Below are 57,671 nucleotides of genomic sequence, written 5' to 3' on the forward strand. Positions count from 1 at the left end.
CTGAGTTTTCATTCGGCGCGCAAAATGCGCAAGGCAATGCGGGCGAGGCAAGCCCCGCCCGCATGTCAGAACTTACTTGGTGGGGACTTCGCGTGGCAGCTCGGTATAGGTGCCCAGCCACTTCTCCTGAATGGCCTTCACGCGGCCGTCATCGGTCATCTTGAGGATAGCGTCGGCAATGGCCTTGGAGAAGCTCTCGCTGTCATCGCCCTTGCGCAGCACCCAGGCGAAATAGGTCGGCTCGCCGAAGGAGGCCGGCTCGAACAGGGCGAAGGTCTCGCCGCGGTTCTTGACCAGATAGGTGAGGTTCGGCAGCGAGCCGGCGACGGCGTCGAGGCGGCCGGCCGCGAGATCCGCATAGGCTTCGTCGGTGGTGCCATATTCCTTGACGGTCACGCCGCCGAGCTTCTCACCGAAGGCCTGCAGCTGGCGGAACTGAGCCGTGCCCTGCTGGACGCCAACGGTCTTGCCCTTGATGTCTTCGGGTTTCTTCAGCTCGGTGTTGTTTGCGGCGCGCACCAGCGAGACGGTAGCGTCGGCGATCGGCAGGGTGAAGGTGTAGCGCTCGATACGCTCGGGCGTGATGGTCACGGGAGCGATCACGATGTCGAACTTCTTGACTTCGAGGCCCGGCAGTTCGGCGGTCCACGGAATGTCCTGATAGACCGGCTCGACGCCGAGTTCCTTGGACACTTCATCGAACAGGTCCTTGGTCATGCCCTGATAGACGCCGTCGATCAGCATGTCGAAGGGAGCGTAGTGCATGTCGGTCGCGGTGACGATCTTGCCGGCGGCCTTGATGTCGGCGAGCTGGTCAGCGCTGGCGGGAGCCGCCAGAGCCATCAGCGCGATGCCGGCGAGCGCCGACTTCAGAATTCTGGAAAGTGTCATTTCGTTCTCCTTGCTGGACGGTTATGTCGGGAGTTCATGAGAATGAGCGCAGCGGCTGCTTCCGGTGGATGCAGTGTCCGGTATCTGCATTTTCATGCGGGTGCCGGGTGTTTGCCTCTGCTCTCATGCGCGTGAGTCCGTGACCTCGTTATTGTTCATTTTTCAACGTGTTACCAGTCACCCGGACACGAAGCCTGCCAAAGTCTAACTGGCCTGTCAGGCCAGCATATTGCCCGAGATGATGATACGCTGAATCTCGCTCGATCCCTCGTAAATTCGCATGATGCGAAGATCCCGGTTGATACGCTCGACGGGGAAGTCGCGCGTATAGCCGTAGCCGCCATGCAGTTGCAGTGCGATGTCGGCAATTTTCCCCGCCGCTTCCGACGCGCCGAGCTTGGCCATCGAGGAGGCGAGCGAAAAACGTCCGCCATGCTCGTGGGCCAGACCGCGCTGGCGTGCGGCCTCCTGCGACAGAAGCAGGGCCGAGGAGTAGGCGAGGCCCATGTCGGCGATCATCCAGCGTATGCCCTGGCGATCGGACAGCGCCATGCCGCCGATGACGCGGTCCTTCGCGTAGACGATGGCGGCGTCCATGGCGGCCTTTGCCATGCCGAGGCACTGGGCGGCGACTTCGATGCGGCCATTGTCCAGCACCTGCATGGCGGTGCGGAAGCCTTTGCCCTCTTCGCCGAGCAGGGCATCGTGCGGGAGCTGGCAATCGAGATTGAGGGTGAAGACATGGCCACCCCTGAGGCCCATGGTCTTCTCCGGCAGGCCGGCTTCGAGCCCCGGCGTGCCCTTCGGCACGATGAATGCCGAAATGCCGCGATGCGCCTTCTCCGGATCGGTCACGGCGTAGACGATGATGAAATCCGCCACGCCGCCATTGGAGATGAAGCACTTGGTGCCCTTGAGGTGCCAGCCGCTTTCGGTGCGCCGCGCCCGCGTCTTCATGTCGGCGGGATCGGAACCGGCGGTCGGCTCGGTCAGCGCGAAGGCGGCCAGCGCCTCGCCCGAGGCGGCCCTGGGCAGCCATTCCTGCTTCTGCTCCCCGGTGCCGCCGATGAGCACGGAATCGGTCGCCAGATAGTGCGCCGTCAGGGCCGAGGCGGTCGAGCCGCAGGCGCCGGCCACGATCGATACGGCCCGCAGCAGGGCAGGTGCGGAAATGCCGCCGCCGCCATAGGCTTCCGGCAGATTGGCGCCCATCATGCCCGCTTCGCCGAGCGTGGCGAGCTGTTCATGCACGAAGCGCGACGTCTCGTCGGTCTCGGCCGCAAGCGGTGCGATCTTGTCGGCGCACATCCGTTCCAGAACCTCGCAGAACATGCGCTCCTCTTCGGACAGCATGTACCAGGGGTCGTCAATCTGCGTCATGCGCGTACTCCAGTCCAAATTCCTTGAGAACCGCCTCGATATCGCCGCCGAGACGCGGCGCGGAGGTCGGGCTGACGGGCTTGTCGCCGTCGAAACGTACGGGCTGGCCGACAACCGGCGCGCGCCCGAGAACGGGATGCGGCAGCTCGCTGACCAGACCGCGCGTCGCGGCATGCTCGTTGTTGGCGGCCTGCGCGATATCCCAGATCGGCGCGGTGGGCAGGCCCTGTGCGGAGAGCGCGGCGACGGCTTCCTCCGTCGTCAGCGCGCCGGACCATTCCTCGATCAGCGCGCGCAGGGCGGGCTCGTTTTCCGTGCGGCTGCTGTCGCTGGCAAAGCGGGGATCGGCTGCGATTTCCGGCTTGCCGATCAGCGCCGCCAGACGCTGGAACTGGCCGCCATTGAGCACGGCGATGACGACCTGCCCGTCGCTGGTGCGGAAGCAGCCGAACGGCGTGGAAAGCGGATGGCGGTTGCCGACCCGGCCGGGCATGACGCCATCGTAGAGATACTGGGCGTGGCTGGTCGTCAGCATGGAGAACAGGGCGTCATACATGGCGACGTCGAGCGTGGCGCCCTGTCCGGTCGCATTGCGCTGCACCAGGGCCGCCATGATCGACCAGCTAGCGAACAGACCGGCGATGAGATCGGCCACGCTTTCGCCGGTCTTGAGCGGCGCGCCGCCTTCCTCGCCGGTCGAGGCCATCAGGCCGGACATGGCCTGCACCACCAGATCGTAGGCGGGCAGGTCGGTGAACGGCCCCTGCTGGCCGAAACCGGAAATCGAGCAGTAGATGAGGCGCGGATTGGCGGCGCGCAGCGCTTCTGCGCCAAGACCCAGCCGCGCAGCGACGCCGGGGCGGAAGTTTTCCACAACAACGTCGACCCGGGCGGCCAGCTCCTGCGCGAGCTTCAGATCGGCCGGCTTCTTCAGGTCGAGCGCAAGGCTCTGCTTGCCGCGATTGTTGAGGGTGAAGAGTGCGCTTTCTCCGTCCCTGAAGGGGCCGATGTGACGATAGTCGTCGCCGGCCGGCGGTTCGAGCTTGATGATCTGCGCGCCGAGATCGGCCATCAGCGCAGTGCAGTAGGGGCCTGCCAGAACGCGCGAAAGGTCAAGGACCCTGATTCCGGAAAGCGGCCCGCTCACAGACAGGACCCTGGCATGAAGGCAGCGCTTTGCGCCCATACGGCCATGGCAGTCCGGCTTGTCGCCAAAACGAATTCGGGCATGTCAGCCTCCAGGTACGGGCTGCGCATAGGTTGGCTGATGCGGCAGCGAAACTCTGTCGGGTCTGGATAGCCGGGACGCCTCGCGGGCGTCCTCACCATTCTCCTCACCCTGACCGACCCTAACAACAACTCCGCCTCTATGTCTATACTTATATTCGGTCTATGTATAAACTTATTTCGGGGGAAGGCTTCACACCCAGTGGCGCTGAACAGGCCGCCGGGCGCGTGGGACAAAGTGTTGCGCGTAAAGACATGTGGAGGAAACGCGCCACATCGGGCATGAGATCGAACCGCAACCGATTCTGGTTTTCCGGACCTGTAAAGAAGGCAGCAAGGTGACAGGAGCATAAGGCTGGAATGATCGACAAGCCGCTGGGACCGACGTCGCCAAAAGCGCAGAATATTGCCAACGAGGTGCGCCGTCGTATCGTCGAGCGCGAGTGGAGGCAGGGAGAGCGCATTCCCGATGAGGCTGACCTGGCCATCGAATTCGATGCAGCGCGTGCAACCGTCAACAAGGCATTGCAACTTCTGGCCGACGAGGGGCTGCTTGAGCGCCGCCGCAGAGCCGGCACGCGGGTCACCATAAATCCCGTCCGCAAAGCGACAGTGACGATTCCCATCGTGCGCGAGCAGGTTGAGCAGGCAGGCAGGGTTTATGGACACAGGGTGGTGGCTCTGCGCCACAGCCCCGCGCCGCCTGCCATCGCGGCCAGGCTTGGCCTTTCGGCGGGCAAGGTTCTGGTGCACATGCGCGCGGTGCATTATGGCGACGGGCAGCCGTTTCAGCTCGAAGACCGCTGGATCAACACAGATTCCGTACCGGAACTCAAAACTTTCGATTTCTGGCAGCTCAACGCCAATGAATGGCTGGTGCAGAACGCGCCCTATCTGGGCGCCGAGCTGACCTTCAGCGCGGCCAATGCGGATGCGCGCGAGGCGCGATTGCTGCAGACGAAACCGGGACAGGCGTTGCTGATCATGCACCGTACGACATGGAACGATCTCGGGCCGATCACCACTGTTCGGGTGGCGTGCCAGCCGGGACATCTCATCAGCACCGAAGGAATTTACCATCGCGGCAGCTGGACGCCGGAGGAAGGCAGCGCGCCGGCCGTCTGAATTCCGGCGCGGCTGCAACTTCCCGTGTCTGTTCAGTGTGACAGGAGGACGGGCATCAGGAGGTTGTTGAGGACGCCTTCCGTGGCACCGCCAAGCACGAAGTCGCGCAGACGCGAATGTCCATAGCCACCCATGACAAGCAGCTGGCATCCGCGCTGAAGGGCTTCCTGCTGAAGCGCCTCCGCGATGGGACGGCCCTGGGCTTTCACGGTGGAGGCCGTGGCATTCACGCCTCGCTGGCGCAAAGCCGCCGCAAGGCGCTCTTCATCGCCTGCGTTTTTCAGCGGCTTTTCGTCCACCACGGTGATGACGGAGACGGCGGAAGCCCGTTCCAGGAATGGCCGCGCATCTGCCAGAGCCCGCGCGGCGACACGGCTGCCATCCCAGGCTATGGCGATGTTGTGGAAAACGGAGGGCTCCGTCGTTTCCGGCACAAGGAGGGCGGGTCTTCCCGAGCCGAAAACCACCGCTTCGGCGGTGGCGCGCGCGGTCTGGTTTCCCGCATCGAGCCCGACGAGGCTGAAATCATAATAGCGAGCCTGCTGCGCGGCGGTTTCCGCCAGCAAAGGAAGGGCCACAGCAATCGTCTGAGCGTCGAATTCAGCCGCCGCTCTATGAGCGTTTCCCCGAAGCAGGTCGAGCAGATGCTCTCCCCGCCGCCGGCTTTCCGCTTCGGCCTGCCTGATCAGGTCCGGCGTGTTCAGCAACAGCTTCGACAGCGCCGTCGAGACGTTGGGAATGCTGACATTGATGGCAAGCGCATGGATGCCTGCGTCCATGCCTGCCGCGATCGCGGCAACCTGTCCGGCCAGCCTGTCTGCATTGGCATCGGGATGCGTGACGAGAGGAACGAAGAGCTGCGTTTTCAAGCTGGTTCTCCTTTGTCGTCGCGCCGTTTTTCCCGAACGGAAAACGGCATTATTCCGCTTCTTACGATGCAATGGCAAAAGCCGGGTTGATCCAGCGCAAACGTAGCCGTTTCTAACTCTCAGATGCAGCAGGAATTTCAGGTTTCCCGCGGCCCTTCCTGCGAGAGGAACCAGGCAACGAGTTCAAAGGAGTTGCGCACTGCCGCTATCCTGCAGAGCCGCAACCTGTGCGTTTCTATGGTGCGGCGGGAAAGGCCAAGCTCCCGTGCAATTTCCTCGCTCGTCTTGCCCTGCGCGATCAGTGTGAGGATCTGGCGCTGGCGATCGGTAATGGCGGCCATGGTCTGCGACACCGGCCGATTGATCGGCTCGAAGCAATAAAGCGCGTCGGCGAAAGGATCACTGGCATGGCGGGATTTCCCGTTGACGCTGCACCAGAAGGTGCGGCCGTCCCGGCTCATCATGATGCGCTCGTCGTAATAGGTCTTGCCGCCGGAAAGATGGGTGCCCCACATATAGCCGGTACGGATGAAGTCCGCGATCTTCGGGTAGAGGCGCGAGAAGCTCTGGTCCACCAGTTCGGCGCGTTCATAGCCGAACAGAGATGAAAACTCGCTGTTGCAGTCGCGGATGATGCGATGCGTGGCATGAACCATCGGCAGCGGGATGTCATCCAGCCTGAAGGTGGTGGTGCCGGGAACCAGATTGGGCGGTGGTCTGGGGCTCATTGCGTATAAATACGACATGGTACGGGTCCCGCAAGATGGTGCGGGCAGCAGGCACACATCGCGATGCACCGGCGGCTTAAGGCGTATCGCGATACGCCTTAAGGTTTTGCCCCGCACTTGCCGTCCGAAAATGATTCTCATTTTCGGACGGCTTGGCCGGGTCTAGCCGACGATGGTGGCTTCCGTTGCGGCGCGCAGGTCCGCTTCGCTGACGCCGGCTGCGCATTCGACGATCTTCAGGCCGCCGGGCACGACATCGAGAACGCCCAGATTGGTGATGATGCGGTCGACGACGCCCTTGCCGGTCAGCGGCAGGGTGCAGGCTTTCAGAACCTTGGTTTCACCGGCCTTGTTGGTGTGGTCCATGACGACGACGACGCGGCCGACACCGGCCACCAGATCCATGGCGCCACCCATCCCCTTGACGAGCTTGCCGGGGATCATCCAGTTGGCGAGGTCACCGTTCTCGGCCACTTCCATGGCGCCGAGGATGGCCATGTTGATCTTGCCGCCGCGGATCATGGCGAAGGAGGTGGCGCTGTCGAAGAAGGCGGTCTGCGGCAGTTCGGTGATCGTCTGCTTGCCGGCATTGATCAGGTCGGGATCTTCCTCGCCCTCATAGGGGAAGGGGCCCATGCCCAGCATGCCGTTCTCCGATTGCAGCGTGACCTCGACGCCTTCGGGGATGTAATTGGCCACCAGCGTCGGAATGCCGATGCCGAGGTTCACATACCAGCCGTCCTGAAGCTCACGGGCGGCGCGTTCCGCCATCTCGTTGCGATCCAAGCCAGCCATCAGACCGTCTCCCTCTTGCGGGTGGTGCGCTGTTCGATGCGCTTCTCATGCGGGCCCTGCACGATGCGGTGCACATAGATGCCGGGCAGGTGGATGTGGTCGGGCTCGAGCGAGCCGAGCGGTACGATCTCCTCCACCTCTGCGACGCAGACCTTGCCGCAGGTGGCGGCGGGCAGGTTGAAGTTGCGGGCAGTCTTGCGGAAGATGACGTTGCCGGAGGGGTCGGCCTTCCATGCCTTCACGATCGCCAGATCGGCAACCAGTCCGCGCTCCAGAATGTAGGTTTCACCATCGAAGACGTGGTGTTCCTTGCCTTCGGCGATCACGGTTCCCACGCCAGTCTTTGTGTAGAAGCCGGGAATTCCGGCGCCGCCGGCGCGCATGCGTTCGGCCAGCGTGCCCTGCGGGTTGAATTCGAGTTCAAGCTCTCCCGCCAGATATTGCCGCATGAATTCGGCATTCTCGCCGACATAGGACGAGATCATCTTTTTGACCTGCCGGGTTTCCAGCAGAACGCCGAGGCCAAAGCCATCGACGCCGGCATTGTTGGAGGCAACGGTGAGCCCCGTGACGCCGCTGTCCCGGATCGCCGCGATCAGCAATTCGGGAATGCCGCAGAGGCCAAAGCCACCCGCCGCAATCAGCATGTCGTTTCGCAAAAGCCCGTCGAGCGCCGCACGGGCATCGGGATAGATCTTTGTGTGTTTCATGAAACCTCCCAGTCCTTCAGGCCAGTCTTCCGGGCATAGCGGAGCCTCGCCTGCATTCCAGGCTCACAATCCTTTATCAGGCCGCTCTCGGGAATACGTAAAAATACGTCAGAGCGCTTTGGTCTGGCGCCTGTTTGCTACGGCAAAACTGAAGCGTGCGGCCCGGCTATGCAACCATGTGTTCATGCCGCCCCGAGCAAGCCTCGGGGCAGGCGCTTCCTTTGGTTCAGGAATTTCCATTGACAAGATATCTATAAATTATCGATGATATGCAAAAGAAAGGGCGAGAATGGGTCGGGTACAAAGCAGAGCATTACCGATTGCGGTCATCGACACGCAGGCGAACAAAGAGGCCGGGAACATCGAAATCGGGCCGGTCGTTTCGTCGGCGCATCTGGCGGCCGGACGCTCCCCCGCCCTGTCTGAAGTCGAATATGGGCTGATGATTGCAACCAGCGCCTTCAACCGCTGGATGGTCCGCTGCATGGCGGCCTCCGGCCAGCCGGGCCTTTCCTCCACGGAAGTGGCCATTCTCCATTCGGTTGCCCATCGCGGCCGGGAAAAGCGGATGGCCGACATCGCCCTGGTGCTCGACATCGAAGATATTCATGTCGTCTCCTATGCCGTGAAGAAGCTTGAGGCGGCCGGGCTCATCAAGACGCGCCGTGCCGGCAAGGAAAAGATGGTGGAGATCAGCGACGCCGGCTTCGAGGTCTGCCGTCGCTACGGACAGCTGCGTGAAAAGCTGTTGCTGGACATCGCCAGCCAGACGCGCATTCCCGAATCCGAGCTGTCTCATCTCGGCTCTCTTCTGCGGATGCTTTCGGGAACGTACAATCAGGCTGCGCGGGCCGCCGCCACCTTCTGAGGATTTTGATGTCGCTCCCTGCTGCCAATGATCTGCTTCGGGTCGAGGGTCTTTCGGTGAATTTCGGGGAGACCCGCGTTATCGATGATCTCAGCTTTTCCGTCCGCGCAGGCCGCACCACCGCTATCGTCGGAGAGAGCGGTTCCGGCAAATCGGTCACGTCGATGTCGATCATGCGTCTGGCTGACATGGCCGGGGCCAGCTACCCGCAGGGCAGAATTCTCTTTTGCCGCGAACAGTCGCAGGTCGACTTGCTCGCCGCCGATCAGAAGGCGATGCGCCGCATCAGGGGCAATGAGATCGCAATGATCTTTCAGGAGCCCATGACCTCGCTCAATCCGGTTTTCACGATCGGTGATCAGCTGGCGGAAGTCCTGATGCTGCATGAGGGAATGACCAGGGCGGCTGCGATGACCGAGGCGGAGCGGCTGCTGACGCTTGTGCGTCTTCCCGATGCCGGAAATCTGCTGACCCGTCATCCGCATCAGCTCTCAGGCGGCATGCGCCAGCGCGTGATGATCGCCATGGCGCTCGCCTGCCGCCCCAGGCTCCTGATCGCGGACGAGCCGACGACCGCTCTGGACGTTACCGTTCAGGCCCAGATCCTCACCATAATCCGGGAATTGCAGGCCGAACTCGGCATGGCGGTGATCTTCATCACGCACGACATGGGCGTGGTGGCTGAGATGGCCGATGATGTCGTTGTGATGTGGAAGGGAAAGAAGGTCGAGGAAGGGGCGGTCGGGAAAATCTTCGCCGCGCCACAGCATCCCTATACAAAGGTGCTGCTTTCAGCCGTGCCGCGCCTCGGTTCGATGGCTGGCCGGCCGTTGCCGTTGCGTGAAGCCCTCACGGTCCTGGACGGCGACAAGCCAAGGCTTGTCGGCGAAACCCGTGATCAGGATACGGCGGATTATTCCGGCGCGCCATTGCTTCAGGTGCGCGATCTGCTGGTACGTTTCGACATCAGGAAAAACTTCTTTGGCCGGGCGACGCACAGATGCAGCGCGGTCAACCATGTCAGCTTTGACATATATCCCGGGGAGACACTGGCGCTTGTCGGTGAATCGGGCTCGGGAAAATCCACCATAGGCCGGACTATCCAGCAGCTTCAGAGCCCTGTTTCGGGTGAGGTGAGGTTCAGCGGAAAGCTGATGTCCGCAATGAGCCGCGACGAGCGGCAGCGCCTGCGCCGCGATGTGCAGTATATCTTTCAGGATCCCTTTGCGTCGCTGGATCCGCGCAAGACCGTGGGTTATTCGATAGCCGAGCCGATCCGCACCCATGGCATTCTGGACAACAATCGCGACATCACGCTGCGGGTCGGCGAACTGCTTGAGCGTGTCGGCCTCCAGCCTTCGATGGCGTCGCGCTATCCGCACGAGTTCTCCGGCGGCCAGCGTCAGCGCATCTGCATAGCCCGCGCGCTTTCTCGCACGCGTTGCCAGCGGCGGTTGGATTTCGCTGCAGGTAGGGTTCATTTCGGTTGCCGGCTCTGTCGTGCTGGGCGTCGCCATGGGGCTGGTGGCGGGCTATTATCGCGGCATCTGGGATATGATCCTGATGCGCTTTGCCGATGTGCAGCTGGCGCTGCCCTTCATCCTGCTTGCCATCACCTTCGTCGCGATCGTCGGCGGCTCGATCACCAACACCATCATCCTGCTGATTGTCAGCCAATGGGTGCAATATGCGCGTCTGGTGCGCGCTTCGGTCATGTCGCTGCGCGAGCGTGAGTTCGTGCTGTCGGCCCGCGCCATCGGGGTTGCGGATCGCAACATCATCATGCGCCATCTGCTGCCCAATCTGCTTGGCCCCGTCGTGGTGCTGATGACGCTCAATGTCGCCAACAACATCCTGCTCGAAAGCTCGCTGACGTTCCTTGGGCTTGGGGTCGATCCCTCGATTCCCTCATGGGGAGGAATGCTGGCGGAAGGTCGCACCTATCTGCAGACCGCATGGTGGATTTCCGTGGTGCCGGGGCTCGCCATTCTGCTGACCGTGCTCGGCCTCAACCTGCTTGGCGACTGGCTGCGCGACCTGCTGGACCCCACCGGGAGAACGAGCCGTTGATCCTCTTCGAGAAGACCTTTTCCTCTACGCTTCGAGAGCTTGCCAAAACGCTTTCCGCCGCAACGGTGGAAACGTGGACCTTCGACGATCTGCCAGCCCGTTGCGCCGCCGAAGCCGCTTTTTCAGCGCGCGGCATCAGCGCGAAATGCCGGTCCGCCTACAAGCCTCTGGTGGTCGCCTTTCGCGACGAAATCGATACAGAAGCGCTCGTGCGGGCCGACATCGTGTTTCCCCGGCATCCTCAGGCCGGTCCCCGCCGGTTTCTTCTCGAAACCTATCCGCTTGTCGCCATGTTCCCCGAAGTGCTTTTCAGCTTCATGGAAGGGCCGGAAAGCGATGCTTTGCCGGTATACGGCGTCAGGCTGACCTACGCCGACGGCCGCGTGGAAGATCTGTCAGTCACCGCTCCCAATCGCTTGCATGAGGATTATGCGGGCAACGCGGCGCTGTCGCCCTGCGGCTGGCTGCGCATCGATGGAAGAGAGCAATCGCTCGACACAGACTATGAGCAGATTTTCCATCAGACGATGGAGGCACTTGCCGGGGGCCCGTGGAAGAAAGAGCCGTTCTTTCAGGAACTGTTCATCGGCGTTTCCCTGCCGGCGGGCGACGAGGACCTCGGGGTTGGCGATGAGGTTCTGTCGTTGCGTGAAGCGCTGCATGAGGACTTCTATTTCTCGGCTCTCGAACTGCTGGCGAAATTTTCCGGCCGTCCTGCCGGATACCGGAATTTTCAGCCGGGCCAGATCGTGCCGGATATTCGTCAGGGCGAGAAACTATCCGTCACAGTGGAGCTGCGCCCTTATGATGCGGCTTCCCGTTCCGATCACATGCAGGATCTGGAAAGTGCGGGGCGCGCGCTGTCGCAGGTCCAGATCGCGGCGGAACTGGAGAAGATACCGGGCCGGCGTTATTTCGCACGCTCGGTAGCCGGACGTGAAATCGCGGCGGTATATCATCCCGGCACGGATCGCGGCGTGATCATTTCCGCGGGCCAGCACGCCAACGAGACCTCGTCGCCGGTTGGCACGCTGCGCGCGGCTCACCGACTCATGGGGCGTTCAGGCGTGCATTTCGCGTTCTGTCCTCTGGAAAATCCCGATGGCTATGCGCTTCACCAGCGCCTGATCAGAAACAATCCCCGCCATATGCATCATGCCGCCCGCTACACCGCGCTGGGCGACGATCTTGAATACCGCACAGGCGAGGTGCTGTTCGAGAAAGCGATCCGTCTCGAAGCGGAGAAGCTGCTGCCGGCTCTCCTCCATCTCAATTTCCACGGGTATCCCGCGCATGAATGGACGCGTCCTCTGTCGGGCTATGTGCCGCGCGGGTTCGAAGTCTGGACCATTCCGAAAGGCTTCTTCCTCATCATGCGCCATGGCGAAGGCTGGGAGAAGGCGGCGCGCAAACTCATGACGGATGTCACGGCGCGCCTCAATGACGTGCCGGGCCTGCGGGCTTTCAATGAGGCCCAGATCGCCTTGTTCGAGCGACATGCCGGGGAAACCGGCTTTGAGATCCTCAATGGTTTTCCCGTGATGATGTCGCAGGACGACCGCCACCGGCTTCCCATGACCCTCATCACCGAATATCCGGACGAAACCGTCGAGGGCGATGCGTTCCGGGCAGGGCATGAGGCACAGATGGCGACGGCGCTGGCCGCCTATGACGCCCTGCAGGACCTTTCCCTGGACCTGTTTCCCTCGCCACTGGTGGCCTGAACGGAAGCGGCAACGGAGTGCCTTTGCGATGACGATGATCGATCTCAACAGCGATCTGGGCGAAAGCTTCGGCCCCTGGCCGATGGGCGACGATGATGCAATGCTCGCTCTCGTGACAAGCGCCAACATTGCCTGTGGTTTCCATGCAGGAGATCCCGCCGGCATTCTGCGCAGCCTTCGCTCCGCGGGGGAGCGGGGCGTTATCGTGGGCGCCCATATCGGCTATCGCGATCTCGTCGGCTTCGGGCGCCGCAACATGGAGCCTTCCGATGCTGAGCTGTTTGCCGACAGCATCTATCAGATCGGCGCTTTGCAGGGCGTTGCCAAAGCGGCGGGAACTCGCGTTGCCTATGTGAAGCCGCATGGCGCTCTCTACAATACGATGGCGCATGATGCCCGGCAGGCGGCAGCCGTCATCGCCGCCATCAAGGCACTGGACCCCACCCTGCCGCTGATGGCGCTTTCCAATGCGCCGGTGGTTGCGCAGGCGCGGGCGCAAGGCCTCACCGTGATCTGCGAGACATTCGCCGACCGCGCCTACACGCCGGACGGCTCGCTGGTTTCGCGTTCGCGTGCAGATGCTGTGATCCACGACCCGAAGGAGATTGCGGGTCGTATGTTGCGCCTCTTGACGGAGGGGCTCATCACGGCAGTCGATGGAACCGATATCCGGCTGGAGGCGCAGTCCATCTGCGTCCACGGGGACACGCCCGCGGCTGTGGCGATCGCCCGCAGATTGCGGGCTGACCTCACGGAGGCGGGCATAAAGCTTGCTTCGTTCACACGCTGAGGCCGGAGTGGCAAATGCGCTTTCTTGCTGCCGGGCTGGACGGTATTCTTGTCGAAACCGAAGACCTTGAACAGGCGCTTGCCCTGTTCGACAGCCTGCGCGTTGCAAAGCTCAAAGGCGTGACAGAACTGGTGCCGGCGGCGCGTGCGGTTCTGGTACGGTTCAATCACTTGTTCGCAACCAGAGAGGGATTGCGTGAAGCCATCGCCGCGATGGAACTGACGCGCACGGAAACATCGCCCGGCCAGATGGTCGAGATACCTGTCGTCTATGACGGCAAGGATCTGGCGGAGGTGGCCGCTATCCTCTGCTGTTCCGAGGCGGAAGTGATCCGGCGTCATACCGGGGCCGTGCACACGGTGTCATTCACGGGTTTCGCGCCCGGTTTCGCCTATATGAGCAGCGACGATCCGGGGTTGGATGTTCCGCGCCGCAAATCACCACGCGTGCGCATTCCGCGCGGCTCTGTCGCGCTCGCCGGCAGGTTCAGCGGCGTCTATCCCACCGAAAGCCCCGGCGGATGGCAACTGATCGGGCGCACCACCACCCGCATGTGGGACCTCGCGCGGGAACGTCCTGCCCTGCTGGTGCCCGGCGACCGGGTGCGCTTCCGTCAGGTTGAGGCTAGCGATGCAATGATTGTCCCTGCCTTGTCCCGGGCCGTGCCGGCAACGGTGAAGACGGACGCCTATGTGACGATCCTGCGCACGGAACGCCCTTTAATGCTGGAGGACCAAGGCCGGCCCGGACAGGCGTCGCAGGGCGTGTCCCGCTCGGGCGCGCTGGATCGGGCCAGCTTTCGTGCGGTGAACGAAGTCCTTGGCAATGCGGCCAATGCATCGGCGCTTGAGATTGTCTTCGGAGGCGTTGAACTTCGCGCCGACAGGCCAGTCACGCTGGCCATGACCGGCGCGCCCTGCAAGCTCGTGCTGACCGGCAATAACGGGCGCAGGACGGTTCTGCCGACAGGCCGGGCTTTTGCGCTCGATGCGGGGGATATTCTCGATATCGGCGCTGCCGGTCAGGGCATGGTCAGCTACCTCGGTATCCGCGGTGGCTTTGCCTGCGATCTGGTGATGGGATCGGCTTCCCGCGATGTACTGGCCGGCATTGGCCCCGAACCCGTTGTGGCAGGTGCAACGCTTTGCGCAGCGCCCGGCCCGGCCCGCGCCGTCAGTGCTTATACGGTTCCGGCCGCAGCGCTGCCGAAGAAAAACGAGGCGACCACCGTGGATATCGTCTTGGGGCCACGCGATGACTGGTTCACCGACGCGGCATTGCAAACCCTGACAACGCAGGACTGGCGCGTAACGCCTGAGGCAAGCCGGGTCGGCAAACGGCTTTCCGGTCCGTCGCCTCTGGAGCGTATCGATGCGGCCGAATTGCCGTCGGAGCCGACCGTGCCCGGTGCGATACAGGTGCCGCATAGCGGCCAGCCTGTGGTGTTTCTTGCCGATCATCCTGTGACAGGGGGTTATCCTGTGATTGCTGTGGTCGCTCGCTACCATCTCGACCTTGTGGCGCAAATCCCGCCCGGCGCGTCGATCCGTTTTCATCTCGTCAGCGAGGATCATTGAGCAATGAAGAAGCTGCTCGTCGCCAATCGAGGCGAAATCGCCCTGCGCATCATTCGTGCAGCGCGCGACTACGGGATTGAATCGGTTGCCGTTTATGCGAACGCTGACGCCGCATCGCTTCATGTCGAATATGCGGATGAAGCATGGTCGCTGGGTGCCGGGCGCGCTTCGGATACCTATCTCGCCATCGACAAGATCATCGACATTGCGGCGCGCTCGGGAGCGGATGCCGTCCATCCGGGTTACGGTTTTCTCTCCGAACGGCCTGAATTCGCGCAGGCGGTGCTTGACGCCGGGCTGGTCTGGGTAGGGCCCTCACCGGATGTGATCCGCATGCTGGGTGACAAGATCGAGGCGCGCCGCATTGCAGCCGGTGTCGGTGCTCCGCTGGTCCGCGGCTCCCATGGTCCCCTTTCTTCGGCAAAGGAAGCTGTCGCTTTCGCTGAGCGTGCCGGGTTGCCGATTGCGATCAAGGCTGCATTCGGCGGTGGTGGGCGGGGCATGAAGGTCGCCCGCTCGCTTGCGGACGTCGGCGACATGTTTGAGTCCGCGGTTCGCGAGGCAACCGAAGCCTTTGGGCGTGGTGACTGCTACGCCGAACAATTTCTCGACAAGCCCCGCCATGTCGAGGCGCAGATTCTGGCCGACAGCCATGGCAATATTCTGGTGCTTGGAACGCGTGACTGTTCCCTGCAACGCCGCAATCAGAAACTGGTCGAGGAAGCGCCAGCCCCGTTCCTGAGCGCAGAACAGAGGCAGCGGATCCACGACGCTGCCCGAAAAATCTGTTCCGCTGCCGGATATGTGGGGGCGGGCACGGTGGAATTTCTGCTGTCGCGCGACGGACTGATTTCCTTTCTCGAAGTGAACACGCGCCTTCAGGTCGAACACCCCGTCACGGAAGTGACGACCGGCATTGACATCGTCGTTGAACAGTTGCGTATCGCCGACGGGCTGCCGCTGCGTGTGAAAGAAACGCCGGAGCCGCTGGGGCACGCCTTTCAATTCCGCATCAATGCGGAAGATCCGGGTCGGGGTTTCCTGCCGACGCCCGGACGCATCACCCGGTTTCGCGCGCCCTCCGGACCCGGCGTGCGGCTCGACAGCGGCGTCGAAGCCGGATCAATTGTCCCGCCGCTCTATGATTCACTGTTTGCAAAACTCATCGTCTTCGCTTCCACCCGTGAGGAAGCGCTTCATCGAGCCAGACGCGCCCTGCTGGAATTTCAGGTCGAAGGAATAGCGACAGTCCTGCCGTTCCATCGCGCGGTGCTTGAGGAAGAGGCTTTTACGTCTGCCGAGCATTTTGGCGTCCATACCAACTGGATCGAAACCGAACTCGACCTGCCGCCTCCCGCCCCCCGGGTCGAGGCCCAGGAAGACGATCTGGTGCGCACCTACATTGAAATTGATGGCAAGCGCCATCAGCTTGCTCTGCCGGCTGCGTTCTGGGGGAAGTTTGCTGCTGCCCCGGCTTCGCCGGATGGCGCGGACGAGGCTTCCTCCTCACAGGAAGCCGGGGGGGGAATAGTCGGCGTACCGATGCCGTCCATTCTGCAGCGGTGGCTTATTGACGACGGAGCCCGCGTTCGCAAGGGTGATGCGATTGCCATCATAGAGGCGATGAAAGCGGAAATGCGGATTGCCGCGCCTGCAGATGGTATCCTGCAGCATAAAGCGAAACCCGGTTCTGAGCTCATGGCAGGCGATACGCTCGCCACCATCCTGCCCGGCGGATGATTTCCTCCGACTGGTTTTATTCCCTGCCAATGTCATTTCGATCGTGAAAAAGAGCACGCCAAGCAACTTCCTGCTGGCCGGAAGATTGGCAGCTGACGTGGCTTGCGAGATCTTCCGGAACCACCCTTTGCTGTGTGGGAATGATTTCGGGTCCAGCGTGGAATTATATCCGGCCTGTCTTTAAACAGGCGCGGCGCTCTTACGAAATGCTGAAAGAATGGCTATCATAAGGTTCAGTTTGCCCGACGGCTTCATTGACTGGAGGCGGGACGGCTGCAGGAAATCCGGTACTTCAACAGAATTTGCAATGCGGACTGTGAATGGCGAAATCTCAAACCCGCGCCGCTCATAAGACGGGTAAAAATGCGCGCGAGATCATTCTGAACGCAGCGCGGGCGGAATTCGCCGAGAAAGGTTTCAACGGAGCGCGTGTCGACAGCATCGCCGCCCGCTCCGGTCTGAACAAGCAGCTCGTCTATTATTATTTCGGCAGCAAGGACGACCTTTACCGCGTCACGCTTGAGGAAGCCTATACCGAGATACGCCTGCGCGAAAAAGACCTCGATCTGCGATCGCTGCCCCCGCAGGACGCCATCGTGCGCCTCATCGATTTCTCGCTCAGCTATCTGGCGCGGCATCGGGAATTCATTCGCATGCTGGCCGACGAGAACGCGCTGGGCGGCCCCCACGTCAGGGACTCCGATGCTTTTCAGCGCACGAACTCGCCACTGATCGAGATGATCGGGGCGACCCTGCGCGAAGGCGAGGCGCAAGGCGTGTTTCGCAAGGGCATCGATCCGCTCGACCTCTATATCTCGATCGCGGGCATGACGTTTTTCTACTTCGCCAACGGCGTCACCATGTCGGCGATTTTCGGGCGGGATCTTTCCACGCCGGAAGCCCTTTCCGTCTACCGGGACCATATCGTTGCGCTGACGCTGGCGGGTCTGCGGCCCTGATGCCGTCGTGCATGCGCCCCGGCGCGGGCCGACCAGCGGCGTTGCAGAGCGTGAGTTGGTCGTTACCGATCCTCGATTCAACCAAATAGTTGAAAACGCCCCCGGTGACGGTCTACCCTCTGGATGCAAATGCCGGAGGACGCCCTGATCATGATTCCCGCCATCGTTACCGACGAGTTGTCGGATTCGCCCGAAACCGCCTTCGAGCTCGGTCTGGAATGGGGCGTGCGGCATTTCGAGCTGCGCGGCATGCACGATGCCCGCGTGCCGCGCCTGAGCCCGACGCAACGGCGGCGGCTGTTGCGGGCGATCCGTGACTTCGATGTGCGCATTAGCGCCATCTCTCCGGGGCTCTTCAAGATTCCCCTGCCGCCGGACTCTGCGCAAAGCTCCAATCTGGCGTGGATGGACCGCGAGTTCCACGATGCATGGGCGGATGCAGAGGCGCTGCTGCGCGACCATGTCGAACGGCTTTTGCCGGAATCACTGGAATTCGCCGTGGCCAGCGGTGCGCAGCACCTGATCGCCTTCAGTTTTCACCGCGGCGGCCGGCCTTCGGGACGTGCGCCCGGACGGGTCGCGGATGTGCTCGCCCACGCCGCCGAACTGGCGCAGAGTGCGAATGTATCCCTGATCATCGAGAACGAGGAGAGCCACTGGGCCAATACGGGCGCGCTTTCAGCTGCCCTGATTGCGGCCACCGGCGCACCGATCGGGATCAACTGGGATCCCGCCAACGCGCTGATCGACGGCGACACCCCCTGGCCGGACGGTTATGCCGCCTGCCGTCATCTGGTCCGCAATGTCCACTTCAAGGACGCCCGCGTCCATGCCGACAATTCATGGGAGTTGCTGGCCGACGGGGACGTCGACTGGGCCGGTCAGGTGAGGGCGCTGGAGGAGGATGGCTATGCAGGCTGTGTCGCCATGGAACCACATCTGTGGCCATCCGTGGCGTCGGTGAGGAATGCTCTATCGAGATTTAACTCATTGAAAAACAATTGAAATATTGCGACGTAAAATTTCCGGCAAAAATTCAACCAAATAGTTGAAATCTTCTTTCGCTGCGGATAATGTCATCGGCAAGAAAAGAACATGAGGGAGCCGATCTTGCATCAGACAATCGCCAATGATTCCGGTCTGGCCGCCACCGCGCTGCCCGAAAGCTTCGGTTCCGTTGAGGAACTCGAAGAATACATGACCCGGCCAACGCCCGCTCTGGTGCGCGATCTGGCCTCGGTCGACGGTGACATCATCATCCTCGGTGTTGCGGGCAAGATGGGCCCAACGCTGGCGCGCATGGCCAAGCGTGCGGCACCCGAAAAGCGGGTGATCGGCGTTGCCCGCTTCAGCGAGCCCGAGTTGCAGGCGCAGCTTGAGTCCTGGGGCGTCGAGACCATCAGGGCCGATCTGCTGGACGAGGCGCAGGTGAACGCGCTTCCCAAGGCCCGCAACGTGATCTTCATGGCCGGCATGAAGTTCGGTGCTTCAGGCAATCAGGCGCTGACCTGGGCGATGAACACCCATTCGCCGGCGCTGGTCGCTAATGCCTATCGCGACTCGCGCATCGTCGCCTTCTCCACCGGCAACATCTATCCGCTGATGGATGTGCTGCAGCAGGGCGCGCTGGAAACGACGCCGCCCGAGCCGCGCGGCGAATATGCCATGTCCTGCCTTGGCCGCGAGCGTATGTTCGAGCATTTCTCGCGTGTTCACGGCACGCCCGGCCGGCTGTTCCGGCTGAACTACGCCATCGATCTGCGTTATGGCGTGCTTTACGATCTCGCCAGCCGCGTCAAGGCCGGGACCCAGATCGATCTGTCGCTGATGGGGCACGTCAACGTGATCTGGCAGGGCGACGCCAATGCGCAGGCGCTGCGCTGTCTGGCTCATTCCACCGAAATCACCAGCCCGATCAATGTGTCGGGTCCGGAAACCCTTTCGGTGCGCTGGCTGGTCCATGAACTGGCGAACCGCCTTGACGTCGAGCCGCGCCTGTTCGGTTCCGAGGCGACCACCGCCTGGCTCACCAACACCGCGCAGGCCAACCGGCTGTTCGGTTACCCGTCGGTTCCGCTGACGGCAATGCTCGACTGGACCGCCGACTGGGTTGCCCGCGGCGAAATTGCCTATAACAAGCCCACCAAGTTCGAAGCCCGGAGCGGAGCGTTCTGAACATGACCGGAAAAGCCACTCCTCAGGCCCGGCAGGCTGCGATGGACCTTCTGCGCGAAGGGACTGTCATTCCTGCCCACCCTCTGGCGCTGAATGCCGATCGCCAGCTCGATGAGCGCCGGCAGCGGGCGCTGACGCGCTACTATCTCGATGCGGGCTCCGGCGGTCTGGCGGTGGGTGTGCACACCACCCAGTTCGCCATTCGCGAAGTCGGGCTCTATGAGCGGGTGCTGTCGCTTGCCGCAGATGAGGCTGCAAGCTGGACCGACCGCACGCTGGTCATGGTTGCCGGACTTGCCGGTCCGACCGCGCAGGCAGTCAATGAGGCGAAGGCGGCCGTATCGCTCGGCTACCATGCCGGCCTGCTCAGCCTCGCCGCCCTCAAGGGCCAGGGCGAGGATGCGCTGATTGCGCATTGCGAGCAGGTGGCGGCAGAGATTCCGCTGATCGGCTTCTATCTGCAGCCGGCGGTCGGCGGCCTGCACCTGTCGGCGCATTTCTGGGCGCGCTTTGCCGCCATTCCCAATGTGGTGGCGATCAAGGTTGCTCCCTTCAACCGCTATCGCACCGTCGATGTGGTGCGCGGCATCGTCGATGCTGGGGCCGAGGACAAGGTCACGCTCTACACCGGCAATGACGATCACATCGTGCTCGATCTGGTGACGCCGTTCACCGTGATGCGCGACGGAAAGCCCGTCACGCTGCGCTTCAGGGGCGGCCTGCTCGGCCACTGGTCGGTGTGGACGAAAGGCGCTGTCGAAATCTTCGAACGCTGTCGCGCGGAAGCGGCGAAGGATACGGTTTCGGCCGACATGCTCGCGCTCGATTCCCGGGTGACCGACTGCAACAGCGCCTTCTTCGACGTCGTCAACGACTTCCACGGCTGCATTGCTGGCTGTCACGAGATCCTGCGCCGGCAGGGCCTGCTGGAGGGCATCTGGTGCCTTGATCCGAAAGAGGGGCTTTCGCCGGGGCAGGCGGAAGAGCTGACCCGCGTCAGCCGCCTGCATGCCGACCTCGCGGATGACGACTTCGTCCGCGCCAATCTCTCGCGCTGGCTGGACTGATCCGATGGCGAAGCTGCGCGAGAAACTTCTCGAACTGGTGCCCGCCATCGTTCTCTTCCTGGCGATCATGGCCATCTGGCAGGCGGCCGTGAGCTGGGGCGAGATCAAGCCCTATCTGCTTCCAAGCCCGCGCTCGGTGCTGGACGCCATGCTCGACACCTCGATCGACTGGTGGGGGCATATCTGGGCCACCGGCCTTGCCATCGTGGGCGCGTTCCTGCTGGCGGCCGCCAGCGGCGTTCTGCTCGGCACGATGATCGCCTGGTCGCCGGTGCTTTCGCGGGCGCTGATGCCGTTTCTGGTGTTCCTCAACACGCTTCCCAAAGTGGCAATCGCGCCGCTGTTCCTGATCTGGGTCGGCTACGGCATTCTTCCCAACATATTGATGGGCGCGCTGATCGGCTTCTTCCCCGTCGTCATCAACACGGCGGTTGGTCTTTCACAGATCGATCATGACATGATCGATCTCGGCCGCGTCTTCAGTGCGCCGAAATGGAAGGTGTTCGCCAAGATCCGCATTCCGAACGCCTATCCCTATATCCTGTCGGCGCTGAAGGTCACGGCGACCTCCGCCGTCGTCGGCGCAATCGTCGGCGAATTCGTCGCTTCGCAGACTGGTCTCGGCTATGTCATCGTGACCAGCCAGAGCAGCATGAACACCGCGCTGGCTTTCGCCGCGCTCATCTATATCTCGATCATCGGTCTGCTGCTGTTCGCGGCTGTCGGGCTGATGTCGCGCTATCTGGCGCCATGGGCCGAGGGGACAGACGCCTGAGCCGGAATTATTGTCACCATCCGATAACCGCAAAAATGGGAGCGAACGGGATGAAGACTGCACTGATGATCACAACGGCCATGGTTGCAGCACTTGCTGCGGCACCGGCCATGGCCAACGAGAAATTCACCTTCGCGCTGAACTGGTTCCCGGTTGGCGACCATGCCGCCTACTGGGTGGCCAAGGAGAAGGGCTACTTCGCCGAGAAGGGCCTCGACGTGGTGATCGAGAACTCCAAGGGTTCCGGCGATTCCATCGCCAAGGTCGACACGGGTCGCGCCGATGCCGGTCTTGCCGATGCCGCAGTCGTCATCGGCTCGCGGGCGCGGGGAACCACGGTGAAGGTTGTCGGCATCATCTTCGACCGCACGCCGATGAACTTCTTCTCCAAGGCCTCCGCTCCCATCACCAAGCCCTCCGACCTGCCTGGCAAGACCGTGGGCGCACCTCCCGGCGACAGCCAGCGTCTGGTTTGGCCGGCTTTCGCCAATGCCAACGGCATCGATCCCAACTCCATCAAATGGGTGAACATCGAACCTTCGGCCAAATATGTGGCGCTTGCGGAAGGGCGCGCCGATGCGGTGTCGGACTACACGACCGGCCTGCCGCTGGCGGAAAAGGCCGTCGGCAAGGGCAATGCCGTGACGCTGAACTGGGCCGACTACAATTTCCAGCTATACGCCATGTCGATCATGACCAGCGAGGCCACCATCAAGGACCGGCCCGAAGCGCTTCGCGGTTTTCTGGAAGCGGCCTACAAGGGCTGGCAGGATGTCATGAACGATCCTGAAGGCGCGATGGAGATCTACAAGAAGGCCGTGCCTGAGATCGATGTGGTGGCGCTGCGCGAAAACATGGATCTCGGCTTCGAACTGATGAAGACGCAGACCTTCAAGGAAAACGGCATCGGCGCCATCGACAAGGACAAGATGTGCGGATCGGTCGACCTCGTGAACACCTATATGGGCCTGCCCACCAAGGTGGATTGCGCGGACGCATATGACGACACGTTCCTGACCAAGATTGAGCTTCCGTTCGACGTTCAATAACCTTTGAAGACAGGCTAGACAGAGTGGACAATATTTCCATCCAGCTCGACGGGGTCTCGATGACCTACGGCACCGCATCGGGGCCGGTCGAGGCGTTGCGTGACATCAATCTGGCGGTTCGGCAGGGCGAGTTCATCTCGCTCGTCGGCCCGTCCGGTTGCGGAAAATCCACCCTGCTGCGCGTGGTGGCCGGATTGCGCGAGCGCAGCGCCGGCACCATCATGGTGGATGGCCAGAGGGTGACGAAGCCGATCCCCAATGTGGGCATGGTGTTTCAGGCCGCCGTGCTGCTGAAATGGCGTACCATCCTCGACAACGTCCTGTTGCCGGCGGAACTGGCAGGCCTCAACCCGCGCAACTACCGCGAACGGGCCATGCAGCTTCTCGAACTCACCGGGCTGAAGGAATTCGCCAACAAGCTGCCGCGCGAGCTTTCGGGCGGCATGCAACAGCGCGCCGCGATCTGCCGTGGGCTGCTTCTGAACCCTCAGCTCCTGCTCATGGATGAGCCGTTCGGTGCTCTCGACGCGATGACGCGTGACGAGATGAACCTGGAACTGCTGCGCATCTGGGGCGAGGCTTCCGATACCCGCAAGACCGTTCTGTTCGTCACCCACTCCATTCCGGAAGCCGTGTTCCTTTCGGATCGGGTGGTGATCATGTCGCCGCGTCCGGGACGCATCGACACCGTGCTCGATATCGATCTGTCGCGACCGCGCACCGTCGAAAGCCGCATCACGCCGGAATTCGGCGCGCTGTCGCTGAAGATCTACGACATGCTCACCGGCCGTCAGAGCGGCGACGACCCGCGCTTCGTGCCGGCATGACGGTACGGCTCCGGGTCGTCGACGTCTGCTGCTACGAGCGGCCTTACCGGCTGCGCATCCCGTTTCGCTTCGGCATAAAGACCGCGACGGGTGGACGGCAGGCGGTAGTCTCGGTCCGCATCCGTCTGGAGAACGGGCAGGAAGCCACCGGCTGGGCGGCAGAGGCGCTGAGCGCCAAATGGTTCGACAAGAACCCCTCGCTCACCGATGACCAGAACCATCACCAACTGCGCCGCTCCATCGAGCTGGCCGCCGAGGCACGCCTCGGCTCCGGCCTGCAAACGGCGTACGGGCTTTTCGAGACCAGCTACTTCGACCTCAATGACGCATGTGCCGTGCAGGCGCTCAATCCGCTGATCGCGAGCTTCGGCATGGCGATGCTCGACCGCGCCATTCTCGATGCCCTGTGCCGGGCGAAGGGCACGAGTTTTGCGCAGGCCATGTCTGCCAATCTGGCGGGCATGCATACGGGGCCGCTGGTGCCGGAGCTGGATGGCTTCGATCTCGATGCCTTCCTTGCCTCGCATCATCCCGCATCCGGCATGGACATTCGCCACACCGTGGGGCTGGTCGATCCGCTGGTGCCAGGCGATCAGGAAAGCCGCGTCAATGACGGTTTGCCGGAGACGCTGTCGGAAGTGATCGCGACCTATGGCTGCCGTTATTACAAGATCAAGATCGGCGGTGATGCGGAAGTGGATCTGGACCGGCTCGGCCGGATCGCCGCGCTGCTGGACCAAAGCGGCATCGACTACCGCGTAACCCTCGACGGCAACGAACAGTTCGCCGATGGTGAGGCCATTGCCGCATTCTTTGCGCGGATGGAAGCCGATCCGGCGCTGTGCCGGTTCAGCAAGGCTCTCCTGTGCCTCGAACAGCCGGTGCGGCGTGACCGCGCGCTGGCAGAGCCGGTGGACCGTCTTGCCGACCGCATTCCGGTGATCATCGATGAATCGGACGGTGGGCTGGATGCGTTCCCGACAGCCCGCGCGCTCGGCTATACGGGCGTGTCGTCGAAGACCTGCAAGGGCTTCTACAAGTCGATACTGAACGCCGCCCGGGCTCAGGCCTGGAACGGCGACGGCGCGGCGCGCTACTTCCTCTCCGCTGAAGACCTGACATGCGAGCCCGGCATTTCCCTGCAGCAGGATCTCGCACTGGTCAGCTGGCTGGGGCTCACCCATGTCGAGAAGAATGCCCATCACTTCATAGATGGCTTCGGCAATCGCCCTCACGGTGAAGCGCAGGCCTTTCTGGCCGCGCATGGCGACCTTTATCATCTCCAGAACGGTGTTGTCCGGCTGAAGCTCGAAGGTGGCAGGGTCGGGATCGGCTCGCTCGCAGCTTCCGGATTCGGAACGGCATTGTCGCCTGATATTGCCGGTCTGGAGCCCATGCCTTCCGCCGACTGGAGTTAGTCCGATCCCCGCGCAGAAGCGTCCTGCTGCTGTCGATGCCTGATGTCCTCCCCGGCGTGGGCGTGAACGCCGGGGCTGCAAGCTGTCATCCCTGTGAAGGTAGGAGTGTGCAGGCTGGCCGTGCCTTTGCGGCTGCGATCAGGGCGACCGCTGCGCCAAGAAGGGCTGGTACATCTGCCTCAGGGGCAGTGATCCTTGCCAACGTCAGACTATTTCTGAACAACGGCACCTGTCCGGGCCGTCAGCCACGGCTGAGAGGCGGTAGGGGCCAGCCCCGGCCGGATCCCGCCTGATGAAATGAATGATGAAAGGGAAGATATGAACGGGGCCGACATGCTTTGCGATGTGCTTCTGGTGAACGACATTGACGTTTGCTTCGCCAATCCGGGAACCTCCGAAATGCATTTCGTTGCCGCGCTTGATCGCAAGCCGCAGATGCGCTGCGTGCTGGGTCTGGCCGAGGGCGTTGTGACAGGCGCCGCCGACGGTTACGCGCGCATGGCCGACAAGCCTGCCGCCACCCTGCTGCACACGGGGCCGGGGCTCGCCAACGGTCTTGCCAATCTGCACAATGCCCGCCGCGCCCGCACGCCCATGGTTAATGTGGTGGGCGACCATGCCACCTATCATCTGAGGCACGATGCGCCGCTGACAAGTGATATCGAAGGCCTTGCCCGGCCCATGTCGCACTGGGTTGGCCGTATCGAAAGCGCCGCCGGAGTGCGCACGCGCACGGAAGAGGCTTATCGCGAGGCGCAGATGCGCCGCGGTGTCTCGACGCTCATCCTGCCGGCGGACGCGGCGTGGGGCGAGGTGCAGCCCCAAACGCTCGGCCCCGTAACCCTGCCACAACCGCCCGCCATTTCGGCTGACGTGCTTTCCGCTGCAAGCGCGGCGCTGCGCAGCGGCAGACGCGCGGTCATCATTCTGGCCGGCCGGGCGTTGCGCGCCGGTGCCCTCGAAACCGCGGGGCGCATCGCGGCTGCCACCGGTGCGGCGCTGTTTTCGCAGACCTCCGACCGCACCGCGCGGGGTGCCGGCAGGGTTGCGGCCCGGCCGGTGCCTTACAATGTCGATCAGGCGGTGCAGGCACTGCGCGAATTCGAAGTGGCGATCTGTCTCGGCGGGCATGCGCCGGTCGGGTTCTTTGCCTATCCCGGCAAGCCCGGCGCGATGCTGCCGGCCGACTGCGAGGTCATCCAGCTTGCAGAGCATGAGCACGATCTGGCCGGCGCGCTTGAGGCGCTTGCCGCCGAAATCGGCGTGCGTGGCGATGCTCCATTCGTGGCCGGTCGTTTCAACCAGCGCGAGATCGCTGCTCCGAATGGCGTGCTCGATGCGGACAGCATTTCGGTGGCTGTGGCGCGTGCCCTGCCCGAGGGCGCGATCCTGATCGATGAGGCGATTACCTCGGGCGGACGTCTGACGGCGCTGTCGCCGGGGCTGGTTCCGCATGATCATGTGCCGCTGACCGGTGGCGCGATCGGCGAAGGCATTCCGCTGGCAGTTGGTGCCGCCATTGCCTGTCCTGAGCGCAAGGTGGTGGCCATGCAGGCCGACGGCAGCGGCATGTACACAGTGCAGGGCCTGTGGACGCAGGCGCGCGAAAATCTCGACGTGGTGACCGTCATCCTGTCAAACCGTGCCTATGCCATTTTGCAGGGCGAAATGCGCAATGTCGGCGTCAACACTTTTGGGCGCAACGCACGGCGCATGCTCGATCTGGATTCGCCCGACCTCGACTGGTGCCTGATCGCGCGCGGCATGGGTGTGGAAGCTGCCCGTGCCGACACGATAGAACAATTCATCGATTTGTTCGGGACGGCGCTGACAAGAAAAGGGCCGTTCCTGATCGAGGCGCGGATCTGAAGCCTTGCCTGAAGGCAAATCGTAAATCGCAAAGGGGATGCCGGGGCATCCCCTTTCAGCAGGCGCGCATGTCGCGGTAGACCAGCTGCAAGGCCTTGAAGGCTGCGTAGCGCTCTGCGTGCAGATCGGCGATGGCGCCTGTCGCGGGCTGATGGACGCTGCCGGAAGCCGAAAGCTGCGCCATCGCTTCGCCCATCGTGGCGAAGGCGCCGCCGGCGACCGCACCCAGAATGGCGGAGCCCAGCAATACCGGCTCTTCGGTGCGCGGCGCCACCACCGGCTTGCCGCCGGCTTCCGCCAGCAGGGTGCGCACGAAATCGCTCTGTCCGGCACCGCCGCTGATCACCACCTGTTCGACACAGGCACCCGCTTCGGCCTGAACCTCGATGATCTGCCGCAGCCCGTAAGCGATGCTGCAGATGCCGGCGACATAGAGCGCGACGAGGCTGTCGAGATCGTCTTCCATGCCAAGACCGGCGATCACGGCCCGCGCCTCGGGGTCGGCGAAGGGGGCGCGGTTGCCGAGGAATTCGGGCACGACATGCAGCCCCTTCACCAGCCGCACGGCCTCCGTGGCGGTGCCGGCATGCTCAAGGGCGAGGTCGGCGAGCAGCAAGGGAAGGGCGACACCTTTCGCATCGGCGCGGGCTTTCGCTGCGCCGTGGGCGGGATGCATGGCGATGAGCCGGTCGATGGCCGCGCCGGCCGCGCTCTGGCCGCCTTCGTTCAGCCACATGCCCGGCACCATGGCGGAATAATAGGGGCCCCAGACACCGGGAACGAACACCGGCTCGCTGGTCGAGGTCATGGTGCAGGAGGAGGTGCCGAAGACATAGGCGAGGTTGCGCTGCGGCTCGCCGCCAATGCCGACCGTTCCGATGCCTCCCGCATGCGCGTCGATCATGCCGGCGGCCACGGCCGTGCCTGCGACGAGACCCATGGCCGCTGCAGCCTCTTCAGTCAGGCCGCTGCCGAGCGCGGTGCCCGGCTCGACGATGCGCGTGCCGATGCGCGAAAAACCTTCATCGGCAAGCACATCGAGGCCGATCTTGCGGAAGTAGCTTTCATCCCAGCGCTGTTCATGGGCGAGATAGGTCCATTTGCAGGTGACGGTGCAGATGGAACGGGCGAGATCGCCGCTGGCGCGCCATGTCAGATAGTCGGCGAGGTCGAAGAATTGCCATGCGGCGTCGAAGATCTGCGGCCGGTTCTCCTTCAGCCACAAGAGCTTCGGTGTTTCCATTTCCGGCGAAATGCGCTCACCGACATAGCGCAGCACCGGATGGCCGAGCCGGTTGATGCGTTCTGCCTGTTCTGTGGCGCGGTGGTCCATCCACACGATGATGTCGCGGCTGGCATCTTCGCAGGGACCAACCGCAAGCGGTGTTCCGCCTTTGCCCAGCACCACCAGCGAGCAGGTGGCGTCGAAGCCGATGCCGGCCACGGCGGCCGGATCGATACGGGCTTCCGCGACAGCCTCTTTCACGCTGGCGCAGACGGCATCCCAGATTTCAGCGCTCGACTGCTCGACCATCGATCCCGCTTCGCGATAAAGGGTGATGTCGCGTTTTGCAGTGGCCAGCATCCGGCCTTCGAGATCGAACAGGCCGGCGCGGGCACTGCCGGTGCCGACATCGACACCGATCACATAGCGGTTGGTTTGGGCCGCATCGCGCGGCGCGGGGGCGCCGGTCGTCGTGCTCATGGGGACACTCTCAATACGCAAAAATGGACGAAGGGGTGGGGCTTCACCCCTTACAGATCGACGCTGTTTGGCAGGATGACCAGATCGCGAATGGTAACGTTGCGCGGGCGCGACAGCATGAACAGCACGGCTTCGGCCACTTCCTTCGGTTGCATCAGGCTGCCATTGGCGAGCGCCTCCTCCATCTTGGCTTTCGGCCAGTCGTCGAGCAGGGCCGTCACCACCGGGCCGGGCAGAACCGCGCCGACGCGCACGCCATGCTGCGCCACCTGACGGCGGGTGGAGTGAACGAAGGCCTGCACGGCGAATTTCGAGGCGGTGTAGATCGGCTCCCACACCACCGGCACCACGCCGGCGATGGAGCTGGTGAACAGGATGTCGCCGCTCTTCTGCGCGATCATGTGTGGCAGCACCGCATGGACCGAGCGGAACGCGGCGTTGATGTTGAGGTTGAGCATCCGGTCCCAGGCGTCGGGATCGCCTTCGGCCACCGGCCCGCCGATATAGGCGCCGGCATTGGCATGGAAAATGTCGAGACGCCCGGCAGCCTCGAGAATGCGCGGCAGCATGCCCGACACGTCTGACGGCGAAAGAAGGTCGACCACCAGCGGTCTGGCGCGTTCGCCAAGCTCGGCGCACAGCGTTTCGAGACGGTCCGCGGCCCGGTCGATCAGCACCACCGTGGCGCCTTCGGCCAGCAGGGTGCGGGCGCATTCGAGGCCGATGCCGGATGCGGCTCCGGTGATGGCTGCGACCTTGCCCTTCATGATTTCCGCCATGATGTTTCCTTCCTGTGGATCAGGCTCTGCCGTGGCTGACGCGGGAGCGGCGGGCGAGCGAATCGACGATGACGGCGATGGCCAGAACCGCGCCGGTGATCATGTAGCGCAGTGAAGAGCTGAGATTGAGCAGTGTCAGGCCGTTCGAAATGGCCTGAATGACGATGATGCCGAGCAGGGCGGAATAGGCGCTGCCCCGGCCGCCGAATAGGCTGGTTCCGCCAATGACGGCAGCCGCGATGGCATTGAGATTGACGTCGCCGGTGCCGGCCTGCTGGCTGGAGGAGGCAAGGCGGGAGGCGGCCAGAATGCCGCCAAGCGCTGCCAGCGTCGAGCACAGCATGAAGGCCGACATGTAGATGCGGCGCACATTGATGCCGGAGCGGCGTGCGGCTTCGCGATTGCCGCCGACGGCGAACATGGAGCGGCCCCAGCGGGTGCGGGTCAGCGCATAGTCCAGCACCACCACCAGCGCCACGAACAGGCCGAACATCCACGGCACGCCGCGCCCCAGATTGAGATAGTAGACGGCGAACTGGATCACCACGGTGAACAGACCGGCCTTGAAGGCAAGCGCGCCGAGCGGCTGCGAGGAAAGGCCGACGGCATGGCGGCGGGCGCGGTTGCGCAGGCCCAGCACCACCATCACCACACCGGGAAGCAGCGCCAGCAGATGGGATGTCCAGGCCGGCATCACCATGACCTGTCCGAAACGCACCAGCGGCGAGGCATAGGGCAGGTTGATGGAGCCGGTCGGACCCAGAATGTAAAGCTGCAGGCCAAGCAGGGCCAGAAGGCCAGCCAGCGTGGCGACGAAGCTCGGCATGCCAAGCCTGTTGTAGAGCATGGCGTAGAGCGCGCCCATCGCGGCTCCGGCAGCAAGTGCGACGGCAATGCCGCCGGCAATCGGCCAGCCGGCATTGACCCACAGGACGCCGATGATGGCCGAGGCCAGTCCGCTCATCGAGCCGACCGACAGGTCGATTTCGCCCAGCAGCAGCACGCACACGATGCCGAGCGAAATGACGCCGATGGTGGCGCTGTCGAACAGCAGGTTCACCAGATTGTTGGGTGCAAGAAAAACCGGATTGAGGATGCTGAACACGGTGGAGATGACGATCAGCCCGACGGCGACTGGCAGCATGCCGAGATCGCCGGTGCGGACACGCGCGAAAAAGCTGCGCACCATGCCCCCAATGCTCTCGTCGTGGCGCACGCGCTCGTCGGAACGGTCGAGCGCCGCTTCTGCGGTGGCGTGCTTTTCGGATGAGGGTTTGGTGGAAACTGGCGTGGTCATGCGCTTGCCCCGCTGATGCCGTCGGTTTTATTGCCAGCGTCCAGACGGGCGCGGCGACGCGACACTGCGTTTTCGGTGGCGCCGGTAATGGCGGTGACGAGTTCGTTGTTGGTGGCGTCCGGGCTGAAAACGCCATTGTTGCGCCCAAGGCGCAGCACCACGACGCGATCAGCCACAGCGCGGACGTCTTCCATATTGTGGCTGATGATGATGACGCCGAGGCCGCGATCGCGCACCCGCTCGATAAGGTTCAGCACTTCCGCCGTCTGGGCAACGCCAAGGGCTGCGGTGGGTTCGTCCAGCATGATGATCTTGGGGTCGAGCAGCAGCGAGCGGGCGATGGCGACCGTCTGGCGCTGACCGCCCGACAGGGAAGCGACCGGCTCGCGAACGGAGGGGATGCGCGCGGCAAGCTCGCGCAGGAGCGTCCATGCCTTCACCTCCATGGCCACCTCGTCGAGGTTCCATGGCGACAGTTCATGGCCGAGAAACAGATTGGCGACGACGTCGAGGTTCTCGCATAGCGCAAGATCCTGAAACACCGTGGCGATGCCCAGTTCCAGCGCTCGGCCGGGGCTGTCGAGCGATACGGTTTCGCCGCAGAATTCGATGGTGCCGGAGGACGGCTGATGCACGCCGGCCAGAATCTTGATGAGCGTCGATTTGCCAGCGCCATTGTCGCCGACCAGCGCCACCACCTCGCCGGCATGAACATCGAGATCAATGTCGGTCAGCGCCGAAACGGCTCCGAAATTCTTGGAGATCTGGCGAAGTTTAAGGATGGGGCTGCCCGGTTGCGGGCCTGCGCCGGCTTGCTGGTTCATCTTTGAATGGCCTCTGCTTGGCAGGATAAGCCCGGCCGGCCGGAGCCGGCCGGGCACAGGCATATTACTCGGTAATGCCGAGCTTCTTGCAAGCCTCGGCATATTCGCCGGTGCAGACCTGCTCAGCGGTCTGGATGCCCTTGTCGAAGATTTCAGCCTTGATGTTCTCAGACGTCACCACTGCCGGAACGAACAGTTCCGAAGGCGTGTCGTAGAGCGTGGTCTTCGCTTCGGGCGTCTCGCCCTTCACGAACTGCACAGCCACCTTGGCGGCGGCAGCGGCAACGATCTCCGAAGGCTTGGAGATGGTGTTGTACTGGTCGCCGGCGATGATCAGCTGCAGGGCGGCGATGGTGGCGTCATTGCCGGTCACCGGAGGAACGGGTTGCACGCCGGCGGCCTTGAAGGCTGCAACGACGCCACCGCCGGTGCCGTCATTGGCGGCAACCACGCCCTTGATCTTGTCGCCGAAGCGGGTGATCTGGCCGGCAGCCCATTCCTGCGCCTTCGGCGGCGCCCATTCCGGCGTGTCGAACTCGGCCAGCGTCTCGAAGCCGGATTCCTTCAGGCCGCGATGGATGCCGTCGCGGATCAGGCCGGCGGCAGCGTCGGTCGGCGAGCCGTTGACCTGCAGCACGCCCGCGCCGTCCTCGACGCCATTCGCCTTCATGTGGTCGACCAGCGATTTGGAGATGGCGTAGCCGATGCCTTCATTGTCGAAGGAGACATAGTAGTCGGCCGGTTTGTCCGGGATCGGTCGGTCATAGGCGACGACCTTGACGCCCTGCGAATGGGCGATCTCGACGAGACCGGCAGCGGCGGCGGAGTCGACCGGATCGAGCACGATGACCTTGGCGCCCTGCGCGATCACCGAGTTGAACTGCTGCTGCTGGAGCGAGGCGTCGGCATTGGCGTTCTGATAGATGACCGTGCAGCTCGCGCACAGCTTTTCCATCTCTGCCTTGAAGCCCGGATAATCATGCTCCTCGTAACGCGTCGATGCCTGATCCGGCATCAGGAACGCGACGGTGGCGGCTTCATCTGCCCGCGCCTGCGCCATGCACAGAACGCCGGCGGCAGCCGTCGCCATCAGGAAAGTGCGGAAATTCATGGTGTCCTCCTTGTAAACGACAAACCCGTGCCGGGAAGTTGATGCCCTGAAACCGGCACGGACCGGGTCAAAGGCCGGGAGCCTCATGCGCAACGTGTCGGGACTGCTCCACGACGTGGCACATGCACCGGTTCAAGCTTCAGAATACTCCCGAACGCCTCCCGATCGGTCTTCGATATGCAACCGCCTTCATCGATTGTGCATGATAGCTCAATCGATGAAGCAAAAATTGCCACCTTCAGATATTGATGTCAAGCTGGCGCAAATCAGACGGGGTGGATAAGAGCTTTACGCTGCGTCTTGTGCATGGCGGGCACCGCCTCGCAGGTGAAAAGCGCAGGAGATGGCGGCGGCGCGGGGGAAGCGAAGCGGCCACAGAGGAGAGAATTCTGATGGATGGCGGCAAGCCGACCAGAAAGACGACCATCTACGATCTGGCGACACTGGCCGGCACCTCGGCCAGTGCGGTCAGTGCGGTGCTCAACGGCACATGGAAGAAGCGCCGGATCAGCAGCCAGCTGGCTGAGAAGATCACCCGGCTGGCCCAGGAGCAGGGCTATGCGGTCAACATGCAGGCAAGCCTGCTGCGCCGGGAGAAATCCCGGATTATCGGCATGATCGTGCCGAAATACGACAACCGCTATTTCGGCTCCATCGTCGAAACCTTCGAGGCGATGGCCCGCCAACGCGATCTGTTTCCGATCATCACCTGCACGCGCCGCGATCCCGACCTGGAGATGGAGGCCGCGCGCACCATGCTCTCCTATCAGGTCGAATGGCTGATCTCGACCGGCGCCACCAATCCCGACCGCATCACCGATCTGTGTGGGCCGGCCGGCGTACGCAGTCTCAATCTCGATCTTCCCGGCTCACATGCCCCGTCGGTCATCTCCGACAATTTCGCGGGTGCGCGGGAACTGACCCGCCGTATTCTGGCCAATTGCCGTCAAAGGCTTGGACAGGCACTGCCGCTGCTGTTCATTGGCGGGCGCGGGAACGACCACAACACCAGCGAGCGTATCCGCGGCTTTCGCGCGGCGCATGAGGAGGTTGGGATCGAGGTGGACGAAAACCACATTCTGGCCTGCGGCTATGCGCCGGAAAAGGCCGAAGGCGCGCTTGGCGCGCTGGCGCAGCGGGAAGGGGTTCTGCCACAGGGAATGTTCGTCAACTCCACGATTTCCCTTGAGGGGGTGATGCGCTGGATCCGCCGTTCCGGCCACTACGAGGGCCGTGCGCCGGTGATGGGCTGCTTCGACTGGGATCCCTTCGCGGCACTGCTTGCCGACGACATCGAGATGGTGCGTCAGGACGTGCCGCAGATGCTGGCGGCCGTTTTCGACATCATAGAAAAGGGCGCGCCGCAGAACGCGCGTATCGAGATACCGCCCGTTTTCGTCAGCCGCGGCTAACGCATGTCGCCCGAGAGTGGGAGCCGGTTTCGGGATAACGACATGCGCAAAAACAAGAACTTAAAGCGTGAGGAGCGAATCTGAAAGATCGCGACACGCTTTAGAAAAGTTGGCTGCCGACCGGGCCTGAACGCGAAAGGCCACCGCGACTGTTTCGCGGCGGCCTCTTTCAGGCGTGGTGGCAGGCGAGCCTGCCGTCCGTTCCCGTGACCGGGCTTGACAGGGTCAGGCTTACTTGGCGCCGACCCACTCCTTCACCTTGTCCGGGTTCTCGGAGATGTACTTTTCGACCGCCTTTTCATAGGAGGTCTCCTGCGCATCGAACATGGCGGCTTCCAGTTCCGGGATCTCCACCTTCATGCGCGACAGCAGTTCGGCCACCTTCGGGTTGTCATCCTTGAAACCCTTGCGGGCGAGGATGTCGATGTGCTCCGCCTTGCCGAGCGACTCCTTGGGGTCGTCGATGTAGCGCAGCTTGTACTTGCCGAACATCCAGTGCGGGCTCCATGCGGTGGCCACGAACCATTTCTCGGTGCGCATGGAGCGGTCGACCGTGGTCAGCATGCCCGCTTCACTGGAAATCTGAAGCTTGTAGTCGAGGCCGTAATCGGTGATCGCCTTTTCGGAAAGACGGGTCAGGCCGGCGCCCGGATCGATGCCCTGCACCTCGCCGCCGAGCTTTTCCTTCACCTCGGCCTTGCCCAGATCCTCGATCGAGGAAATCTCGCTCTCGGGGATGTAGTCGGGAACCACCCAGCCAAGCTTGGCGCCGTCATAGATGGTGCCGAGCGTATCGACCTTGTCTTCGATCCGCTTGAAGTAGTCGGCATGGGTTTCCGGCAGCCACGCCATCATCATGGCGTCGATGTCGCCGCGGCTCACGCCCTGATAAAGCGGCGCCACGTCCGTCTGAACCAGCTCGACCTTCTGGCCGAGTTCGTCCTCGATGAGCTTCGCGGCAAGCTTGGTCACGAATTCCGCGTCGGACCATGCGGCCCAGCCGATTTTCACCGGCTTGCCGTCCTGCGCCAGGGCGGCCGTTGCCATGCTGCCCGCCATCAGGGCAGCAAGGCCGATGCGCGTAAGTTTCCTGATCATATCTTCTCCTTCTTGTTTTCGGAGCTCAAGCGGCGGCTGACCGCTGCTTGTCATCGGCAGCCGGAACCTTGGCCGGCGCTGACGCCTGCAAACGGTCCCCCGCCTTTCGGAAGGCAAGGAGGCTCAGGAAGCCCGAACCGCCCTTGCCGAAGCTCTGGGTGATCCTGTCGAGGACCACGGCCAGAATGACGACGGCCAGGCCGCCCTCGAAACCGGCGCCCACGTCAAGGCGCTGGATGCCGGTCAAAACATGATTGCCGAGTCCGCCGGCGCCGATCATCGAGGCGATGACCACCATCGACAGCGACAGCATGATCGTCTGGTTGATGCCGGCCATGATGGAGGGCAGGGCATTGGGCAGCTGCACCTTGAACAGAAGCTGAGAGGGGGTGCAGCCGAAAGCCTGCCCGGCCTCGACCAGCTCTTCCTGAACCTGCCGGATGCCCAGATTGGTCAGGCGCACCACCGGCGGCATGGCGAAGATCACCGTGGCAATAGTGCCGGGCACGGCGCCGAGGCCGAAGAACATGGCGGCCGGGATCAGATAGACGAAGGCCGGCATGGTCTGCATCAGGTCGAGCACGGGCCTGAACAGGCCGGCCACCCGGTCCGAGCGGGCCATGGCGATGCCGGCAGGAATGCCGACGACGACGGCGATCACGGTGGCGGAAAGCACGAGCGACAGCGTCTGCATGGTGCTGTGCCACAGGCCCATATGATTGACCAGCGCCAGCGACACTATCGTGAAGAGTGCAAACTTCCAGCCAACCCGCCACAGCGAAAGCAGGGTCAGGATTGCAATGCCGACCAGCGGTGAGGTGCCGGTGAGCAACGATTGCAGACCGCCGGTGACGAAACCGATCGCCGCCGCGATGCCGTCGAGCGCCGGGGTGAAGTTGTCGAGTATGTAGTTGACGGTGACGTCGGCACCGTGGCCGACGTTGAAATCGAAGTCCATGTAGTTTCCCTTCGGTTCGGCTCAGCCAGCGCGGTCGAGCGTTTCCAGAAGCGACGACTTGCTGAGGGAGCCGACATAGCGCCCCCGCTCATCGACCACGGGTACCGGCCAGCGGCTCGCCGCAACGAGCCCCAGCACATTCGAAAGAGGCTCGCCCGCGGGAATGGGCGTCACATCCTGAAGAAAGGCGTTGCGATACGGGTCCGCATCCTTCGCCCTGATCTTCTGGACCAGCACGTCCTGGCTGATCATGCCATGATATTTCTTGTCGCGGCCGACGACGATGGCGACGTCACGGTCGCTTTGCGACATCTGCTCAAGTGCCGCCGCAGCGGTAGCCCCACGCCGATCCACGAGGGTCAGCTGGGTGCGGCGCGCCACGTCTCCGGCCTTGAACACCTGCGAGACGTCCACATTGCGGAAGAAGGAGCGCACATAGTCGTTGGCCGGCTGCGAGACGATCTCGTCCGGCGTTCCCACCTGCACCACCTTGCCGTGCTGCATGATGCAGATGCGGTCGCCGATGCGCATGGCCTCGTCAAGGTCGTGGCTGACGAAGATGACAGTGCGGCTGTGCTCGGCCTGCAGGCGCATCAGTTCATCCTGCATTTCGGTGCGGATCAGCGGATCAAGCGCCGAAAAGGCTTCGTCCATCAGAAGGATGGTCGGCTCGCTGGCCAGCGCCCGGGCAAGCCCCACGCGCTGTTTCATGCCGCCGGAAAGCTGGTCCGGCCGGCTCATGGCGTAATCCCTGAGGCCGACGGCCTCAAGCGCTGCCATCGCCTTTTGCGTACGCTCAGCTTCGCCGACGCCGGACACTTCGAGCCCGAACGCGGCGTTGTTCAGCACATTGCGGTTTGGCAGCAGGGCGAAGGACTGGAACACCATGCTCATGTCGCGGCGGCGAAGCTCGATGAGGTCGCGTGTCGACAGCCTGGTTATGTCTTCGCCATTGACCTCGATGACGCCCGAGGTGGGCTCGATGAGGCGGTTGAGAAGGCGAAGCAGCGTCGACTTGCCGGAACCTGAAAGGCCCATGATGACGAAGATCTCGCCATCCATGATGTCGAAGCTGACATCGTCGACACCGATCGTACAGCCGGTGGTTGCGTGGATTTCGGTTTTGCTTTTGCCAGCCCTCGTCATTTCGAGAGCGTTTTTGACGTTGCTTCCGAAGATTTTATAAACATTCTTCAGTCGAAGTTTTACTTCGGAATGTCCATTCGATCCGTTTTTTTCGGTCGTTGAAGTCATAATCAATAGAGCACCCGCTTGGCTTGGCGAGTAAAATCTCCTCTGTTATAAGAAAAGCCAAGAATAACATCCGGCCGCGAAAAAATAAGCGATTGCGCTCGGGTATTGCTTTCCCGGCGCGATCGCTTGTTGCAATTTTTATATCGTACTGAAAAACCGATGTCCACCCGCAAAGGCACAAATGCGGGCGGGCATCTTTTCCGGCAGGTTGCGCCGGACGCTTTCCGGGAGCCTTGCCGCAGGAGCCATCGCCAGCGTTCGCCTGCCTTTGCGAGGTCTGCGGCGTGCATTCTGCCGGCATGTGGAAAAGAAACCGCAGCGCAGCTGTTCGCTGTAAATCCCGGGTGAGATTCCGGCTCCTCCCGATCACGGAAAACCGTTCCGGCCGAAGCAGGCGCTCCCCTGCATGGCATCGTGTCCATCCGCGTCCTCCCCGCAGATCATCACCATCCGGCAGCTGCCGGCGACTTGCGCGCCGTACAGGAAACCGGTGCGCCTCAGGGCGCCAACAGGCAGGATCATGCGCCGGGGTCGGGGCGTTCGCCGGTGCAACCGCGACAACGGCGTGTCGAAGACCGACATCGAACCGGCGCGGACAGGGTTCCGCGACGATTGACAGGCCGCGGAGCAGGTCTCTTGTCAGGCCCCGCGTGCCGAAGCCGGCGCGCGGGACAAAACTCAGATGTGGTCAGGGCTGGCGGCCGAGTAATGGGCGCGCTTGTCTTCGTACATGAGAAGATCCGCCCGTCTGGCGACAGCTTCCAGCTTCTCGCCCGGCAGGCTCGTGGCTGCTCCGAGGGAAAGTTTCAGTTCCATCTGCGAATAATACTGGTTGTTGATGCCGATAAGCCGCCTGATGTTATCGACCACGGCCTCGGCGCCGCGTTCGTCCATGTAGGGCAGAACGACAGCGAATTCGTCGCCGCCGATCCGAGCGGCATGACCGGGCTGTGTCACCGCTTCGTTGAGCACTTCGCCAACGCGGCGCAGCAATCCGTCGCCTGCGGCATGGCCCCATTGATCGTTTGCGGTCTTGAGGCCGTTGAGATCGAGAATGATGATCGAAACCGGCGCCTCGCCCTTGCGCTCCAGCCGGTTGAGTTCATCGACGTAATAGGCGCGATTGTGCAACTTGGTGAGCACATCATGCTTGCCGAGATATTCCAGATAGGCTTCGGCCTTCTTGCGGGCGGTGATGTCGGTCAGCGCCACCTGCACGAGTGACCAGTCGTCTTCGCGTCCCGGCAGCACCGAGAATTGCATGAGAACATGGCGCTCGGACCCGTCGAGCGCATAGTTCACCACTTCGCGCCTCTGGAAGAGGATCCCGTTCCACAGGTCGATAAGCTGCTCGCGGAAGTGCGATGCCATTTCATATCGGAAGATTTGCGGCAGGCTCTGCAACAGGGTCTTCTTGTCGTCTGCGAGAAAAAGGGTGAGCGTATCGTTGTTGATGTCCAAAACCCGGATCTCGCTGAGGCACTGGTGCACGAATTCGGGGTGCACGTCGGTGAACACGCGAAAATCGACGATGCCGCGCTGGCGCACATCATCCATCAACTGCTTGATGCGGCTGAAATCCTCAACCCACAGCGAAATGGGCGAGTGCTCGAAAAGCCCCTGTGCATATTGCTTGTGACGATCCTGTTCGCGCAGCGCATCCTCGCGCGCGGTGACATCCTCGATGGCCAGCAGAACCCGGTCCCAGCTTTCCTCGTGGCCGGGAAGTATGCGGCCCTTGAGCTGGATATCGATGCGCCGGCCGCCCAGCGAATAGTTCACCGTGTTGCTGCTGAAATGGTCCGACCCGTTCCAGAGCTGGACCATTTCCCCGATGTGCGGCTCCAGCATGTCGGCATTGAAAATGCGATGCAGGTTCGCCACCAGATGATCGACGTCATCGGCCTCGAACAGCGAGAGCGTCTTGCGATTGACCTTGAGCACGCGGATCTGGCTGGTGCACAGATCGAGGCGGCTGGTGTCTTCCCTCAGAAAGGCGCCCAGATCCGAAATACCCTCGGCACGCCATATGTCGAACTGCCTGCGCAGACCGCTGTAGTCTTCCAGCCACAGGGAGATTGGCGCCAGCTCGAATATGTTGGCGCTGTCGATCAGTGCGGCGTCGATGCTCATTGTCTTCCCGTTCTCTTCCGCTGCGCGGGCCACGCATGCCACTGCGTATCCGTACAGCCTGTGACCTGTACGACATTTTTCTAAACATTGGTTATCGCATGAAGCCTTTTGTTGCGTTCGACAGGCCAGAAGTGGACGCGGGGGACAAGGCAACCGGACAACGAAATGGCATGTATCGCAAGCAGAATAAAGGGCAAGGGCCGGATCGTCAGCTTTGCCCGCCCGGAAACCGGAATGCCCCACCGGGGAAGAAGGGGAAGGCGGGCGATTGCAACATTCGGGCCGATGCCCGCAGCACAGGTCAGGGCCTGTTCAGGCAAGGCAAAATGAAAAGGGGCAGGGATACGGAATTCCGCGTCCCTGCCGCCTGCAAAGTCATGACACCCTGGAATATGCGGGCGCCGGCAGAAAATCCCAGCGGCTACTGGCCTGACGCCGCCGCGAGATCGGGCGCTGCATGCGATTCCAGCTTGTCGCCGGTCGAAAGACCCAGCGATTTCGCGAATGCCGCTGCCGACATCTTCTTTCCTGCTTCTGTGCGCACCCTGGCGATCTCCACCGTGCCGCCTTGCACGGATATGGTGATCGTTTCCTCCGCAATGCCCACGATCTCGCCCGGCTTGCCCTGAACGTCGCCGAAGCGGCGCACCGAATGCTTTCTGGCCTCGAACAGCCGCACCTTTTCACCAAGCACGGTCGTCCATGCGCCGGGTGCCGGGTCGCAACCACGGATGAGGTTGTGGATCATGTCGATATGCGCGCTCCAGTTGATCCCGGCCTCGGCATCGCGGCACCAGCCTTCATAGGAAGCCGCGTCCTCGTCCTGCACGGTTTCGGTGTGACGTCCTTCGACCACGAGGTCGGCGGCCTCCAGCATCGCTTCGACGCCGAGCGGAAACAGGCCGTCGAAATAGACGGTGCCGAGCGTGTCTTCCGGCCCGATGGCAACGCGCTTCTGGAGGATGACCGGGCCTTCATCCAGCCCGTCAGTCGGGCGGAAGATGGTGAGGCCTGTCTCAGTGTCACCCTTGATGATCGGCCAGTTGATGGAACTTGGACCGCGATATTTCGGCAGCAGCGAGGGATGGTACTGGATGGTGCCATGCCTTGGAATGTTGACGAAAGACTGCGGCGCGAACTGCAGCACATAGGCCATGACGGCAAGGTCGACATCGAGCGCGCGCAACGCGCCTTCGGCAGTCGGGCTTTTCAGGTTTGGGAGCTGGAACACGCGCAGCCCAAGTTCCTCGGCGGCCAGCCGCAAAGGGTCGGGACGCGCGCCCGGCTTTTCGGGGGCACAGAAAACGCCGGCGACTTCGTCTCCCCGGGCCAGAAAGGCTTCCAGTACACTCTTACCGAAGGCCTGCTGGCCAATAATTGCAATGCGCATGCTTTTCCTCCTCGGTTCTCAGGCAAAGACCGGCCGTGCTTCGCCGAAGGCTGCACGCAGGAGGCGGCAGACCCGGCCGGCAATGACGGCGGATGGATCGGTTAAGGTCAGAGCATTTCCGCTGTTCCCGAAGCGCGGGAATGCTCTGACCGTCTGGTTTCATGCGGCTTTGAATGCAAAGCCGCACGGAGTGCTTGTGGCGACTTCTTCAGCGGCCCGTGTTGATCCAGACGACTTTGGGTTCGGTGAAGTTGTCGATCGCTGCCTCGCCATGCTCGCGGCCGAAGCCGGAGTCACGCGCGCCGCCCCATGGCAGACGAATATCGGTGGGGCCGTAGGTGTTGACCCAGACCGTGCCCGCTTTCAGGCGGCGGGTGAAACGATGCGCCCGGCCGATATCCCCGGTCCACACGCCGGCGGCGAGGCTGTAGACCGTGCCGTTGGCGATGCGCAGCGCATCCTCTTCATCCTGGAAGGGAATGACAGCCGCCACGGGGCCGAAGATCTCTTCCTGCGAGATGCGCATTTCGTGGCGCACGCCGGCGAACACCGTCGGCTCCACGAAATAGCCGGCATTGCCGTGGCGCGAACCGCCGGTGACGAGCGCGGCGCCTTCGTTGCGGCCAATCTCGATATAGTCGAGCACGCGCTTCATCTGCACCTCAGACACCAGCGGGCCCATGCCCGTCGACGTGTCCTGCGGATTGCCGATACGGGTCGTCTGCGCCCGCGCGGCCAGCCGTTCCACGACCTCGTCATGGATGCTGTGATGCACGAGAATGCGCGAGCCGGCCGAGCAGACCTGGCCCGTGTTGAAGAAGATGCCGGCACTGGCGGCCTTCACCGCTGCGTCGATATCGGCATCCGGGAAGATGATGTTGGCCGACTTGCCGCCAAGCTCCAGCGTCACGCGCTTGAGGTTGCCGGCCGAGCTTTGCAGAATCTGGCGTCCGACCACCGGCGAGCCGGTGAAGGTCACCTTGTCGACGTCCGGATGATCGACAAGCGCCTGCCCGGCCACCTTGCCGAAGCCCGGAACGACGTTGAGCACACCGGCCGGGAAGCCGGCCTCGAAAGCCAGTTCGCCGATGCGCAGCGCGGTCAGCGGCGTGATTTCCGCCGGCTTCAGCACCACCGTGCAGCCGCAGGCGAGCGCCGGCGCGATCTTCCACATGCCGATCATCAGCGGGAAGTTCCACGGGATGATGGCACCGACCACCCCCAGCGGTTCGCGCACGGTGTAGGTGAGCGCATCGGGACGGGCGGGAATGACCTGTCCGTTGATCTTGTCGGCCATGCCGGCATAGTAGGTGAGGGTGTCGATGACCGCCGGCAGATCCTGGCGGCGGATGGCCGAAACGGGCTTGCCCGAATCCAGGCTTTCGAGCTGCACCAGCTCGTCCTCGTTGCGGCGGATCAGCTCAGCCAGCTTCAGCAGCAGGGCGCCGCGCTCGCTGGCCTTCATGTGCCCCCATGAGCCTTCAAAGGCGGCGCGCGCCGAACGCACGGCGGCGTCGACATCGGCCGCGTCAGCCTCGGCCACCCTGGCCAGAACCTCGCCGGTGGCGGGGTTCAGCGTCTCGAAGCTGCGTCCGGAAGATGCAGGAACGCGGACCCCGTCTATCAGCAGCTTTTGTACGTCGTCGGAAACTCGGTTCAGCAAGATCGGACCTCCCATAATATGTACTTTGATTCATATTTTGAATCTTGTCGTGGCCCATGGAGTGCATGGGAATTCAACAGTAACTGCTGTGATGAATTTCGTGAATATGAAATTTATTGCCTAATAGGAAAGTTCAAGATATGATCTGAATTGCCAATATGAGTTTCGTCACGAAATGCTTGGGAGGAAGCATGATCGAGATTGAAATCGAACCTGTCTGGCGGTTTCGCCGCCGCAAGGATGCGCAGTCCCTTCAGATCATGCTGGATTTTCTGGCCGAGATCCGTGCGTCGGGAAAGATCGCCGCCGCCGCCGGCCGGGCCGGCGTTTCCTATCGCCATGCCTGGAACCTGATCGAGAAATGGTCGGAGTTCTTCAACACGCCGCTGGTCGTGCGCCGGCAGGGCAGCGGCACAAGACTGACACCGTTCGGTGAAAAGCTGGTCTGGGCCGGGCAGAGGCTTGAAGCGCGGCTGCGGCCTTTGTTGCAGAACCTGTCGCAGGAGCTGGAAACAGAGGTCAACCAGATGCTCACGCAGGGACCGCTGGTGCTGCGCGTTCACGCCAGCCACGGCTTTGCCGTGCCGAAGCTGCGGGAACTGCTGAGCCTCGAAGCCGATATCGATGTCGATTTCCGCTATGTCAGCAACCAGAGTTCGCTGGTTTCTCTGGTGCATGACGGTTGCGATCTGGCCGGCATGCATCTGCCGCAGGGCGAATTGCGAAAGCAGGCGATCGTCGCGGCAAAGGGGCTGCTCGACACCAGGACGCACCGGGTCATATCGTTCGTCACGCGCGAAATGGGATTGATGGTGCGCCCCGGCAATCCGCTTGGCATCGCGGAGCTGAGGCAGCTCGTTGATCCGCAGATCCGCTTCGTCAACCGCGATCCCGATTCCGGCACAAGGCTTCTGTTCGACCAGCTTCTTGCCCGCCATCGCATCGACGGCAGCCGTATCAATGGTTACGAGCATTCCGAGTTCACGCATGCGGCGGTCGCCGCCTATGTCGCCAGCGGCTACGCGGACGTCGCCTTCGGCGTCGAAGCGGCCGCCCGCCAGTTCGATCTCGATTTCGTGCGGCTGTTGACCGAGGATTATGTGTTCGTCTGCCACAAACAGATTCTCGACCTGGAGGCCGTCCAGTGTGTACTTTCGGTCATGCGCGGGCCGGAGTTTCACGCTGCTATCACCACGCTGCCCGGCTACCGGGTGAAGGAAGCTGGGGAGATCAAGACCATCAGCGAGGTGTTCCGGGAAACGCAGTAGCGTTTCAGGGGGCAGCGCCATGGTGCGATGCCCCCTTTTGCACAGGATCAGCCGCTCACCCGCAGCCGGTCAGGCCGGGTCGTGGGGCGAGGAATGGCCACCCGCACCGACGCCGAGCGGCCTTCGACCGCATCCGCGGCATGATTGTCGGCAGTCTCCTCTTCGACCCGCAATCCGGCACTGGCCGGACAGGCGCGCAGATAGTGTTGCGCTTCGGCGCGATCGCCGGCGATGCCCAGCAGTTCGACGGCGCTGCCGCTGCCGCGCAAGACGCGAAACGTGCCCGCTGACGGCCTTGCCAGAATTTCGAAGCGAAGATTGCTGTCCACCGAAAACGTCAGCGAGAGACCGCCGTCGTCAGCCGCGTTGCCGTCCACGGCGGACAGGCGCAGCGTGATCGAGGTCGGCGGCACCCAGCTGCGCAGTTCCGGCGAAGGGTCCTTCATCGCCAGCAGCCCGGTGCCGTTGCGCTTTTCCCACGCCTCGACTTCGGCGGCCTGTTCCTCGGCCGGCCTCGGCGTTCCGTCGCAAAAGCGGATCAGGCTGCCAAGCGGTGCATTTTCGTAGACATGATATGCGCACATACAGACCTCCTTCATTGAAGAGCCGTTGCCCGGCCAGAACGGTGTTGCCTCACTCATAGATCGGGAATCTGCGGACCAGCGCCTGCGCCTGCTCGCGCACTTCGGTTTCGACTGCCGCATTGCGCTGCTCGCCATTGGCTGCCAGTCCGTCGATGACGCGCATGGTCATCGCGCCGACCTCGCGGAATTCCGCCACGCCGAAGCCGCGTGTGGTGCAGGCGGGCGTGCCGAGCCGGACGCCCGAGGTGACGGTCGGGCCCTGCGGATCGAAGGGAATGCCGTTCTTGTTGCAGGTGATGTGGGCGCGTCCAAGCGCAGCCTCCACATCCTTGCCCGTCAGGTTCTTGCGGCGCAGATCGACCAGCATGAGATGTGTGTCGGTGCCGCCGGAGACGATGTCGACGCCGCCATCCGCCAACGTTTCTGCCAGCGCCTTCGCATTGGCCACCACCGTTGCCGCATAGCCCTTGAAGGCCGGCGTCAGCGCTTCGCCGAAGGCCACGGCCTTGGCGGCGATCACATGCATCAGCGGCCCGCCCTGCAGGCCGGGGAAGACGGCGGAATCGATCTTGCGGCCGATTTCCTCGTCGTTCGACAGCACCATGCCGCCGCGCGGCCCGCGCAGCGTCTTGTGGGTGGTGGTGGTGACGACGTGGGCGTGCGCCAGCGGATTGGGGTGAACGCCGCCCGCCACCAGTCCCGCGAAATGCGCCATGTCGACGAACAGCTTCGCACCGATCTCGTCGCTGATCTCGCGAAACGCCTTGAAGTCGATGACACGGGGATAGGCCGAACCGCCCGCCAGAATGACCTTGGGCCGATGCTTGAGGGCAAGATCGCGCACCTCGTCGAGGTCGATGCGATGATCGTCCTCCCGCACGCTGTAGGAAACGGCGTTGAACCATTTGCCGGACACGTTTGCCTTCGCGCCATGGGTAAGATGGCCGCCGGCGGCAAGGTTGAGGCCGAGGAAGGTGTCGCCGGGACGCATCAGGGCCAGAAACACCGACTGGTTGGCCTGACTGCCGGAATTGGGCTGCACGTTCACATAGCTGCAATCGAACAGGGCGCGGGCGCGCTCCCGGGCGAGTTCCTCCACCTCGTCCACATAGGCGCAGCCGCCATAGTAGCGCCGGCCCGGATAGCCTTCGGCATATTTGTTGGTGAGCACCGAGCCCTGCGCATCCAGCACCGCCTGAGAGACGATGTTCTCGGATGCGATCAGCTCGATCTCGTCGCGCTGACGGCCAAGCTCGCGCATGATCGCGCCGTTCACGGCCGGATCGGTATCGGCAATGCCGCTGCGGAAGAAGCGGCTGGAGCTACCGGTGCCCGGCCTGTTGGGAATATTGACGTCCATGATAACCCTCCCTTGCATCACCTGTCGGTGTGCGAAATCGTCAGCCGGTCCACCCCAGACCGGCCGATATGCAGTTGATCGACAAAAGCAGCGAATTGACCGCCCGTTTCGGCGCGTTGCCCGCGCGCACTTCGCGCAGCAGCTGCACCTGAAGCCGGTGAATGCTGTCCATCTGAGGTCGCACGCGGTCGAAGTCCCGCTTGAAGGCGGGGAAGCGCTCCGGCAGCGTCCTGCCGCCATTGACCCGGGCGATCATCTGGCAGGTCAGCGCGAATTCGGCGGCGATCTTGGCATGGATGCGGTCCGCGACCTCGCGATCCTGCACCAGTTCGGCATAGAGCCGGGCGATCTCCATGTCGGTCTGGTAGAGCACCTTGTCGACCTCATCGACGACCAGCCGGAAGAAGCGGAACCGCTCGAACATGGTTCGCAGAAGTTCCAGCCCGGCATCGCCGCGCACCGTCACGAAGGAGTTGAGGGCGCTGCCTATTCCGTACCAGCCGGTGAGCAGATGGCGGTTCTGGCTCCAGGCGAACACCCACGGAATGGCGCGCAGATCGGACAGGCCGCGCGCGCCGAAGCGCCGGGCGGGCCGCGAGCCGATCTTCAGGAGCGCCAGTTCCTCCACCGGGCTTGCCTGATTAAAATAGTCGATGAAGCCGGGCTCTCCGACGAGGCCGACATAGGAGGCCTGCGACATGCCGGTCAGCGCTTCCAGCGCTTCGGTGTATTCGGGGACGGCCTTCAGCTCCTCCTCGTCGCGGGATTTCACGCTGTGGGCGAAGACGCTGGCGGCAAGGATTTCGAGCTGATAGAGGCCGGTGCCGCGATTGGCGAATTTGGAGGAGACGACCTCTCCCTGTTCGGTGACGCGCATGATGCCGCCCACCGTGCCGGCCGGCTGCGCGGCGATGGCGCGTCCTGTCGGAGCGCCGCCCCGGCTGACCGATCCGCCCCGGCCATGGAAGAAGCCGATCCTGATCTTGCGCTTCGTGGCGAGGTCCGCGATCTGCCTCTGCGCCTTGCTGAGTTCCCAGTTGGATGCCAGAAAACCGCCATCCTTGTTGGAATCCGAATAGCCGAGCATCACCTCGTGGCAATTACCGTGATCGCGAACCGAACGGCTGACGATCGACACGTTCAGGAGCTGGTCGAGAATTTCCGGTGCCGCCCGCAAATCCGCGATGGTCTCGAACAGCGGTACGACCCTGAGCGCAATGGTGCCGCTGCCGTCCGGTGCAGTCGCCAGCCCGCAATACTGCGCCAGCAGATAAACGGCCAGCAGGTCGTCGCGCGATTGCGTCATGCTGAGGATAAAGGCGCCGACCGCACCGTCATTGTAGCCGGCGCGGGCCTCGCGGATGACGGCGAGCAGGTCGAGCATCTCGGTCGCCTCGGGCGACAGGGCGGCGCGGTCGATTTCGGGACGCTCGCCGCTGTTAAGTGCTGCGCGGATGCGTTCGCTCCACTGCAAGCTGCCGGGTTGCGGCGCGCCGGCCGGATCGATCAGGCCGAACAGCTCGGCCAGAACCCGATTGACGACCGTAGAATTCTGCCGGATGTCGAGCGAAACGGTGCGGAAACCGAAGGTTTCGACCTGTCGTATCAGAGGGCGCACGAAACGGCGCGCCGCCTGTCTGCCTCCCACTTTGGCGAGCACGCTTTCCAGAACCCGCAGATCGCAGGCGAAGAATTCCGCGCGCGGGTAGGGCGTGCCGGCACCCTCGCCACGGGTGGCCAGAAGCCGTTCCAGCATGGCTGCGCAGAACTGGCGGAAAGGCTCGTCGGAGTTTCGCGCCGCGACAGCTGTGGCGTCGCCGCTGCGCTCCAGAGCCTCATCGAGGCTGGCGCGAAAATCATCCGGAATGTCCACCACTCTGGCGCTGACGCTCAGCATGGCCACCAGACGGCCGAGCCGCGAAATGTACCAGTCGAGGGCAGCACGGCGACATTCGCTAAGTGCATAAGCGGTGACTTCTGCCGTCACATCGGGATGCCCGTCACGGTCGCCGCCGATCCATGAGGCATAGCGCATGAAGGACGGTACGGGCACGGCGTTCCCCGGATAATGGGTCGCCAGCGCTTCCTCGACCGTTTCATAAAGTTTGTGCGTGGCCTCGAAGATCACTTCCCGGAAGAAATGCAGTCCCCACGCGATCTCATGCGCCACCGAAGGCCGCTCAAGGCGCAGCTCGCCCGACATCCACAGAAGTTCGATCTCGCCCCGCAGATCATCGATATACTGGGCGCGCTCGCGCGGCGCCCATCTTTGCTGTTCCAGTTCGGTGAGCTTGCGATAGATGCGCCGGTGGATCTCCAGAATGGTGACGCGCTTGGCCTCGGTAGGATGGGCGGTCATCGTCGGGCCGACGAGCAGGCCATCGAGCGCGGCCTGCACCTTTTCCGCAGGATAGCCGGCAGCGGCGATCTCGCCGATCACATTGGCGAAGGACCCCACCACTTCATCCGCGCCGCCCTGCTTTTCCGCTTCCCGGCGCGCGCGCATGGCCAGAAGCTCGTTGGCGATTGCGGTGAGCTGGAACCATATCCCGGTTGCCTGAAGCGCGGGGATGCGTTCATGGGGCTGCAACTCGTCGATGGCGGTGCGTCCGACGAGCACCTGAGCCACCGCGGGCTCGCGCTCCCGGACCACCGACACGAGCAACCTGAACAGCAGGCTCCTGGCATCTTCAGACTGGTTTAGGCTGTTGATCTGGTCCAAGCGGCACCATTCCTCCCACCGCGGCCCCTGCTTCATTGCCCCGTTTCGGGGTCTGCTGATGAAGGGAGCCTGATGCGGCACTTTCGTTCCTCAAGCATCGAGGAAAGCGCTTTTTCTCCCGATCCGAAACGCCCGGACGGGTAAGAATCCCGATCCTTCGGGTGGCAATCCGGGTAGCTGGCGGGTAGGCGAAAATGCGCGTTCGCGCCTGCATGCGGCTTTGTCCTCTGCGAACGTGCGGGAAAAGAAAAAGCCTCCGGCCGGGGCCGGAGGCAAGTATCGGAACCTGCCCGATAAGGGGAGGCAGGCTGCCGAAGCGGGCAGTGAGCGGCCCGAACCGGTATGCGGCAGGTGTTTACCGCATGAGCAGGATCTGCAGGTCGGCGACATTGGTGCCGGTGCCGCCTGTCAGCAGAAGATCGCCAGACGCTGCGAGCGCCGGGTAGGAATCATTGTTGGCCAGATGCGCGTCCGGGTCGCAGCCGAACTGCCGCATCCATTCCGTGGATCCGGCATCGACAATGCCGCCTGCCGCATCGGTGGGGCCGTCGCGCCCGTCCGTGGCGCCGGACAGGAACACCCAGGGGCGCCCAATGCGCGCACCTTCCTCCAGCACGGCGAACCGCAGTGCCAGCTCCTGATTGCGGCCGCCCGCACCATTGCCGTTCACCCGCACGGTGGGCTCGCCACCGGCAATGATGGCGATGGGACCGCTTTCGCGGGCTGCATAAAGCGCCATCCTGTGCAGTACGGAAGCGGCATCGGCCACGTCGCCGCACAGCCAGTCATTGGCCTTGACCACGGCCGGGAACAGCGAGCCGGCACATTCCATCACCTTCTTCAGGCTGATGCCGTTGCCGCCGATCACGACATTCTCGACATGATTGAAATGCGCTGCTTTCGCAGGCGTCCGGCGGGCCGTGCTCTGAAGATGCTTTCGCATCGTTGCCGACAGCGCGTCGTTCAGTCCGTGTTTTTCGAGGACAGCGCGGGCATCCCCCGCACGCGGTCTCGCCGTCGGGCCGCTGGCGATGGTGGAAACATCGTCGCCCGGCACATCGGACAGGATCAGGGAAAGCACCTTCGCCTGACGCGCCAGTCCGGCGAGGCGTCCGCCCTTGAGGCGGGAAAAGGCCTGCCGCACTGTGTTGATCTCGCAGATGCCGGCTCCCGAGCGGATCAGCGCGTCGTTGAGGGCGATCTTGTCGGCTAGCGCTATTCCCGGCGCTGGTGCGCACACAAGTGCGGAGCCGCCGCCGCTGACGAGCACCAGCAGCAGATCGCCCGGGCGGACCGATTCCGCAAGCTGCTCGATCACATGCGCTGCCTGAAGGCTGTTTTCGTCCGGCAGCGGGTGGCCGCCGGCCATCACCATCACGCGGTCGTCGAGCGGCACCATGTTTTCCGGATTGGTCACGGCGCAGGCTGCGTGCAGTTTGCCGCCGAGAAAGGGCAGGGCGCCCTGCATCATCGGGCAGGCCGCCTTGCCGAAGGCGATCAGGACGACGCGGCGGGCCGCGTCGATCATGTGCCTGCGCTGTTCAAGCGCTTCAGACACGGCCTTTTCGGGGTCAGAGGCGCTGACGCCGCCGTGAAACAGGTCCAGCGCCTGCCTGCGCAGTGCGATCAGGTCGGATGCGGTGGCTTTCATCACGCCACCCGGTCCGGTACGTCGCGGCCTTCGAAGAAGGCGACGGTATTTTCCACCACCTTCATGCCCATCGCCACGCGCGTTTCCTCCGTCGCGCTGCCCAGATGCGGCAACAGCATCACGTTTTCCAAGCGCCTGAGGGCTTCCGGCACGGCCGGTTCGCCGTCGAAGACGTCAAGACCCGCACCGGCGATGGTGCCTGACTGAAGCGCATCGATCAGCGCCTGCTGATCGACGACATCGCCGCGAGCGGTGTTGATGAGGAAGGCACCGCGTTTCATTCCGGCAAGCCGTTTGGCATTTATGAGATGCCGGTTCTCCGCGCCGCCTGGGCAATGCAGCGAGACGAAATCAGCTTCTGCCAGCACATCCTCGATCGTCGGCAGTTGCCGCGCGGCCATGGTGCGGGTTTCGTCGTCATCGACCTTCGAGCGGTTGTAGAACACCACATCCATGCCGAAGCCGAAATGGGCGCGCCGTGCGGTCGCCTTGCCGATCCGCCCCATGCCGATGATGCCGATGGTCTTGCCAGACACCCGGCTGCCGATCATGTGGGTCGGCCGCCAGCCGGTCCAGTTGCCGGAACGCAATTCGCGCTCGCCTTCGCCTGCCCGGCGGGCCACGCCGAGCAGCAGGGTCATGGCGATGTCCGCGGTGCAGTCGGTCAGCACGCCCGGCGTGTTGGTGACGGTGATGCCCAGCCGGCGGGCCGCCTCGGTGTCGATGTGGCTGAAGCCAACACCGAAATTGCCGAGAAGGCGCGTGCGCGCCGTCCCCTCCGGGAAAGCGGCAGCCGGCAGGCTGTCGCTCACTGTGGGCAGGATGGCGTCATATTCGGCGAAGGCATCGCGCAGCTGGTCTTGCGTAAGCGGCACGTCGGATGTGTTGAAGGTGGTGTCGAATCGCTCCGAAAGAACCTTCTCGACAGCCTCCGGCCAGCGTCTGGTGACGATAATGCGTGGTTTCATCGTAATGTCTACCTCGATCGGAAAGGAAGAACCCGGACTCAGGCGGCTTTCTGCTGGGCCTGAAGCACTTCCGAGACGACCGGGCCGAACGCCGCTGGCGTCGGCACGATGGTGACGCCTGCCTCGCGCAGGATCTCCACCTTTTCCTGCGCGGACTCGCCGAATGCGGAAATGATGGCGCCTGCATGGCCCATGCGCTTGCCCTTCGGGGCGGACAGGCCGGCAATGTAGGCGATCAGGGGCTTTCGCATATTGTGCTTGGCCCATTCCGCCGCTTCCGCCTCCTGCGGTCCGCCGATCTCGCCGATCATCACCACCGCGTCGGTGTCGGGATCTTCCTCGAACAGCTTGAGGATGTCGCGGAAGGACGAGCCGTTGATCGGATCGCCGCCGATGCCGACGCTGGTGGAGACGCCGATGCCGAGCGCCTTCATCTGCGATGCCGCCTCATAGCCCAGCGTTCCCGAGCGACCGACGATGCCGACCCGGCCGGGAAGGTAGATGTTGCCGGGCATGATGCCCATCATCGCCTGTCCGGGCGTGATGACGCCGGCGCAATTGGGGCCGACGAGGCGCATGCGGTCCTCGAAGCGGAAGCGCAGCATGAAGCGCTTCACCCGCATCATGTCCTGCGAGGGAATGCCGTCGGTGATGCATACGCACAGCCTGATCCCGGCTTCGGCCGCCTCCATGATGGAATCGGCGGCGAAGGGCGGCGGCACGAACACGATGCTCACATCGGCGCCGGTTTCGCGTACCGCGCCGCGCACCGTGTTGAAAACCGGCATGCCCTGATGGACCTGCCCGCCCTTGCCGGGGGTGACGCCACCCACGACATTGGTGCCGTAGCGCCGCATTTCGTCGGCGTGGAAGCTGCCGATCTTGCCGGTCAGGCCCTGCACGATCACGCGCGACCTGCGGTTCAACAGAATTGCCATCTCGTCCTCCCTCAGTTCGCTTTCTTGTTCTTCTTTGAAAAGGCGCGCATGGCCTCGACCGATCTTTCAGCGGCCTCGGCCAGCGTATCGGCGACGATCACGTCCTCGCCGGATTCCGCCAGTATCCTGCGGCCTTCCTCCACATTGGTGCCCGCCAGCCGCACCACCAGCGGCACCCCGACGCCGACTTCGCGGATGGCCTTGATGACGCCTTCGGCGACCCAGTCGCAGCGGTTGATGCCGGCAAAGATGTTGACGAGGATGGTCTCGACATTGTTGTCGGCAAGCACGGCCCGGAACGCCTTGGCCACCCGCTCCGGCGAAGCGCCGCCGCCGATGTCGAGGAAGTTTGCCGGTTCCCCGCCGGCGATCTTGATCATGTCCATGGTGGCCATGGCCAGACCCGCGCCGTTGATGATGCAGCCGATATTGCCGTCGAGCCCGACATAGGAGAGGCCGCGATCGCCGGCGAAGGTCTCGCGCGGATCTTCCTGCGACTTGTCGCGCAGTTCCGATATTTCGGGCCGGCGGAACAGGGCGTTCTCGTCGAAGGACATCTTGGCGTCGAGGGCGATCAGGTTGCCGTCGCCGGTCACCACCAGCGGATTGATCTCCAGCATGGAGGCATCGAAGTCGCGGAACACGCGGTAGCAGCCCATCAGCGTATCCACCGCCTTGCCGATCAGCCGGTTGTCGAGCCCCAGCCCGAAGGCGATCTCGCGCGCCTGGAACTGCTGCATGCCGACGCCGGGATCGACGATGGCGCGAATGATGGAATCCGGCTCCTTCTCGGCGATCTCCTCGATCTCCATGCCGCCTGACGCCGAGCCGACGATCATGACGCGCTCGGTTTTGCGGTCGAGAACGATGCCGAGATAAAGCTCCTGGCGGATGTCGACCGTCTCCTCGATGTAGAGGCGGGAGACGAGCTTGCCTTTCGGGCCGGTCTGGGTGGTGGCGAGCTTGCGCCCCAGCAGCGATTCAGCGGCTTTCGCCACTTCGCCATCGGAGCTGCAGATCTGTATGCCGCCTGCCTTGCCGCGTGCGCCGGAATGGATCTGCGCCTTGACCACCCATTTGCCGCCACCGATCTCGCTGGCGCGATAGGCGGCCTGCTCGGGGCTGTAGGCAAGGCCCCCGCGCGGGATCTGCACCGAATAGCGCGACAGCAGTTCCTTGGCCTGGTATTCGTGGATATCCATCTTGAACCTCCCTCAGGCTGCCTGCGCAGCACGCTCTATGGCTTCGTGGACGACGAGCACGTTGCGGGCCATGCGCTCGGAAGCGGCGTCGATCATCTTGCCGTCCAGCGCCGCCGCACCCTTGCCCTGTTCCTCCGCCTCCTTCAGCGCCTCGATGATGCGGCGCGCGCGGGCCACCTCCTTGGCCGGTGGCGAGAACACCTCGTTGGCAAGCTCGATCTGAGAGGGATGGATGGCCCACTTGCCCTCGATGCCAAGGGCCGCGGCGCGCCTGGCGGCGTCCAGATAGGCTTCCGGATCGGAAAAATCGCCGAACGGCCCGTCGACAGCCCGCAGCCCGTAGGCCCGGCAGGCCACCGTCATGCGCGACAGCGCGAAATGCCACTGGTCGCCCGGATAGTCGGGATTGAGGCCGCCGATGCTGACCGTGCGCGCCTTGCAGCTCGCGGCATAGTCGGCGACGCCGAAATGCATCGCCTCAAGCCGTCCGCCATAGGCGGCGATCGCCTCGACATTGGCCATGCCGAGTGCCGTCTCGATCAGGGCTTCCAGACCGACTCGGGTTTCAAAGCCCTTTGCCATCTCGATCTGGTTGACCATCGCCTCGACCATGTAGAGGTCGGCCGGCACGCCGACCTTCGGCACCAGAATGGTGTCCAGCCGGTTGCCCGCCTGCTCCATCACATCGACAACGTCGCGATACATGTAGTGGGTATCGAGGCCGTTGATGCGGATCGAGATAGTCTTGCCGCGGGCGCGCCAGTCGATTTCGTTCAGCGCCCGGACGATGTTCTCGCGGGCCTTTTCCTTGTCCGGCGGGGCGACCGCGTCTTCCATGTCGAGGAAGACGTAGTCGGCGGCGCCCTCGGCGGCCTTGCGGATCATTTCCATGTTGGAACCCGGCACCGCAAGCTCGCTGCGCTGGAGGCGGGGTTTGCGAAGATGATGGAGGGTATGGCTCATGGCTGCTGCCTCTCTCAGGCTGCTTTGGCGACGGCGGGTTTGGCCGCTTGGCTGTAATATTCCACCGCAGCTCCAACGCCCGCGCCGGCTTTGATCTTCACGCCGCAGTCGAGCAGCGACATTTCCGTGGCCGCCAGCGCCGAGCACATCATCACCTCGTTGATCCAGCCGATATGGCCGATGCGGAACACCTTGCCGGCAACCTTGTTGAGGCCGACGCCCAGCGACGTCTGATAGCCCTGATAGGCCCGGCGCACGATGTCGGCGCTGTCGATGCCTTCCGGCACGTAGATCGCGCTCACCGTATCGGAGTTCCATTTTTCTTCCTTGGCGCAGATCTGGAGGCCCCATGCGCTGACCGCCGCGCGCACGCCTTCGGCCAGCCGGTGGTGGCGCGCATAGACGTTGTCGAGGCCTTCATCGAGCAGCAGGTCGAGGGCGGCGCGCATGCCGCGCAGGAGCTGAACCGCAGGCGTATAGGGGAAATAGCCGGTGTCGTTGGCCCGGATCATGTCTTCGAAGGAGAAATAGGTGCGGGGTTGCTTCGCCTGCTTGTTGGCGGCCAGCGCCTTCTGGCTGACGGACAGGAAGGCGAGGCCCGGCGGCAGCATGAAGCCCTTCTGCGAGCCGCTCACCGCGCAGTCGACGCCCCATTCCTCCTGCCGGAAATCGATCGAGGCGATCGACGACACGCCGTCGATGAAGAGCAGGGCAGGGTGCTTTGCCGCATCGAGCGCAGCGCGCACGGCCGCCACGTCGCTGGTGACGCCGGTCGTGGTTTCGTTGTGGGTGACGAACACCGCCTTGATGCGGTGTTCCTTGTCGGCTGCCAGCCGTTCCGCGTAAATCTCGACGGGAACGCCGGTTCCCCATTCGGCATCGACGACATCGACATCGAGACCGAAGCGCTGGGCCATGTCGACCCACAGCAGCGAGAACTGGCCGAAACGCGACATCAGCACCCGGTCGCCGGGATTGAGCGTGTTGGCGATAGCCGCTTCCCATGCGCCGGTGCCGGAGGAGGGGAAGATGAAGGCGCGGCCCGTTTCATTGCGGTAGACCTTCATCAGGTCGGTGAAAAGGCCGTTGACGAGCAGCGGATAATCCAGCGCGCGCATGTCTTCCATCGGCATGTTCATCGCCTGACGGACGGTTTCCGGCACGTTTGTCGGACCCGGAACAAAGAGATGAGTATAGCCAGCCATCAGAATTCCTCCCAGAAAATGCGGCGCAAGCGCCTGTTCGGCTTTCTGGAAGGATCAGGCGGGTGACGGAAGGTAACAACACCTGTCCAGATAGATTTGAGAGCCTTGAGGCGTTGGTAAGAACCTACTCATTCAGATGCTGAGATCGCCGATAGTATAGGCTGGGCCTACCCGTTCATTATGCTTCGCGGCGGGCAGGGCGATTGCGGAAACAAAGACGAATGCGGGGCTGCGGCAAGCGCTGCACTAGGAATTATCGGCGTTTGCATGGTACTGGGATTACGTGACAGCATGATCGATGGCAACGGAGCATCCCACGAGATGGCGGAGACAATGAAGCCGGCAAGGAAGACCCGGGCCAGCAAGGCTGCAAGCAAGGCCGAGCCAGCGAAAACTGTTCCCGAACTGCACCGGGTGGTGCCCCTGTCGCAGGACCCCCATTCCGTGCGCGATACGCGCGAAAATGTCCTTGAAGTCGCAATCGGGCATGAAGTGCGCACATTCCGCAAACAGCTCGGCATCACCGTGGCCGATCTCGCGGCTGCGACCAACATTTCGCTGGGCATGCTCTCCAAGATCGAAAACGGCATCACCTCGCCGTCGCTCACCACCCTGCAGGCATTGTCGCGGGCGCTGGGCGTGCCGCTGACGGCATTGTTCCGCCGTTTCGAGGAAGAGCGCAGCGCCGTCTTCATCAAGGCAGGCGAGGGCGTCGACGTCGAGCGTCGCGGCACGCGCGCCGGCCACCAGTACACGCTGCTCGGCCATATCGGCGCCAATACCAGTGGCGTTGTCGTCGAGCCCTATCTCATCACGCTTGCGGAAGATTCCGACGTGTTCCCGACCTTCCAGCATGAGGGCATGGAGTTCCTCTATATGCTGGAGGGCGAGGTCGTTTACCGGCATGGCAGCAAGCTGTTCCGCATGCTGCCCGGCGACAGCCTGTTCTTCGACGCCGATGCGCCGCATGGACCGGAGGAGCTGACAGAGCGTCCCATCCGCTATCTGTCGATCATCTCCTATCCGCAGGGCAGCCGTCGCAACTGACGCCGCTGTCCGGCACCGTCTGAAGATATAGCGGCAATTTCCAGCCTCCGGTGATCCTGCTGATTGTCGGAGGCAATGCCATCTGCCGTGGGTGAAACCGCACGGCGGGCAACCTTTTCGTGTCGGTCGCGCTCCGGCGTCCTGCCATCGCGCGGTTATCGCGCGGTTTTTGCGCTCGTTCGAGATGCCGCAAGGTCTCTATTGAACTACAGCCGGACGTACCCGCCACGGCGACCGCTTCCGGCCTCGCTATCCTCTTCCCGCGCGACGAAATACCCGCAAGCTCCCTGTTGGAAACGCGCCATGCGTTTGCCAGTCCCTGAAATTCAGGGATTTGAAAGAGTGCTTTGCGGCGCCACTTTTCTTATATGAAAAAAACATTCATCCCAGTTGAATTGCAGAAAATTGACTGCTATCGTCCTTCATCAGGAAAAGAACTTGCAAGAGGTGAACATCAATGTGTGGCATCGTGGGGCTGTTTCTGAAGGACAAGTCATTGGAGCCGCAACTCGGCGCCATGCTGTCGGAAATGCTGGTTCTGCTGACCGATCGCGGTCCGGACAGCGCCGGCATAGCAATCTACGGATCATCGGCTGCGGGGCATGGCAAGATCACCGTGCAGTCGCCTTCTCCGGAAGCTGATTTCGCCGGGCTCGACTCGGAAGTCGCCAAAGAAATCGGCGCTCCGGTGGCCATGACGGTGAAGTCCACCCATGCGGTTCTGGAGCTTCCGGCCGACAAGCTTGAAGCTGCCCGCGAAGCCATCGCCACGCTTCGCCCGGACGCCCGCGTCATGGGTGTCGGCGAGTCCATCGAAATCTACAAGGAAGTCGGCCTCCCCGAAGAAGTCGCCAGGCGCTTCGACGTGTCGGGCATGTCGGGATCGCATGGCATCGGGCATACGCGCATGGCTACTGAATCAGCGGTGACCACGATGGGCGCGCACCCGTTCTCGACGGGTCCCGACCAGTGCCTGGTGCATAACGGTTCGCTGTCCAACCACAACAACATGCGCCGCAAGCTTCGCCGCGAAGGCATGAAATTCGAGACCGAGAACGACACCGAGGTTGCGGCGGCCTACCTGTCGCACCAGATCGCGACCGGCAAGGGTCTTGGCGAGGCGCTGGAATCGAGCCTGAACGATCTCGATGGGTTCTTCACCTTCGTGGTTGGAACAAAGAACGGCTTTGGTGTCGTCCGCGACCCGATCGCCTGTAAGCCGGCCGTCATGGCGGAAACTGATCAGTATGTCGCGTTCGGAAGCGAATACCGGGCCCTGGCGAACCTGCCGGGGGTTGAGCAGGCGAGGGTCTGGGAGCCTGAGCCATCCACCGTTTATTTCTGGGAGCATTGAGGCGATGGCTACATCCAACCTTGCCAAGGCGGTTACGCACGAAGACCAGCATGCGGCGAAAGTCTTTGATCTGTCCAAGACGACGCTGCGGGAGCTTAATCAGGCCCTTCACGACGCCGCCGAAGGTTCCAACCACACGAACTGGGAGATCA

The 57,671-nt window shown here is 63.0% G+C and carries 48 protein-coding genes and 2 pseudogenes (1 of these 50 running past the window's edge); 22 read left to right on the forward strand and 28 right to left on the reverse strand.

Annotated features, from left to right (window positions below):
- Window positions 1–72 precede the first annotated feature (72 nt).
- From AC5XE7_RS17990 to AC5XE7_RS18000, 3 genes are all read right to left on the reverse strand, one after another.
- Complete coding sequence (locus tag AC5XE7_RS17990; protein ID WP_495367048.1) at window positions 73–891, reverse strand: transporter substrate-binding domain-containing protein; 819 nt, start codon at window positions 889–891, stop codon at window positions 73–75.
- Between the two features lie 216 nt (window positions 892–1,107).
- Entirely contained in the window at window positions 1,108–2,271 is a 1,164-nt protein-coding gene (locus AC5XE7_RS17995) for an acyl-CoA dehydrogenase family protein (RefSeq protein ID WP_495367049.1), read from the reverse strand.
- Window positions 2,258–3,418, reverse strand: a complete 1,161-nt coding sequence (locus AC5XE7_RS18000) for a CaiB/BaiF CoA transferase family protein (protein ID WP_495367050.1) — start codon at window positions 3,416–3,418, stop codon at window positions 2,258–2,260. Before AC5XE7_RS18000 ends, AC5XE7_RS17995 begins: the two co-directional genes overlap by 14 nt.
- 440 nt (window positions 3,419–3,858) lie before the next feature.
- On the opposite strand from AC5XE7_RS18000, the gene hutC reads away from it, so the two are divergent.
- Window positions 3,859–4,623, forward strand: a complete 765-nt coding sequence (gene hutC, locus AC5XE7_RS18005; protein ID WP_495367051.1) for a histidine utilization transcriptional repressor HutC — start codon at window positions 3,859–3,861, stop codon at window positions 4,621–4,623.
- A 32-nt stretch (window positions 4,624–4,655) separates the two neighbouring features.
- On the opposite strand, the gene AC5XE7_RS18010 is transcribed toward hutC, so the two are convergent.
- The 4 genes from AC5XE7_RS18010 to AC5XE7_RS18025 all read right to left on the reverse strand — a co-directional run bounded on the left by AC5XE7_RS18010 (window position 4,656) and on the right by AC5XE7_RS18025 (window position 7,725).
- Entirely contained in the window at window positions 4,656–5,492 is an 837-nt protein-coding gene (locus tag AC5XE7_RS18010) for a universal stress protein (RefSeq protein WP_495367052.1), read from the reverse strand.
- Between the two features lie 137 nt (window positions 5,493–5,629).
- The gene (locus tag AC5XE7_RS18015) at window positions 5,630–6,238 is read right to left on the reverse strand and encodes a LuxR C-terminal-related transcriptional regulator (RefSeq protein ID WP_495367053.1); all 609 of its coding nucleotides are present in this window, start codon (window positions 6,236–6,238) and stop codon (window positions 5,630–5,632) included.
- A 144-nt stretch (window positions 6,239–6,382) separates the two neighbouring features.
- Complete coding sequence (locus AC5XE7_RS18020) at window positions 6,383–7,015, reverse strand: 3-oxoacid CoA-transferase subunit B (protein ID WP_495367054.1); 633 nt, start codon at window positions 7,013–7,015, stop codon at window positions 6,383–6,385.
- Window positions 7,015–7,725, reverse strand: coding sequence for a CoA transferase subunit A (locus AC5XE7_RS18025; RefSeq protein ID WP_495367055.1), 711 nt, complete (start codon window positions 7,723–7,725; stop codon window positions 7,015–7,017). Before AC5XE7_RS18025 ends, AC5XE7_RS18020 begins: the two co-directional genes overlap by 1 nt.
- A gap of 289 nt (window positions 7,726–8,014) precedes the next feature.
- Here AC5XE7_RS18025 and AC5XE7_RS18030 point away from each other — a divergent pair, with 289 nt between their 5' ends.
- From AC5XE7_RS18030 to AC5XE7_RS18105, 16 genes and pseudogenes are all read left to right on the forward strand, one after another.
- Window positions 8,015–8,593 carry a winged helix DNA-binding protein gene (locus tag AC5XE7_RS18030; RefSeq protein ID WP_495367056.1) on the forward strand — a complete coding sequence of 193 codons (579 nt, stop codon included), beginning with the start codon at window positions 8,015–8,017 and terminating at the stop codon, window positions 8,591–8,593.
- An 8-nt stretch (window positions 8,594–8,601) separates the two neighbouring features.
- A pseudogene (locus AC5XE7_RS18035) lies at window positions 8,602–10,026 on the forward strand (ATP-binding cassette domain-containing protein); the annotation flags it as partial.
- Window positions 10,025–10,663: pseudogene (locus tag AC5XE7_RS18040) on the forward strand (ABC transporter permease); the annotation flags it as partial. The pseudogenes AC5XE7_RS18035 and AC5XE7_RS18040, both read left to right, overlap by 2 nt.
- A complete protein-coding gene (locus tag AC5XE7_RS18045; RefSeq protein WP_495367057.1) occupies window positions 10,660–12,387 on the forward strand; it encodes a M14 family zinc carboxypeptidase in 1,728 nt (575 codons plus the stop codon). The pseudogene AC5XE7_RS18040 and the gene AC5XE7_RS18045, both read left to right, overlap by 4 nt.
- Before the next feature lie 28 nt (window positions 12,388–12,415).
- Window positions 12,416–13,177 (forward strand): LamB/YcsF family protein, encoded by a 762-nt coding sequence (locus tag AC5XE7_RS18050; protein WP_495367058.1) that lies wholly within the window; start codon window positions 12,416–12,418, stop codon window positions 13,175–13,177.
- Between the two features lie 14 nt (window positions 13,178–13,191).
- The gene (locus tag AC5XE7_RS18055) at window positions 13,192–14,754 is read left to right on the forward strand and encodes a 5-oxoprolinase subunit B/C family protein (RefSeq protein WP_495367059.1); all 1,563 of its coding nucleotides are present in this window, start codon (window positions 13,192–13,194) and stop codon (window positions 14,752–14,754) included.
- Between the two features lie 3 nt (window positions 14,755–14,757).
- Window positions 14,758–16,494, forward strand: coding sequence for an acetyl/propionyl/methylcrotonyl-CoA carboxylase subunit alpha (locus AC5XE7_RS18060; protein WP_495367060.1), 1,737 nt, complete (start codon window positions 14,758–14,760; stop codon window positions 16,492–16,494).
- A 320-nt stretch (window positions 16,495–16,814) separates the two neighbouring features.
- A complete protein-coding gene (locus AC5XE7_RS18065; protein ID WP_495367061.1) occupies window positions 16,815–17,453 on the forward strand; it encodes a TetR/AcrR family transcriptional regulator in 639 nt (212 codons plus the stop codon).
- 129 nt (window positions 17,454–17,582) lie between these two features.
- Window positions 17,583–18,458, forward strand: a complete 876-nt coding sequence (locus AC5XE7_RS18070) for a sugar phosphate isomerase/epimerase family protein (RefSeq protein WP_495367062.1) — start codon at window positions 17,583–17,585, stop codon at window positions 18,456–18,458.
- Window positions 18,459–18,563: 105 nt separating this feature from the next.
- Window positions 18,564–19,628, forward strand: coding sequence for an NAD-dependent epimerase/dehydratase family protein (locus AC5XE7_RS18075; RefSeq protein ID WP_495367063.1), 1,065 nt, complete (start codon window positions 18,564–18,566; stop codon window positions 19,626–19,628).
- A gap of 2 nt (window positions 19,629–19,630) precedes the next feature.
- On the forward strand, window positions 19,631–20,695 hold the full coding sequence (locus AC5XE7_RS18080) for a dihydrodipicolinate synthase family protein (RefSeq protein ID WP_495367064.1): 1,065 nt from the start codon (window positions 19,631–19,633) through the stop codon (window positions 20,693–20,695).
- 4 nt (window positions 20,696–20,699) lie between these two features.
- Window positions 20,700–21,470: an ABC transporter permease gene (locus AC5XE7_RS18085; protein WP_183832415.1), complete on the forward strand. Its 771-nt coding sequence runs from the start codon at window positions 20,700–20,702 to the stop codon at window positions 21,468–21,470.
- Between the two features lie 50 nt (window positions 21,471–21,520).
- Window positions 21,521–22,519, forward strand: a complete 999-nt coding sequence (locus tag AC5XE7_RS18090) for an ABC transporter substrate-binding protein (protein WP_495367065.1) — start codon at window positions 21,521–21,523, stop codon at window positions 22,517–22,519.
- Window positions 22,520–22,542: 23 nt separating this feature from the next.
- Entirely contained in the window at window positions 22,543–23,346 is an 804-nt protein-coding gene (locus tag AC5XE7_RS18095; RefSeq protein WP_495367066.1) for an ABC transporter ATP-binding protein, read from the forward strand.
- Window positions 23,343–24,764 (forward strand): enolase-like domain-containing protein, encoded by a 1,422-nt coding sequence (locus AC5XE7_RS18100; RefSeq protein ID WP_495367067.1) that lies wholly within the window; start codon window positions 23,343–23,345, stop codon window positions 24,762–24,764. The genes AC5XE7_RS18095 and AC5XE7_RS18100 overlap by 4 nt, the downstream gene beginning before the upstream one ends.
- 318 nt (window positions 24,765–25,082) lie before the next feature.
- Window positions 25,083–26,633 carry an acetolactate synthase large subunit gene (locus AC5XE7_RS18105; protein ID WP_495367068.1) on the forward strand — a complete coding sequence of 517 codons (1,551 nt, stop codon included), beginning with the start codon at window positions 25,083–25,085 and terminating at the stop codon, window positions 26,631–26,633.
- Window positions 26,634–26,688: 55 nt separating this feature from the next.
- Here AC5XE7_RS18105 and AC5XE7_RS18110 read toward each other — a convergent pair whose 3' ends face one another.
- The 5 genes from AC5XE7_RS18110 to AC5XE7_RS18130 all read right to left on the reverse strand — a co-directional run bounded on the left by AC5XE7_RS18110 (window position 26,689) and on the right by AC5XE7_RS18130 (window position 32,328).
- Window positions 26,689–28,338 (reverse strand): FGGY-family carbohydrate kinase, encoded by a 1,650-nt coding sequence (locus tag AC5XE7_RS18110; RefSeq protein ID WP_495367069.1) that lies wholly within the window; start codon window positions 28,336–28,338, stop codon window positions 26,689–26,691.
- A 50-nt stretch (window positions 28,339–28,388) separates the two neighbouring features.
- A complete protein-coding gene (locus AC5XE7_RS18115) occupies window positions 28,389–29,117 on the reverse strand; it encodes an SDR family oxidoreductase (protein WP_495367070.1) in 729 nt (242 codons plus the stop codon).
- Window positions 29,118–29,136: 19 nt separating this feature from the next.
- Window positions 29,137–30,414, reverse strand: a complete 1,278-nt coding sequence (locus AC5XE7_RS18120) for a sugar ABC transporter permease (RefSeq protein ID WP_495367071.1) — start codon at window positions 30,412–30,414, stop codon at window positions 29,137–29,139.
- On the reverse strand, window positions 30,411–31,238 hold the full coding sequence (locus tag AC5XE7_RS18125; protein ID WP_239801413.1) for an ATP-binding cassette domain-containing protein: 828 nt from the start codon (window positions 31,236–31,238) through the stop codon (window positions 30,411–30,413). Before AC5XE7_RS18125 ends, AC5XE7_RS18120 begins: the two co-directional genes overlap by 4 nt.
- A 64-nt stretch (window positions 31,239–31,302) precedes the next feature.
- The gene (locus AC5XE7_RS18130) at window positions 31,303–32,328 is read right to left on the reverse strand and encodes an ABC transporter substrate-binding protein (RefSeq protein WP_495367097.1); all 1,026 of its coding nucleotides are present in this window, start codon (window positions 32,326–32,328) and stop codon (window positions 31,303–31,305) included.
- A gap of 413 nt (window positions 32,329–32,741) precedes the next feature.
- Here AC5XE7_RS18130 and AC5XE7_RS18135 point away from each other — a divergent pair, with 413 nt between their 5' ends.
- Entirely contained in the window at window positions 32,742–33,761 is a 1,020-nt protein-coding gene (locus AC5XE7_RS18135; protein ID WP_495367072.1) for a LacI family DNA-binding transcriptional regulator, read from the forward strand.
- A 231-nt stretch (window positions 33,762–33,992) separates the two neighbouring features.
- Here the strand turns inward: AC5XE7_RS18135 and AC5XE7_RS18140 are convergent, their stop codons facing one another.
- The 7 genes from AC5XE7_RS18140 to AC5XE7_RS18170 all read right to left on the reverse strand — a co-directional run bounded on the left by AC5XE7_RS18140 (window position 33,993) and on the right by AC5XE7_RS18170 (window position 42,257).
- Window positions 33,993–34,859 (reverse strand): glycine betaine ABC transporter substrate-binding protein, encoded by an 867-nt coding sequence (locus tag AC5XE7_RS18140; RefSeq protein ID WP_183832424.1) that lies wholly within the window; start codon window positions 34,857–34,859, stop codon window positions 33,993–33,995.
- A gap of 25 nt (window positions 34,860–34,884) precedes the next feature.
- Window positions 34,885–35,817, reverse strand: coding sequence for an ABC transporter permease (locus AC5XE7_RS18145; RefSeq protein WP_495367073.1), 933 nt, complete (start codon window positions 35,815–35,817; stop codon window positions 34,885–34,887).
- 21 nt (window positions 35,818–35,838) lie between these two features.
- Window positions 35,839–37,071, reverse strand: coding sequence for a glycine betaine/L-proline ABC transporter ATP-binding protein ProV (gene proV, locus AC5XE7_RS18150; protein ID WP_495367074.1), 1,233 nt, complete (start codon window positions 37,069–37,071; stop codon window positions 35,839–35,841).
- Window positions 36,998–37,441 carry a hypothetical protein gene (locus AC5XE7_RS18155; RefSeq protein ID WP_495367098.1) on the reverse strand — a complete coding sequence of 148 codons (444 nt, stop codon included), beginning with the start codon at window positions 37,439–37,441 and terminating at the stop codon, window positions 36,998–37,000. Before AC5XE7_RS18155 ends, proV begins: the two co-directional genes overlap by 74 nt.
- Window positions 37,442–37,749: 308 nt before the next feature.
- Complete coding sequence (locus AC5XE7_RS18160; RefSeq protein WP_495367075.1) at window positions 37,750–39,204, reverse strand: sensor domain-containing diguanylate cyclase; 1,455 nt, start codon at window positions 39,202–39,204, stop codon at window positions 37,750–37,752.
- 421 nt (window positions 39,205–39,625) lie between these two features.
- Window positions 39,626–40,594 carry a methionyl-tRNA formyltransferase gene (locus tag AC5XE7_RS18165; RefSeq protein ID WP_495367076.1) on the reverse strand — a complete coding sequence of 323 codons (969 nt, stop codon included), beginning with the start codon at window positions 40,592–40,594 and terminating at the stop codon, window positions 39,626–39,628.
- A gap of 208 nt (window positions 40,595–40,802) precedes the next feature.
- Window positions 40,803–42,257, reverse strand: coding sequence for an aldehyde dehydrogenase family protein (locus tag AC5XE7_RS18170; RefSeq protein ID WP_495367077.1), 1,455 nt, complete (start codon window positions 42,255–42,257; stop codon window positions 40,803–40,805).
- Window positions 42,258–42,448: 191 nt separating this feature from the next.
- On the opposite strand from AC5XE7_RS18170, the gene AC5XE7_RS18175 reads away from it, so the two are divergent.
- Window positions 42,449–43,525, forward strand: coding sequence for a substrate-binding domain-containing protein (locus AC5XE7_RS18175; RefSeq protein WP_495367078.1), 1,077 nt, complete (start codon window positions 42,449–42,451; stop codon window positions 43,523–43,525).
- Between the two features lie 47 nt (window positions 43,526–43,572).
- Here the strand turns inward: AC5XE7_RS18175 and AC5XE7_RS18180 are convergent, their stop codons facing one another.
- From AC5XE7_RS18180 to AC5XE7_RS18220, 9 genes are all read right to left on the reverse strand, one after another.
- Entirely contained in the window at window positions 43,573–44,109 is a 537-nt protein-coding gene (locus tag AC5XE7_RS18180; protein ID WP_495367079.1) for a UCP036055 family protein, read from the reverse strand.
- 49 nt (window positions 44,110–44,158) lie between these two features.
- Window positions 44,159–45,469, reverse strand: a complete 1,311-nt coding sequence (gene glyA, locus AC5XE7_RS18185) for a serine hydroxymethyltransferase (RefSeq protein ID WP_495367080.1) — start codon at window positions 45,467–45,469, stop codon at window positions 44,159–44,161.
- Between the two features lie 40 nt (window positions 45,470–45,509).
- A complete protein-coding gene (locus AC5XE7_RS18190) occupies window positions 45,510–48,191 on the reverse strand; it encodes a phosphoenolpyruvate carboxylase (protein ID WP_495367081.1) in 2,682 nt (893 codons plus the stop codon).
- 355 nt (window positions 48,192–48,546) lie between these two features.
- Entirely contained in the window at window positions 48,547–49,842 is a 1,296-nt protein-coding gene (locus tag AC5XE7_RS18195) for a glycerate kinase type-2 family protein (protein ID WP_495367082.1), read from the reverse strand.
- Complete coding sequence (locus tag AC5XE7_RS18200; protein WP_495367083.1) at window positions 49,842–50,810, reverse strand: 2-hydroxyacid dehydrogenase; 969 nt, start codon at window positions 50,808–50,810, stop codon at window positions 49,842–49,844. The genes AC5XE7_RS18195 and AC5XE7_RS18200 overlap by 1 nt, the downstream gene beginning before the upstream one ends.
- 38 nt (window positions 50,811–50,848) lie before the next feature.
- On the reverse strand, window positions 50,849–51,748 hold the full coding sequence (gene sucD, locus AC5XE7_RS18205) for a succinate--CoA ligase subunit alpha (RefSeq protein WP_495367084.1): 900 nt from the start codon (window positions 51,746–51,748) through the stop codon (window positions 50,849–50,851).
- An 11-nt stretch (window positions 51,749–51,759) separates the two neighbouring features.
- On the reverse strand, window positions 51,760–52,950 hold the full coding sequence (locus AC5XE7_RS18210; RefSeq protein WP_495367085.1) for a malate--CoA ligase subunit beta: 1,191 nt from the start codon (window positions 52,948–52,950) through the stop codon (window positions 51,760–51,762).
- A 12-nt stretch (window positions 52,951–52,962) separates the two neighbouring features.
- A complete protein-coding gene (locus tag AC5XE7_RS18215) occupies window positions 52,963–53,913 on the reverse strand; it encodes an HpcH/HpaI aldolase/citrate lyase family protein (RefSeq protein WP_495367086.1) in 951 nt (316 codons plus the stop codon).
- 14 nt (window positions 53,914–53,927) lie between these two features.
- Window positions 53,928–55,118 carry an aminotransferase class V-fold PLP-dependent enzyme gene (locus tag AC5XE7_RS18220; RefSeq protein WP_495367087.1) on the reverse strand — a complete coding sequence of 397 codons (1,191 nt, stop codon included), beginning with the start codon at window positions 55,116–55,118 and terminating at the stop codon, window positions 53,928–53,930.
- 321 nt (window positions 55,119–55,439) lie between these two features.
- On the opposite strand from AC5XE7_RS18220, the gene AC5XE7_RS18225 reads away from it, so the two are divergent.
- The 3 genes from AC5XE7_RS18225 to AC5XE7_RS18235 all read left to right on the forward strand — a co-directional run.
- A complete protein-coding gene (locus tag AC5XE7_RS18225) occupies window positions 55,440–56,165 on the forward strand; it encodes a helix-turn-helix domain-containing protein (protein ID WP_239801397.1) in 726 nt (241 codons plus the stop codon).
- 457 nt (window positions 56,166–56,622) lie between these two features.
- Window positions 56,623–57,519, forward strand: coding sequence for a class II glutamine amidotransferase (locus AC5XE7_RS18230; RefSeq protein WP_495367088.1), 897 nt, complete (start codon window positions 56,623–56,625; stop codon window positions 57,517–57,519).
- Window positions 57,520–57,523: 4 nt separating this feature from the next.
- Window positions 57,524–57,671: the 5' portion of a protein GlxC gene (locus tag AC5XE7_RS18235; protein WP_495367089.1), read on the forward strand. Its footprint extends 590 nt past the window's final position; 148 of the gene's 738 nt are visible here — the first part of the coding sequence; the start codon lies at window positions 57,524–57,526; the stop codon falls past the right edge of the window.

The organism is Aquamicrobium sp. YD-1-mutant5, from assembly GCF_059509755.1.

Bases quoted from the DNA above. Each gene is read 5' to 3' on its own strand.
- AC5XE7_RS17995 (WP_495367049.1), bottom strand. From the start codon at position 2,271: ATGACGCAGATTGACGACCCCTGGTACATGCTGTCCGAAGAGGAGCGC.
- AC5XE7_RS18140 (WP_183832424.1), bottom strand. From the start codon at position 34,859: ATGATCAGGAAACTTACGCGCATCGGCCTTGCTGCCCTGATGGCGGGC.
- AC5XE7_RS18055 (WP_495367059.1), top strand. From the start codon at position 13,192: ATGCGCTTTCTTGCTGCCGGGCTGGACGGTATTCTTGTCGAAACCGAA.
- AC5XE7_RS18085 (WP_183832415.1), top strand. From the start codon at position 20,700: ATGGCGAAGCTGCGCGAGAAACTTCTCGAACTGGTGCCCGCCATCGTT.
- AC5XE7_RS18125 (WP_239801413.1), bottom strand. From the start codon at position 31,238: ATGAACCAGCAAGCCGGCGCAGGCCCGCAACCGGGCAGCCCCATCCTT.
- AC5XE7_RS18105 (WP_495367068.1), top strand. From the start codon at position 25,083: ATGAACGGGGCCGACATGCTTTGCGATGTGCTTCTGGTGAACGACATT.
- AC5XE7_RS18160 (WP_495367075.1), bottom strand. From the start codon at position 39,204: ATGAGCATCGACGCCGCACTGATCGACAGCGCCAACATATTCGAGCTG.
- AC5XE7_RS18145 (WP_495367073.1), bottom strand. From the start codon at position 35,817: ATGGACTTCGATTTCAACGTCGGCCACGGTGCCGACGTCACCGTCAAC.
- AC5XE7_RS18100 (WP_495367067.1), top strand. From the start codon at position 23,343: ATGACGGTACGGCTCCGGGTCGTCGACGTCTGCTGCTACGAGCGGCCT.
- AC5XE7_RS18210 (WP_495367085.1), bottom strand. From the start codon at position 52,950: ATGGATATCCACGAATACCAGGCCAAGGAACTGCTGTCGCGCTATTCG.
- AC5XE7_RS18060 (WP_495367060.1), top strand. From the start codon at position 14,758: ATGAAGAAGCTGCTCGTCGCCAATCGAGGCGAAATCGCCCTGCGCATC.
- AC5XE7_RS18180 (WP_495367079.1), bottom strand. From the start codon at position 44,109: ATGTGCGCATATCATGTCTACGAAAATGCACCGCTTGGCAGCCTGATC.
- AC5XE7_RS18165 (WP_495367076.1), bottom strand. From the start codon at position 40,594: ATGCGCATTGCAATTATTGGCCAGCAGGCCTTCGGTAAGAGTGTACTG.
- hutC (WP_495367051.1), top strand. From the start codon at position 3,859: ATGATCGACAAGCCGCTGGGACCGACGTCGCCAAAAGCGCAGAATATT.
- AC5XE7_RS18070 (WP_495367062.1), top strand. From the start codon at position 17,583: ATGCCGGAGGACGCCCTGATCATGATTCCCGCCATCGTTACCGACGAG.
- AC5XE7_RS18215 (WP_495367086.1), bottom strand. From the start codon at position 53,913: ATGAGCCATACCCTCCATCATCTTCGCAAACCCCGCCTCCAGCGCAGC.
- AC5XE7_RS18175 (WP_495367078.1), top strand. From the start codon at position 42,449: ATGATCGAGATTGAAATCGAACCTGTCTGGCGGTTTCGCCGCCGCAAG.
- AC5XE7_RS18110 (WP_495367069.1), bottom strand. From the start codon at position 28,338: ATGAGCACGACGACCGGCGCCCCCGCGCCGCGCGATGCGGCCCAAACC.
- AC5XE7_RS18200 (WP_495367083.1), bottom strand. From the start codon at position 50,810: ATGAAACCACGCATTATCGTCACCAGACGCTGGCCGGAGGCTGTCGAG.
- AC5XE7_RS18065 (WP_495367061.1), top strand. From the start codon at position 16,815: ATGGCGAAATCTCAAACCCGCGCCGCTCATAAGACGGGTAAAAATGCG.
- AC5XE7_RS18080 (WP_495367064.1), top strand. From the start codon at position 19,631: ATGACCGGAAAAGCCACTCCTCAGGCCCGGCAGGCTGCGATGGACCTT.
- AC5XE7_RS18120 (WP_495367071.1), bottom strand. From the start codon at position 30,414: ATGACCACGCCAGTTTCCACCAAACCCTCATCCGAAAAGCACGCCACC.
- AC5XE7_RS18050 (WP_495367058.1), top strand. From the start codon at position 12,416: ATGACGATGATCGATCTCAACAGCGATCTGGGCGAAAGCTTCGGCCCC.
- AC5XE7_RS18090 (WP_495367065.1), top strand. From the start codon at position 21,521: ATGAAGACTGCACTGATGATCACAACGGCCATGGTTGCAGCACTTGCT.
- AC5XE7_RS18025 (WP_495367055.1), bottom strand. From the start codon at position 7,725: ATGAAACACACAAAGATCTATCCCGATGCCCGTGCGGCGCTCGACGGG.
- AC5XE7_RS17990 (WP_495367048.1), bottom strand. From the start codon at position 891: ATGACACTTTCCAGAATTCTGAAGTCGGCGCTCGCCGGCATCGCGCTG.
- AC5XE7_RS18130 (WP_495367097.1), bottom strand. From the start codon at position 32,328: ATGGCGACGGCTGCCGCCGGCGTTCTGTGCATGGCGCAGGCGCGGGCA.
- proV (WP_495367074.1), bottom strand. From the start codon at position 37,071: ATGACTTCAACGACCGAAAAAAACGGATCGAATGGACATTCCGAAGTA.
- sucD (WP_495367084.1), bottom strand. From the start codon at position 51,748: ATGGCAATTCTGTTGAACCGCAGGTCGCGCGTGATCGTGCAGGGCCTG.
- AC5XE7_RS18115 (WP_495367070.1), bottom strand. From the start codon at position 29,117: ATGGCGGAAATCATGAAGGGCAAGGTCGCAGCCATCACCGGAGCCGCA.
- AC5XE7_RS18230 (WP_495367088.1), top strand. From the start codon at position 56,623: ATGTGTGGCATCGTGGGGCTGTTTCTGAAGGACAAGTCATTGGAGCCG.
- AC5XE7_RS18020 (WP_495367054.1), bottom strand. From the start codon at position 7,015: ATGGCTGGCTTGGATCGCAACGAGATGGCGGAACGCGCCGCCCGTGAG.
- AC5XE7_RS18015 (WP_495367053.1), bottom strand. From the start codon at position 6,238: ATGTCGTATTTATACGCAATGAGCCCCAGACCACCGCCCAATCTGGTT.
- glyA (WP_495367080.1), bottom strand. From the start codon at position 45,469: ATGGACGTCAATATTCCCAACAGGCCGGGCACCGGTAGCTCCAGCCGC.
- AC5XE7_RS18225 (WP_239801397.1), top strand. From the start codon at position 55,440: ATGGCGGAGACAATGAAGCCGGCAAGGAAGACCCGGGCCAGCAAGGCT.
- AC5XE7_RS18135 (WP_495367072.1), top strand. From the start codon at position 32,742: ATGGATGGCGGCAAGCCGACCAGAAAGACGACCATCTACGATCTGGCG.
- AC5XE7_RS18195 (WP_495367082.1), bottom strand. From the start codon at position 49,842: ATGAAAGCCACCGCATCCGACCTGATCGCACTGCGCAGGCAGGCGCTG.
- AC5XE7_RS18220 (WP_495367087.1), bottom strand. From the start codon at position 55,118: ATGGCTGGCTATACTCATCTCTTTGTTCCGGGTCCGACAAACGTGCCG.
- AC5XE7_RS18030 (WP_495367056.1), top strand. From the start codon at position 8,015: ATGGGTCGGGTACAAAGCAGAGCATTACCGATTGCGGTCATCGACACG.